General features: G+C 43.1%; 49 protein-coding genes (2 of these 49 cut by a window edge). 26 read left to right on the forward strand and 23 right to left on the reverse strand.

The genetic code is table 11. From position 1 onward, the window contains the following. Both AB4329_RS11205 and AB4329_RS11210 read right to left on the reverse strand, forming a co-directional pair. Positions 1-529 carry the start of a methyl-accepting chemotaxis protein gene (locus AB4329_RS11205; protein WP_137002277.1) on the reverse strand. 1,088 nt of this gene lie to the left of the window's left edge, so 529 of the gene's 1,617 nt are visible here — the first part of the coding sequence; it begins with the start codon at positions 527-529; its stop codon lies off the left edge, out of view. Positions 530-695: 166 nt separating this feature from the next. Beyond that, positions 696-2,129, reverse strand: a complete 1,434-nt coding sequence (locus AB4329_RS11210) for a sodium-dependent transporter (RefSeq protein ID WP_050543975.1) — start codon at positions 2,127-2,129, stop codon at positions 696-698. Positions 2,130-2,495: 366 nt separating this feature from the next. Between AB4329_RS11210 and cls the strand changes: the two genes are divergently transcribed. Both cls and AB4329_RS11220 read left to right on the forward strand, forming a co-directional pair. Then, a complete protein-coding gene (gene cls, locus AB4329_RS11215; RefSeq protein ID WP_372138312.1) occupies positions 2,496-3,950 on the forward strand; it encodes a cardiolipin synthase in 1,455 nt (484 codons plus the stop codon). Positions 3,951-4,132: 182 nt separating this feature from the next. Next, positions 4,133-5,317, forward strand: coding sequence for a cystathionine beta-lyase (locus AB4329_RS11220; protein WP_017065338.1), 1,185 nt, complete (start codon positions 4,133-4,135; stop codon positions 5,315-5,317). A gap of 244 nt (positions 5,318-5,561) precedes the next feature. Here AB4329_RS11220 and AB4329_RS11225 read toward each other — a convergent pair whose 3' ends face one another. From AB4329_RS11225 to pspA, 7 genes are all read right to left on the reverse strand, one after another. Then, on the reverse strand, positions 5,562-6,128 hold the full coding sequence (locus AB4329_RS11225) for a DNA-3-methyladenine glycosylase I (protein ID WP_017065337.1): 567 nt from the start codon (positions 6,126-6,128) through the stop codon (positions 5,562-5,564). 76 nt (positions 6,129-6,204) lie between these two features. Beyond that, complete coding sequence (locus AB4329_RS11230; protein WP_108208853.1) at positions 6,205-9,315, reverse strand: efflux RND transporter permease subunit; 3,111 nt, start codon at positions 9,313-9,315, stop codon at positions 6,205-6,207. Next, positions 9,308-10,393, reverse strand: a complete 1,086-nt coding sequence (locus AB4329_RS11235; RefSeq protein ID WP_372138314.1) for an efflux RND transporter periplasmic adaptor subunit — start codon at positions 10,391-10,393, stop codon at positions 9,308-9,310. Before AB4329_RS11235 ends, AB4329_RS11230 begins: the two co-directional genes overlap by 8 nt. A gap of 1 nt (position 10,394) precedes the next feature. Further along, positions 10,395-11,429, reverse strand: coding sequence for an efflux RND transporter periplasmic adaptor subunit (locus tag AB4329_RS11240; RefSeq protein WP_372138316.1), 1,035 nt, complete (start codon positions 11,427-11,429; stop codon positions 10,395-10,397). Positions 11,430-11,587: 158 nt separating this feature from the next. Continuing rightward, positions 11,588-11,974 carry an envelope stress response membrane protein PspC gene (gene pspC / locus AB4329_RS11245; protein WP_017065334.1) on the reverse strand — a complete coding sequence of 129 codons (387 nt, stop codon included), beginning with the start codon at positions 11,972-11,974 and terminating at the stop codon, positions 11,588-11,590. After that, the gene (pspB, locus tag AB4329_RS11250) at positions 11,967-12,200 is read right to left on the reverse strand and encodes an envelope stress response membrane protein PspB (protein ID WP_004734605.1); all 234 of its coding nucleotides are present in this window, start codon (positions 12,198-12,200) and stop codon (positions 11,967-11,969) included. The genes pspC and pspB overlap by 8 nt, the downstream gene beginning before the upstream one ends. A 14-nt stretch (positions 12,201-12,214) precedes the next feature. Then, a complete protein-coding gene (gene pspA / locus AB4329_RS11255; RefSeq protein WP_010440091.1) occupies positions 12,215-12,886 on the reverse strand; it encodes a phage shock protein PspA in 672 nt (223 codons plus the stop codon). 273 nt (positions 12,887-13,159) lie between these two features. Here pspA and pspF point away from each other — a divergent pair, with 273 nt between their 5' ends. The 7 genes from pspF (at position 13,160) to AB4329_RS11290 (ending at position 20,339) form a co-directional block, all read left to right on the forward strand. Next, positions 13,160-14,182, forward strand: coding sequence for a phage shock protein operon transcriptional activator (gene pspF / locus AB4329_RS11260; protein ID WP_017060309.1), 1,023 nt, complete (start codon positions 13,160-13,162; stop codon positions 14,180-14,182). Between the two features lie 102 nt (positions 14,183-14,284). Continuing rightward, the gene (sapA, locus tag AB4329_RS11265; RefSeq protein WP_017060308.1) at positions 14,285-15,907 is read left to right on the forward strand and encodes an ABC transporter substrate-binding protein SapA; all 1,623 of its coding nucleotides are present in this window, start codon (positions 14,285-14,287) and stop codon (positions 15,905-15,907) included. Next, a complete protein-coding gene (locus AB4329_RS11270) occupies positions 15,907-16,869 on the forward strand; it encodes an ABC transporter permease subunit (RefSeq protein ID WP_017060307.1) in 963 nt (320 codons plus the stop codon). Before sapA ends, AB4329_RS11270 begins: the two co-directional genes overlap by 1 nt. After that, positions 16,856-17,743 (forward strand): putrescine export ABC transporter permease SapC, encoded by an 888-nt coding sequence (gene sapC / locus AB4329_RS11275; protein ID WP_017065331.1) that lies wholly within the window; start codon positions 16,856-16,858, stop codon positions 17,741-17,743. Before AB4329_RS11270 ends, sapC begins: the two co-directional genes overlap by 14 nt. Continuing rightward, complete coding sequence (locus AB4329_RS11280; RefSeq protein WP_017060305.1) at positions 17,743-18,744, forward strand: oligopeptide/dipeptide ABC transporter ATP-binding protein; 1,002 nt, start codon at positions 17,743-17,745, stop codon at positions 18,742-18,744. Before sapC ends, AB4329_RS11280 begins: the two co-directional genes overlap by 1 nt. Then, a complete protein-coding gene (locus tag AB4329_RS11285; RefSeq protein ID WP_017060304.1) occupies positions 18,741-19,523 on the forward strand; it encodes an ATP-binding cassette domain-containing protein in 783 nt (260 codons plus the stop codon). Before AB4329_RS11280 ends, AB4329_RS11285 begins: the two co-directional genes overlap by 4 nt. A 36-nt stretch (positions 19,524-19,559) precedes the next feature. Next, positions 19,560-20,339 (forward strand): DUF2927 domain-containing protein, encoded by a 780-nt coding sequence (locus AB4329_RS11290; RefSeq protein ID WP_029235328.1) that lies wholly within the window; start codon positions 19,560-19,562, stop codon positions 20,337-20,339. A 98-nt stretch (positions 20,340-20,437) separates the two neighbouring features. Here the strand turns inward: AB4329_RS11290 and AB4329_RS11295 are convergent, their stop codons facing one another. Together AB4329_RS11295 and AB4329_RS11300 are read right to left on the reverse strand one after the other, a co-directional pair. Then, positions 20,438-20,827 (reverse strand): DUF2750 domain-containing protein, encoded by a 390-nt coding sequence (locus AB4329_RS11295; RefSeq protein WP_004734596.1) that lies wholly within the window; start codon positions 20,825-20,827, stop codon positions 20,438-20,440. A 149-nt stretch (positions 20,828-20,976) separates the two neighbouring features. Further along, positions 20,977-21,882 carry a manganese-dependent inorganic pyrophosphatase gene (locus AB4329_RS11300; protein WP_017065328.1) on the reverse strand — a complete coding sequence of 302 codons (906 nt, stop codon included), beginning with the start codon at positions 21,880-21,882 and terminating at the stop codon, positions 20,977-20,979. A 201-nt stretch (positions 21,883-22,083) separates the two neighbouring features. Here AB4329_RS11300 and AB4329_RS11305 point away from each other — a divergent pair, with 201 nt between their 5' ends. Further along, positions 22,084-23,298, forward strand: a complete 1,215-nt coding sequence (locus tag AB4329_RS11305; RefSeq protein WP_102332940.1) for a putative manganese transporter — start codon at positions 22,084-22,086, stop codon at positions 23,296-23,298. A 294-nt stretch (positions 23,299-23,592) separates the two neighbouring features. Here the strand turns inward: AB4329_RS11305 and torA are convergent, their stop codons facing one another. The 3 genes from torA to torE are packed head-to-tail and all read right to left on the reverse strand — an operon-like array spanning position 23,593 to position 27,496. Then, positions 23,593-26,055 (reverse strand): trimethylamine-N-oxide reductase TorA, encoded by a 2,463-nt coding sequence (torA, locus tag AB4329_RS11310; protein WP_372138318.1) that lies wholly within the window; start codon positions 26,053-26,055, stop codon positions 23,593-23,595. 24 nt (positions 26,056-26,079) lie between these two features. Continuing rightward, positions 26,080-27,261: a pentaheme c-type cytochrome TorC gene (gene torC, locus AB4329_RS11315; protein WP_004734592.1), complete on the reverse strand. Its 1,182-nt coding sequence runs from the start codon at positions 27,259-27,261 to the stop codon at positions 26,080-26,082. A 52-nt stretch (positions 27,262-27,313) separates the two neighbouring features. Then, the gene (gene torE, locus AB4329_RS11320; RefSeq protein WP_004734591.1) at positions 27,314-27,496 is read right to left on the reverse strand and encodes a trimethylamine N-oxide reductase system protein TorE; all 183 of its coding nucleotides are present in this window, start codon (positions 27,494-27,496) and stop codon (positions 27,314-27,316) included. Between the two features lie 437 nt (positions 27,497-27,933). On the opposite strand from torE, the gene AB4329_RS11325 reads away from it, so the two are divergent. Continuing rightward, the gene (locus AB4329_RS11325; protein ID WP_004734590.1) at positions 27,934-28,728 is read left to right on the forward strand and encodes an ABC transporter permease; all 795 of its coding nucleotides are present in this window, start codon (positions 27,934-27,936) and stop codon (positions 28,726-28,728) included. 318 nt (positions 28,729-29,046) lie between these two features. On the opposite strand, the gene focA is transcribed toward AB4329_RS11325, so the two are convergent. Both focA and AB4329_RS11335 read right to left on the reverse strand, forming a co-directional pair. Further along, positions 29,047-29,889, reverse strand: a complete 843-nt coding sequence (gene focA, locus AB4329_RS11330) for a formate transporter FocA (protein ID WP_017060282.1) — start codon at positions 29,887-29,889, stop codon at positions 29,047-29,049. Between the two features lie 363 nt (positions 29,890-30,252). Beyond that, a complete protein-coding gene (locus tag AB4329_RS11335; protein WP_017065323.1) occupies positions 30,253-31,560 on the reverse strand; it encodes an ATPase in 1,308 nt (435 codons plus the stop codon). Positions 31,561-31,817: 257 nt separating this feature from the next. Between AB4329_RS11335 and AB4329_RS11340 the strand changes: the two genes are divergently transcribed. The 3 genes from AB4329_RS11340 (at position 31,818) to AB4329_RS11350 (ending at position 33,675) form a co-directional block, all read left to right on the forward strand. Continuing rightward, entirely contained in the window at positions 31,818-32,048 is a 231-nt protein-coding gene (locus tag AB4329_RS11340; protein ID WP_017060280.1) for a TIGR02647 family protein, read from the forward strand. Between the two features lie 114 nt (positions 32,049-32,162). Then, positions 32,163-33,017, forward strand: coding sequence for an NAD(P)H-binding protein (locus AB4329_RS11345; RefSeq protein WP_017060279.1), 855 nt, complete (start codon positions 32,163-32,165; stop codon positions 33,015-33,017). Continuing rightward, positions 33,010-33,675 carry a YdcF family protein gene (locus AB4329_RS11350; RefSeq protein ID WP_032545711.1) on the forward strand — a complete coding sequence of 222 codons (666 nt, stop codon included), beginning with the start codon at positions 33,010-33,012 and terminating at the stop codon, positions 33,673-33,675. The genes AB4329_RS11345 and AB4329_RS11350 overlap by 8 nt, the downstream gene beginning before the upstream one ends. A gap of 149 nt (positions 33,676-33,824) precedes the next feature. On the opposite strand, the gene AB4329_RS11355 is transcribed toward AB4329_RS11350, so the two are convergent. Further along, on the reverse strand, positions 33,825-34,403 hold the full coding sequence (locus tag AB4329_RS11355) for a thymidine kinase (protein WP_017060277.1): 579 nt from the start codon (positions 34,401-34,403) through the stop codon (positions 33,825-33,827). Between the two features lie 98 nt (positions 34,404-34,501). Further along, positions 34,502-35,887 (reverse strand): cysteine--tRNA ligase, encoded by a 1,386-nt coding sequence (cysS, locus tag AB4329_RS11360; RefSeq protein WP_017060276.1) that lies wholly within the window; start codon positions 35,885-35,887, stop codon positions 34,502-34,504. A gap of 189 nt (positions 35,888-36,076) precedes the next feature. Here cysS and AB4329_RS11365 point away from each other — a divergent pair, with 189 nt between their 5' ends. From AB4329_RS11365 to AB4329_RS11380, 4 genes are all read left to right on the forward strand, one after another. Further along, complete coding sequence (locus tag AB4329_RS11365) at positions 36,077-36,571, forward strand: peptidylprolyl isomerase (RefSeq protein WP_017060275.1); 495 nt, start codon at positions 36,077-36,079, stop codon at positions 36,569-36,571. Between the two features lie 77 nt (positions 36,572-36,648). Then, complete coding sequence (gene lpxH, locus AB4329_RS11370) at positions 36,649-37,383, forward strand: UDP-2,3-diacylglucosamine diphosphatase (RefSeq protein WP_017060274.1); 735 nt, start codon at positions 36,649-36,651, stop codon at positions 37,381-37,383. A gap of 123 nt (positions 37,384-37,506) precedes the next feature. Further along, a complete protein-coding gene (locus AB4329_RS11375) occupies positions 37,507-38,724 on the forward strand; it encodes an EAL and HDOD domain-containing protein (protein WP_029235542.1) in 1,218 nt (405 codons plus the stop codon). 136 nt (positions 38,725-38,860) lie between these two features. Then, positions 38,861-39,373, forward strand: a complete 513-nt coding sequence (locus AB4329_RS11380) for a YchJ family protein (protein ID WP_372138320.1) — start codon at positions 38,861-38,863, stop codon at positions 39,371-39,373. Between the two features lie 241 nt (positions 39,374-39,614). Here AB4329_RS11380 and hisIE read toward each other — a convergent pair whose 3' ends face one another. From hisIE to AB4329_RS11395, 3 genes are all read right to left on the reverse strand, one after another. Further along, positions 39,615-40,265, reverse strand: a complete 651-nt coding sequence (hisIE, locus tag AB4329_RS11385) for a bifunctional phosphoribosyl-AMP cyclohydrolase/phosphoribosyl-ATP diphosphatase HisIE (protein WP_372138322.1) — start codon at positions 40,263-40,265, stop codon at positions 39,615-39,617. Beyond that, on the reverse strand, positions 40,262-41,035 hold the full coding sequence (gene hisF / locus AB4329_RS11390; RefSeq protein ID WP_017060270.1) for an imidazole glycerol phosphate synthase subunit HisF: 774 nt from the start codon (positions 41,033-41,035) through the stop codon (positions 40,262-40,264). Before hisF ends, hisIE begins: the two co-directional genes overlap by 4 nt. A 416-nt stretch (positions 41,036-41,451) precedes the next feature. Beyond that, a complete protein-coding gene (locus AB4329_RS11395) occupies positions 41,452-41,922 on the reverse strand; it encodes an H-NS histone family protein (RefSeq protein ID WP_372138324.1) in 471 nt (156 codons plus the stop codon). A 481-nt stretch (positions 41,923-42,403) separates the two neighbouring features. Here AB4329_RS11395 and AB4329_RS11400 point away from each other — a divergent pair, with 481 nt between their 5' ends. The 3 genes from AB4329_RS11400 to AB4329_RS11410 all read left to right on the forward strand — a co-directional run bounded on the left by AB4329_RS11400 (position 42,404) and on the right by AB4329_RS11410 (position 45,823). Next, positions 42,404-43,174 (forward strand): hypothetical protein, encoded by a 771-nt coding sequence (locus AB4329_RS11400; RefSeq protein WP_372138326.1) that lies wholly within the window; start codon positions 42,404-42,406, stop codon positions 43,172-43,174. Positions 43,175-43,243: 69 nt separating this feature from the next. Next, complete coding sequence (locus AB4329_RS11405) at positions 43,244-44,593, forward strand: relaxase/mobilization nuclease domain-containing protein (RefSeq protein WP_372138328.1); 1,350 nt, start codon at positions 43,244-43,246, stop codon at positions 44,591-44,593. A gap of 417 nt (positions 44,594-45,010) precedes the next feature. Then, positions 45,011-45,823 carry a DnaJ domain-containing protein gene (locus tag AB4329_RS11410; protein WP_372138330.1) on the forward strand — a complete coding sequence of 271 codons (813 nt, stop codon included), beginning with the start codon at positions 45,011-45,013 and terminating at the stop codon, positions 45,821-45,823. 28 nt (positions 45,824-45,851) lie between these two features. Here the strand turns inward: AB4329_RS11410 and AB4329_RS11415 are convergent, their stop codons facing one another. Together AB4329_RS11415 and AB4329_RS11420 are read right to left on the reverse strand one after the other, a co-directional pair. After that, a complete protein-coding gene (locus AB4329_RS11415) occupies positions 45,852-46,127 on the reverse strand; it encodes a hypothetical protein (RefSeq protein WP_372138332.1) in 276 nt (91 codons plus the stop codon). 237 nt (positions 46,128-46,364) lie between these two features. Continuing rightward, a complete protein-coding gene (locus AB4329_RS11420; protein WP_372138333.1) occupies positions 46,365-49,349 on the reverse strand; it encodes a UvrD-helicase domain-containing protein in 2,985 nt (994 codons plus the stop codon). A gap of 192 nt (positions 49,350-49,541) precedes the next feature. Here AB4329_RS11420 and AB4329_RS11425 point away from each other — a divergent pair, with 192 nt between their 5' ends. The 5 genes from AB4329_RS11425 to pglX all read left to right on the forward strand — a co-directional run. After that, positions 49,542-50,441 (forward strand): WYL domain-containing protein, encoded by a 900-nt coding sequence (locus tag AB4329_RS11425; RefSeq protein WP_102420193.1) that lies wholly within the window; start codon positions 49,542-49,544, stop codon positions 50,439-50,441. A 9-nt stretch (positions 50,442-50,450) separates the two neighbouring features. Then, positions 50,451-51,050: a DUF1819 family protein gene (locus tag AB4329_RS11430; RefSeq protein ID WP_102420194.1), complete on the forward strand. Its 600-nt coding sequence runs from the start codon at positions 50,451-50,453 to the stop codon at positions 51,048-51,050. After that, on the forward strand, positions 51,050-51,613 hold the full coding sequence (locus AB4329_RS11435) for a DUF1788 domain-containing protein (protein ID WP_102420195.1): 564 nt from the start codon (positions 51,050-51,052) through the stop codon (positions 51,611-51,613). Before AB4329_RS11430 ends, AB4329_RS11435 begins: the two co-directional genes overlap by 1 nt. A 109-nt stretch (positions 51,614-51,722) precedes the next feature. Continuing rightward, the gene (brxC, locus tag AB4329_RS11440; RefSeq protein WP_372138335.1) at positions 51,723-55,466 is read left to right on the forward strand and encodes a BREX system P-loop protein BrxC; all 3,744 of its coding nucleotides are present in this window, start codon (positions 51,723-51,725) and stop codon (positions 55,464-55,466) included. Positions 55,467-55,572: 106 nt separating this feature from the next. Beyond that, on the forward strand, positions 55,573-57,671 hold the 5' portion of the coding sequence (gene pglX / locus AB4329_RS11445; protein WP_372138336.1) for a BREX-1 system adenine-specific DNA-methyltransferase PglX. 1,594 nt of this gene lie beyond the right edge of the window; the window shows 2,099 of its 3,693 coding nt (coding positions 1-2,099); it begins with the start codon at positions 55,573-55,575; its stop codon lies beyond the right edge, outside the window.

The raw sequence follows: 57,671 nt of genomic DNA on the forward strand, positions 1-57,671 counted from the left end.
TTAGTGTCAGTAGTGACTGTTCTGTATCTGCGCGCTCACTTGCTGACGCTTGATCCAGTAAGTTCTCAATAGGGATAAGATTGCTCTCATACAAAGATCGTAGCTGTTGAATATTGGCTAGTAGCGCAGCTTCATCATTGATCTTCGGCACAAGCTTTGATTCAAACTCTTGAGTGAAACGCCCCATCAGGTCTTCAATTCGCTGAATACGGCGGTGGTCTTCCGAACCTCTACTCTCCAAACGCTTAGCCTGCTCGATAGCTTGAGCAAATTCGTTCTTGTTGGTTCGATAATCATTGAGTGCATTATCGACCAGAGTGATTGCACCCAGAGCATCTCGATAGACATCTCCAGCTTCATCGATCAAAACAAGGTAGGTAACGGTACCCGGTACATCATCTAATCTAATCTCATCGGCGCTCTTATGAGCGCCAATAACTTCCATCCATACAATACCGACTAACGTGACAAGCACCGCCAATATAGAGCCAAAACCGGCATACAGTTTCTTTCTCACTGACAATTTCAAACAACACCTACCTAAATCAAAATATAGCTCTAACAGCTATTCGTTCCATTTATATCGGCTATCAGACGGATACCTTTAATGGTTATTTTTCTTAGATAATTAAGTTCCAGACATAAAAAAACGGGAGCTAATGAGCTCCCGTTTATCAAATTACTTTATCTTGCGATTAGAACTTCTTAGAAATCAGCGCAAAACCAGCAATGATACCAATACCTAGTAGCATGATTGCACCTTTACCGCTATCGAAGCCAGAAGAGATACCCATGAACGCAACGATTGCGATAGCTACAGGGATGATGTACTTAACTAGTGTGTACCATAGACCAAATAGTGGGAAAGAGACTTCACCGTCGTTAGTGATTTCTTTCTCTAGGTCTGCACGGTTTAGTCTCCAACCAGCGAAGATACATACCAACATACCGCCAACCGCTAGGAAAATCTTATCCGTTAGTAGGTCGAAAATGTCGAACGCGCCAGTATCAAACAGTGTTGGACCGAAGCCGCCAAGTGATAGAGAAGCGAAGATACATAGAATCGCCATTACAACACTTGCAGACAGTACCGCTGTTACACGCTTCATGCCTTTCTCATCGATTAGGTAAGAAACCACAACTTCAAGTAGAGATACTGAAGATGTTAGTGCCGCAACACTCAAACCAACGAAGAACATAAGAGCAAATAGAAGACCGATTACGCCGCCCATTTCAGCGAATAGCTGAGGAACAACAACGAATACTAAACCAGGGCCCGCTGCAGGTTCCATACCGAACGCGAACATTGCAGGGAACATTGCAACACCAGCTAGAATAGCAACACCAGTATCCATTGCGGTTACCATTGCTGTTGTCTGAACTAGGTTCTCTTTCTTCTTAAGGTAAGAACCGTATGTCATCATACAACCCATACCAAGACTTAGAGAGAAGAATGCTTGACCTAGAGCGGCTAGGATTACATTGCTGTCTACTTTAGAGAAGTCAGGACTGAATAGGAACTCAAGACCAGCCATCGCGCCCGGAAGCATAATGCCTTTGATTGATACTACAATAAGGATAATGAAAAGAAGCGGCATCAGAATCTTACCTGCTTTCTCAATACCACCAGAGATACCTTTCATAACGATAACAACGTTAAGTAGTAGGTATAAGCCCATCCACATTAGTGGTTGAACTGGGTTTGAGATAAAGCCACCAAAGCTATCACCAATTGCTTCTGGTGCGTCTAGAAGACCACCTGCAATTTTACCGATGTATGCGATTGACCAACCGCCTACTACTGGGTAGAAACCCATGATAAGTAGACCACTGAATACGCCGATAACGCCAGCGAACGTCCAACGACGGTCAGTTGTTTTAAATGCACCTACTGCTGATTTTTGCGTATGACGGCCAATCGCAAATTCAGTCAGCATGACACTGAAACCAATAAAAATTACAAAAAACAGGTAAATGGCAACGAATGCACCACCGCCACTTTCGCCTGCTGTGTATGGGAATTTCCAAATGTTACCTAAGCCAACAGCAGAACCTGCTGCAGCCATTACGAATCCTAACTTCGAACCCCAGGTATCGCGGGGTGTTGTGGTTGTATTACTAGTAGCCACGTGTACTCCAAACTTTTGTGTTATGTGATGTTGTGTTTTGCTTTGGGTGGCGTCTTTAAAAGGAAGGTGTATAAATAAATTTACACACCTAAAAGATTTGATTGACGCTCGTTGTCTAGCAAGTAAACCAGTTTAAGAATAAAATTGGAAGAGCATACCGTACAAATTTCGTTAAAGATGTAAATTTTTATGGTTAAATGCCGACTTTTCATACAAAACAATCGTTTTCTTCTTAAGTTGACCAAAAATTAACAACTTTAACCTATTTACATCTTTTGCTCTATTTTGTAAATAGTTGATTCCTTAAATTCCCATATCCGTTAAATAGCATTACTATCTAAGTGTCTCTTTTTTCGAGTATTCAATGTGGATAAGCTTTATCATTTTTTAACTTTGGCCTCTGTTGTTTTGTACTGGGTTCTCGTAGCCGGTGTGACGTTTCGTGTTGTACTAAAACGACGCTCTGTCAGCGTTTCTCTTGCTTGGCTAATGGTTATCTACATTATCCCGATTGTTGGTGTAGCTTGTTACTTCCTTTTTGGTGAGCTAAACCTAGGCAGAAAAAGGGCTGAACGCGCTCATCGTATGTTTACCCCTTTCGGCGACTGGTTCCGTCAATTGAATGATTGCCAACTTCACCAACCAGGGAAAGTCGGCTCCCCTATCCATAAGATTGACGAGCTTTGTAACAATCGAATGGGCATCCCTGCACTCAGTGGAAACACTCTATCGCTGCAATCTTCACCAAACGAGATCCTACACGCAATTATCGAAGATATAGAAAATGCACAAACCAGTATCAAGATGGTTTTCTATATTTGGCATCCAGGTGGCCTGACCGATTCGGTTGCCTCTGCGCTGATTCGCGCTGCAAAACGTGGCGTAGATGTTAAAGTTTTGCTCGATTCAGCCGGTAGCCCTCGCTTTTTCAAAAGCCACTGGCAGTCAATGATGAAGGACGCAGGCGTTCAAGTCGTACAAGCACTAGAAGTGAGCCCATGGCGTATTTTTTTACGTCGCCTAGATTTAAGACAACACCGCAAAATCATTGTGATTGACGAGACTATCGCCTATACGGGTTCAATGAACATGGTCGATCCTGCTCACTTCAAACAAAGTTCCGGCGTTGGTCAGTGGATTGATGTAATGGTCAGAGTGACTGGGCCAACCGTTAATGTGTTATCCGCTATTCATGGCTGGGATTGGGAAGTTGAGACTGGTGAACGCATTCTCCCTGATATACCTGAATGCCCAGTTGAAGAAATCATGACACATCATCCGGTTCAAGTAGTGCCGTCTGGCCCTGGCATGCCGGAATATTTGATCTTACAAGTACTGACCATCGCCATCAATCAAGCGAATCATTCTGTACGTATTACTACACCTTATTTTGTGCCAAGTGCTGACTTACTCGAAACACTTAAGATGACAGCTCAACGCGGCGTAACTGTAGAACTGATCATTCCACACAATAACGATTCACTAATGGTTAAATGGGCTTCTCGTGCGTTTTATACCGAGTTGCTTGAAGCTGGCGTGAAGATCTATGAATTTTACGGTGGCCTTCTTCATACCAAATCGGTAGTGATCGATGAAGAGTTTTGCTTGATCGGAACCGTCAATATCGACATGCGCAGTTTGTGGCTCAACTTTGAAGTGACTCTGGCTGTGGATGATGTGCATTTCACGCAAAAACTGTCTGAGCTGCAGAAATCTTATATCGCTTCATCCCTCTCTGTAGAGTTAGAACAGTGGGAGCAAAGAAACCTTAGTAATCGCTTCTTTGAGAGGCTGTTCTACTTGTTCAACCCACTCCTATAATTCCAGCAATGAGTCGATTATGGCTCGTTGTTTCCCCATCGATCATTTTTAACCTTTCACTGTTAACTGAGTGAAAGGTTAAAAATCGTAAGAAAAGCGCAAAAATCCCCGCTCCGCTCTTGCTTTGAACACTCTTGGCATGTTTTAAATAGGACATAACCGATTGATAAGGAATTCACAGCATGTCCGAGAACAAAACCACTAAACTTATCACTGCCGGTCGTGATAAGAAGTGGACCAATGGTGTTGTTAACCCACCAGTACAACGCGCTTCAACTGTCGTATTTAACTCAGTAGAAGAGAAGCGTAAAGCTACGATTAACCGCGCTAACAAGACCCTTTTTTACGGACGTCGTGGAACCAACACTCATTTTGCCTTCCAAGATGCGATGGTTGAAGTAGAAGGCGGCGCGGGTTGTGCACTGTACCCGTGTGGTACAGCAGCAATTTCGAATGCCATTCTCTCTTTTGTAGAAACAGGTGATCATATTTTAATGGTTGACACCTGCTACGAACCTACTCGTGATTTCTGTGACACCATCATGAAAAAGATGGGGGTAGAGACAACTTACTACGAGCCAACGATTGGTGAAGGTATCCAAGACCTTATCAAGCCAAACACTAAGGTGCTGTTTACTGAGTCTCCAGGCTCTGTCACCATGGAAGTGCAGGATATTCCAACACTAGCGCGTATCGCTCATGAACATGACATCATCGTTATGCTAGACAATACTTGGGCGGCTGGCGTGAACTTCTCACCGTTTGATTTTGGTGTTGATATCTCGATTCAAGCAGCGACCAAATACATCGTGGGTCACTCTGATGTGATGCTAGGTACGGCAGTCGCCAATGAGAAATGCTGGGATCAACTAAGAGAGCAAAGTTACTTGATGGGGCAATGTGTCTCACCTGATGATGCTTATTTAGGGCTTCGCGGCATTCGTACTCTTGATGTGCGTCTACGCCAACACGCAGAAAGCAGCTTGAAGGTCGCAAAATGGTTAGAGACTCGTCCTGAAGTTAACCACGTTCGTCACCCTGCTCTTGAGTCTTGCCCAGGCCATGAATTCTTCAAACGAGATTTTACTGGCGGTAATGGCTTGTTCTCTTTTGTACTAAACAACTCTAATATCAAAGCGACGACAGCGTTACTTGATGGAATGACACATTTTAGTATGGGTTACTCTTGGGGTGGATTTGAAAGTTTGATTCTAGCTAACGAACCAAGCAGTTTTGACAGCTTGAGAACTGTTGCCAATCCTAATTTCGAAGGTACCTTGATACGTGTTCATATTGGGTTAGAAGATGTTGATGACCTGATTGCTGATCTAGAGGCGGGATTAGAACGTTATAGCGCTCTGATTTAATCTGAGACGATAGGTCTAATATGCAAAAAAGGCAGGATATTCCTGCCTTTTTCTGTTTAAAGCATAACTCAAAATACTCATATTCAGATACTTCAGCTCATAATACAAACCGCTCATAGTCCAGAAGCTTTCAAAGCCAATATTGAACCTTAAAGCACATCCACTTAAAGATCTCAGAGCGATGAAAAAATGGCTATGAATTTTTCAATTTCTAAGTGATTGTTCCGCTGAAATAAATAACACTTTATTTGTGTGGGCAACCGACTAAATGATCATTGACCATACCTGTTGCTTGCATAAATGCGTAACAGATTGTTTCTCCTACAAACTTAAAGCCTCTCTTCTTCAAAAACTTACTCATCGCTTTAGATTGCTCGGTAGAAGCGGGAACTTGAGACATCTCAGTCCATTGATTCACGATCACTTCATTATCAACAAATTGCCATAAGGCATTAGAAAGAGAGCCGAACTCTTTCTGTAATTCAAGCGTTGCTCGTGCATTGTTGTATACCGAAGCAATCTTACCCCTGTGTTTAACCACATCGAAGTTTTCAATGATGTGCGGCACGTTGTCTTCATTCAGCTCAGCTAGCTTGTTTAGATCGTAATTATCGAACGCGGCACGATAGCCTTCACGCTTTTTAAGGATCGTAATCCAACTCAGACCTGCTTGAGCACCTTCTAAAGTAATGAACTCAAACAGAACTTGGTCATCATAAACAGGCACGCCCCACTCTGCATCGTGGTACTCCCTTTCAAGCTCATGTTTAAGCGCCCATGCACACGTTCTATCCACTGTATTAGCTTCCATTTCGATGGTCTCTTTTAGTAATCATACATAAAAATAATGCCCCAATTAGGGGCATTATTTCAAAGGTCAGTTGACGTTAAGCCACTTCAATTTTATGGAACAAACGATACAGCACAGGCACTACGATTAGCGTGAGTACAGTCGCAAAGCCTAAACCAAACATGATGGTTACTGCCATTGGTTTGAAGAAGATATCCGGTAGTAGAGGGATCATACCTAGAATGGTGGTAATCGCAGCCATACATACCGGACGAACACGACTCAGTGCCGCATCAACTACCGCAACATAAGGGTCTTTACCTGATTTCATTTCAATCTCAATTTGATCAAGTAATACGATACCGTTCTTAAGTAGCATCCCGGATAAACTCAAGAAGCCTAGCAATGCCATAAAGCCAAATGGTGTATTCAAGGCTAATAAGCCCGTCGTTACCCCGATTAGCGCTAATGGAACCGTTAGCCAAACAATCAGCGGTTCTTTGACCGAGTTGAACAAGAACACGGTAATCAAGAACATGAACAGGTAACCCATCGGCATAGTGGTAAACAGAGACGCTTGTGCATCAGCAGATGACTCATATTCACCACCCCACTCCAACGAATAACCCGGTGGCATCTCAATCGCTTCAATTTGTGGCTGTAAGCGTTTCTGTAACGTCGAAGCCGTTTCTTCACCCAATAGGTCGTTGTCGGCCATTACCGTCAGCATACGCTTACGGTTCTTACGGATGATAAGTGGATCTTCCCATTCCAATTCGTAGCCAAGCGTCACTTGCTGCAACGGAATATATTCGCTTAATGCCGGGCTCCAAATCTTCATACCTTCGATGTTGCGAATATCAACTCGCTCATCTTCAGGTAAACGAGCCACAATAGGCATCAACGTAGTACCATCACGATACACACCAATCGACTTACCAGAGAAAGACATCGCTAGGAAATCATCAACGTCAGACTTGGTAATACCATAACGACGCGCTTGGCTTTCATTGAACTGAGGCTCTAATACCTTAGTTCTTTCACGCCAATCATGACGAACGTTAAATGCTCCGTCATCAGCACGCATGATGTCCATAACTTGAGCTGCGATTGAACGTAGCACGGTTGGGTCTGAACCGACGATTCGAGCCTCAATTTTCGCACCGCCACTAGGGCCTAATTCAATTTGCTTAAGTTTGTAATCAATTTCAGGGAACTGACTGTCAACGTGTTCACGGAAGCGACGCATCAGCCCTTCAAGTACCTGATAATCTGTCACACGAACCGTGATTTCGCCATACGCGCTATAACTCTTCTCGGGTGAGTAGGTCAACATGAAACGCTGCAGACCTTTACCGGCCGTGGTCGTGATATGTTCAACTTCACTTTGTTCCGACAACCAACTCTCAAGCACTCTCAACTTGGTATTAGTTGCTCGAATATCCGTACCTTCTGGCATCCAAACATCCACTTGGAACATCGGAGTAGTTGAAGATGGGAAGAATGCTTGTTTCACAAAGCCAAAACCGTACACACTCGCACCTAAACCAATCACCAGAACGATCATGGTTAGCCACGCGCGTTTCATACAGAACTCAAGGAAGTTTTTATAGATAACAAAAACCATCCCGTTGTATGGGTCTTTGCCTTCGTTATCGGGATCAACCTTCTGTCCTCTGAAGAAGATATCGGCAAAAAACGGCGTGATCGAGATAGCAGTAAACCAACTCAGCATCAATGAAATCAATAGTACCGTGAACAAGGTGCCACAGTATTCGCCCGTTGAATCTTCAGACAAACCAATTGGAGCAAACGCGGTGACCGCAATCACCGTTGCACCGAGCAGTGGCCATTTGGTTTGGGTCACGATATCAGTGGCGGCCTGCATCCGGGTTCGCCCCTTCTGCGTGCCGATCAATATCCCCTCCACCACCACAATGGCATTATCCACCAGCATCCCCAAGGCAATAACCAACGCGCCCAGTGAAATACGTTGAAGGTCGATTTTGAAGTACTGCATGAAAATAAAGGTGCCGAATACGGTCAATAGCAGTATCAAACCAATCAACAGACCCGATCGTACTCCCATGAAGAACAGTAACACCACGATTACGATCGCAACCGCCTGCCCTAAACTCACCACAAATCCGCTTACCGACTTGTTCACCTCTTTAGGTTGGTTATAAACCTCGGAGATGTCGATACCGACGGGTTGTTGATATTTAAGCTCGGCGAGTCTTCGATCAAAGTCTTCACCCACTGCGACCACGTTCACGCCTTGCGCAAAAGAGACACCCAGGTTAAGCGCGAGTTCGCCGTTATAACCAATGATGTTACTCGGTACCTCAACGTAACCACGAGTTACATTCGCCACATCTTTTAGATAGATAAGCCCTTGAGCGCCACCTTCCGTAAGAATCAAATCTCCAAGCTGTTCAACGTTCTGGAACTCACCCGTTGGATGGATTCGAATATATTCATCACCAATCCTTACTGCTCCTGCACTTGATACAATATTTTGAGTCGATAAAAGGTTAAATACCGTGCTTGGAGACAGACCCAGAGAGCTTATCCGCTTCATCGATATCTCAATGAATACTTGCTCTTGTTGTTGACCAGAAACAGAGACCTTACTGACCCCATCAACCAACTCCAGCTCTCGCCTTAGATAATCAATGTAATCCAGCAGCTCTTTGTAGCTATAGCCATCCCCCGTCACCGCAAGCAAGATCCCGTAAACGTCACCGAAGTCATCAATGACTTGAGGATCATTGACCCCAGGTGGCAGTTCAACCTTAAGATCATTCACTTTTCGGCGAAGTTCATCCCAAATTTGCGGAAGATCGTCTGGGCCGTAGTTGTTCTTCATCGTTACCGTTACCTGAGACAGGCCACGGCTTGAAATAGAGTTCACTTCGTCGACATAGGTAAGCTGTTGAATCGCTTTCTCTAGTGGGTAGGTAACTTCTTCTTCCACCTGCTGAGGCGTTGCCCCCGGGTATGAAGTCACGACCATTGCATCTTTGATGGTAAAGGCAGGATCTTCTAAACGCCCCAAACCGAAGAATGCTGAAACACCACCAATAAGAAAGATCAGAGATAGCATCCAGCTAATGACTTTGTTACGTATAAAGTAAGAAGCAACACCTGTGATCTGATCATCACCCTGTTGATCGTCATTTTGGGGCTTGTTATTTACTTCACTCATTGTTCGTCTCCTGAGACAATACTTCCACTGTCATCCCATCTCGCAATCGCGATACGCCTGCAACAACGACATGCTGCCCCATTTCCAATCCTTTCACTACCTGCAATGTTTCCTGGTTTGCTTTTCCTAACACGACTTGTTGTTTCGAGACTGTCTTGTCGTCGTTAAGCACCCATACATAAGAGTTCTGGCGCGTTAAATCATCGCCATCCGCATTAAACACAGCTTCGATTGGGATAAGTACCCCAGCTTTTAACTCCAAGCCGATATCTCGCCCATTTGACGTCACCTCAACGGCCATACCATCCAGAATTAAATCATCTTCCGGCATAGGTAGAGCAAGCGTCACCGTGAACGTGCCCGTGCTTGGGTCAGGTTCAGTGGTGAACTCCTTAATAGCCGCCGTGTATTCATTGCCACTGGGTACTCTTACCACAGCCTCAACATTCGATAACAGCTGTTCGCTAGGCTGATTCACGTAAATCTGGTCAGGCAGTTGGATAACAACCTCAACATCTTCGACACTGTGAATGTTCACGACCTGCTGGCCTACCTGAATATTTTCATATTGATCAACACTGACACGAGAAATGATCCCATCAACAGGGGCACGAAGCTTAGTGAACGACAAGCGCAGTCTTGCGAGCTCCAGTTCGGCATAAGCGATCTGGCGTTGAGCAGCAATTTCATCAAACTGTGACTTCGCCAATAAACCTTTCTTCACTAGCGGACTTGAACGTCTGTATTGACTGTTAATTACCGTGTAACGCGCCTGAGCATTGTCGACATCCAGTTGATAATCGGTAGGGTCAAGCTCTGCAATGATGTCTCCTCGTGAAACACGCTCACCTTCTTTCACATCAAGCTTATTGATTTCACCAGCGACTCGAAAGCTGAGATGAGCCTTCTCGGCAGCGTTTGCAACCGCAGGGAAATAGAGTTTGTCGCTAAAGTCGATGACTGAAATCTCGATAGCTTTAACCAAGGGCGTGTTATTCACTTCTACAACTTGTTTATCTTCACAAGCCGTAAGTAAAGCCAAGCACGACAGTCCAGCGGCCACTTTAAGTGTTTTCATGTTATAGCCCCCTTTCCTTGATCCACTCTCGAACTTTAACGCCCGGTTCAAGACCATTAACACCAGAAGTTACGATGCGATCACCATCGTTCAACCCTGAAACAATATGGCGTTTTTCATCGATGACAATGGCGACATTTTCAACAATGCCGTCGCTATTCACACGCCATACAGAGACATCATCCCCATCGGTCATCATTGCTGACGTTGGTATTTTGGTGGCCGCCGCTAACGATGAAACGAGATTTACCGAGCCAGACATACCGGGCAAAATACCCACATCGGTTGGTCTTTCCATTACCATGGTGACTTTGTACGAACCTGTTTTCGGGTCAGCTTCGGTATCCACTTCTTGGAAGGTTAAAACGTAAGAGTTTTCAGGAAACGCATCAAAAACCATGGTTGCATCCATCTCGAACCCTGATGAAAAGCGCGTAATAAGTTGGTCGGGTAATAAGAAGACGACTTTAAGAATTTGATTGGTTTGAATATTCATCACGCCTTGTTTAGCCGCAATGTATTCATGGTTTTCAGCAGGAATGATGGAAATGGTTCCGTCATACGGCGCAACCAAAGTGGTGTAGCGAAGATTCGCGTTAGCTTGATTAAGCACCGCGCGAGCTGAATTGTGGTTCGCTTTCGCTTGGTCGAAATCTTGCTCTGATACCACACGATCTTTACGAAGTTTGATCGCACGTTGATATTGAACATCGGCTAGCTGAAAATTCGCTTTTGCTTGCTTCTCGAGTAGTTGATATTCATCGGGATTTAACTTAGCAAGCTCGTCGCCTTTAGACACGTGCTGCCCAGCGGTCACATCGATGCTCTGCAATAAACCAGGAACACGGAATGCGAGTACCGCTCTGTCACCAGCTTCTGTGGTAGCAGGGAAATTACGCTCAAAGGCATTATTACCGACGGAGACAGTGAAGAGTTTGGCGGGTCTGGACTCAGGTTCAGGCACGGGAGGAAGCTCCTTACCACACCCAGACAACCCAGCTAAGGCAGTCAATAGGACAAGGGAGGCTCTATACATTGGTGATCATCCATATCTATAAATATTTTTATAACATAGATTAATCACATGTAACTTACCAGTCAGCGTAAGATTTATTTAGAGAAAATTATTAAAAAAAATAACGGCTTGGAATAAATTTTCCTAAACCGTTATCTAATCCTTTTTAGGTTTTACCACTACATGTTCTTAAATTCACGATTCACTTTAAACGTATCTGAGGTGACATAAGCTTCCATGTTGCGGACACTGGTCTCTAACTTCTGGAAATCACCCTCTAAAGTGTTCAATAGCGACTCTGCAGTTTGCCCTTTTTCCCAAGGCTTTTGCTTCAGCGTATGCTCTTGTTTCGCCTTCATTTGGTCGACATACTGAGGTGGTTGTTTTTCAAGCATAAATGTCAAAGCTAAATACGCTAATAACACCAGAAAACTACCACCAAGCAGTGCTGCTGAGATAACTAAGATGCGAACCAACCACACTTCAAGGCCAAAATAGTTCGCTAACCCTGCACACACACCAGACAATTTGCCGTTAATCGTGTCGCGATACAGTTCTCTACTCATAGTTTCGTCTCCAGTTAGGCGACTCCGCATCCAGTATTTTTTCTAGCGTTTTCACTCGGTCTTGCATGGATTCGGCTTGCGCAGAAAGCTTATGCAGACGTTGAAGATCCGTTTCAGAAAGACCATTGCTGGATTTCTTCTTGCTGCGGTAATGTAAGAATAACCATAGCGGTGCCACGAAGATTAAAAAGACAATCAGTGGACCTGCAATTAGAAATGTTGACATAGACAACTCCTAGATTATTTATCGCGGTTTTCAACTTGTTGCTTCAGTTTCGCTAGCTCTTTTTCGATTTCATCTTGAGCTTGTAGCTCGGCAAACTCTTGGTCTAAAGATTTTGCGTTGCCAGTCTTAGCGTAAACGTCCGCTTCAGCTTCTAATTCATCCACTTTACGCGAGAATTGCTCAAACTTCGCCATTGCTTCGTTGGTTTTGCTTGAGTGCAGGTGTTTTTGAACATCACGACGGTTGCTTGCCGCATTGTTACGAATCATTAATGCTTGTTGCTTTGCACGAGTTTCTGCGATCTTTGTTTCAAGTTTACCAATTTCACTCGTCAATTTTTCGATGGTTTCATGAACCAAGGTTTGTTCGGTGTGAAGGCTCTTGATGATGTCTTCCAGTTTTTGCTTTTCGATTAGCGCCGCTCTCGCCAAATCTTCGCGTTGTTTGGTCAGGGCAAGTGTCGCTTTATTTTGCCAATCTAGAATCTGTGTTTCGATAGCTTCTACTTTACGCGCTAGCTCTTTCTTGTCAGCAATTGCTTTTGCTGAGTTGGTACGAACTTCAACTAAGGTGTCTTCCATTTCTTGGATAATAAGACGAATCATCTTTTCTGGATCTTCAGCCTTATCTAATAGTGCACTGATGTTTGAATTTACAATGTCTGCAAAGCGAGAAAAAATACCCATGAGGAACTCCTTAATTACAATGATGGCAAATGCGTTTCAAATCGTTGTGCGACTTTATCAATCCACTTGCTCAAAAATTTACGTTTGTTGTTAAACCTACCATAAATAATCCAAGTAGCGTGCCAACTTTTAAGCCATTTATTATTAGTTACTTACAATAAAATGGTGATTAACTCGAACCATGCTATGATGAATTTAGCCAAGTATTGGTATTTTTCACCACTATGGCTCTTACATGACCTCTCCAGCGATTAATTCACACAAGGACCCGCTATGCAGCAGAACCTCATTGGTGAATCACCTAGCTTTCTCTCTGTGTTAGATAAAGTTTCCCAACTCGCACCAATAGAAAGACCCATTCTGATCATTGGCGAACGTGGCACAGGTAAAGAGTTGATCGCACAAAGACTGCATTACCTTTCAAGACGTTGGGATCAACCTTTGATCTCATTGAACTGCTCAACCTTAAGTGAAGGTTTGATTGATTCAGAACTGTTTGGTCATGAATCGGGATCCTTTACGGGTTCGAAAGGGCGTCATCAAGGTCGTTTTGAAAGAGCAGAAGGCGGAACGCTGTTTCTGGATGAGCTGGCGACCACTCCCCTTGCGGTTCAAGAGAAACTACTGCGCGTTATTGAATACGGGCAATATGAACGTGTCGGTGGGCAAAAGGCGCTAAGTGCCAATGTCAGACTGGTGTGTGCAACCAATGCCGACTTACCAGACATGGCATTAAAGGGCGAATTCCGAGCAGACCTATTAGATAGACTGGCGTTTGACGTCATTACTATCCCTCCTTTGCGTGAGCGAAAAGAAGACATCATGCTACTGGCAGAATATTACGCCATTAAGATGTGTCGTGAATTGGAATTGGAGTTGTTTGTTGGCTTTGCCCCCTCTGCCGTTGAATCGCTTTTGGATTATTCTTGGCCAGGGAATGTACGAGAACTCAAAAACGTCATTGAGCGAGCTATCTATCAGCACGGAAAAGATCCATATCCTATTGAATATTTGGTGTTTAACCCATTTAAACCCGCATGGAAAACAGAGCAAGATTCCTCTCCGGAAACTGGCAATGAGCCGTCTAACAGCCATACTTCATCAGAGAGCTTGTTTTCTTTGCCGCTTGATTACAAAGCATGGCAAGAACAACAAGACATCAAGCTACTCAACCAAGCCCTCAAACAGAGCAAATATAACCAGAAACAAGCCGCAGAATTACTTGGGTTAACCTACAACCAATTACGTGGAATGGTGAGGAAGTACGCGATTGTCGGACAAGCTAACGATAAATAGCTGTCCACGCTTGATTATTATTTGGAGCCGAATAAATAAAATGTTAAATTGTCCGGATCTTGAGGCTCCTCTAACGCCTCGTTTCGAAAAGTATTTCTTTTTATGAAAGCACTAATAAGACTATCACTGAGCATCTGTACGCTGAGCTTTCTCGCTGGATGTGGTGAGAGTGTGAATCACGAGCAAATCCGTGAAAAAGGCTTCATTTATTGCGGCCAAGGTAATCCTAGTACCTTCAACCCACAGCTAGTTGATAGTGGCATTACCGCAGAATCGCTGAGTCCTCAAATTTTCGATACACTGCTCACTCTTGATCCGATGACGTACCGACCAAAACAGAACTTGGCGACAAGTTGGTCTGTTGATAAATCAGGTACAGAGTACACGTTCAAACTGCGCCCAAATGTTGCGTTCCAAACCACAGACTGGTTCACCCCTACTCGTAGCATGAATGCACAAGATGTGGTGTTTAGCTTTGAACGTGTCATTGATAGTTCAAACCCATTTCATTATGTGGGTGGCGGCCTATACCCGTGGTTTGCCGGAATCGACTTCAAGACCCTGATTGTCGATATCACCGCGGTTGACGACCTAACAGTGAAATTCCAATTAAGTCGCCCAGACAATTCGTTTCTCAATAACATCGCCACCAGCTATGCAGTCATTCACTCTAAGGAGTATGCCAATCAGCTCATTGCAGCGGATGAGAAAAATCGAATCGATTCCAATCCAGTCGGCACTGGCCCTTTCTACTTAGATGAATACCAAATCAACGACCTAGTACGCTTGAAAAAGAACAAGCACTACTGGAAAGGTGAAGTACAAATGGACCAAGTTGTGTTCGATACTTCGCAACGTGGAACAGGCACACTTGCCAAGCTTCTGCGTAGTGAGTGTGACGTGCTCAACTCACCAATTTCTAGCCAAATCCCTATTATTCAGGCTCATGAAGAGTTGAAGATTTCTGCTACTCCGGCGGTTAATGTCTCTTTCATCGCGCTGAATACTGAGCACCCTGCACTGCGTGACTCTCGAGTTCGTAAAGCGCTCAACTTAGCCATCAATCGTCAGAACATTCTTGATTCTGTGTATTACGGTACAGGAACCAAAGCCTACACCTTGCTTCCTCCGACTTCTTGGGCTCACCAAAAAGACAGCGTTCAAGTTCGCTACGACCGAAACTATGCGGTTGCGCTTCTCAAAGAAGCTGGCGTTGAACCTGGGTTAGAGCTTTCAATGTGGGTACCACTAGAGCCACGCGCATACAATCCAAGTCCAAGAAAAACGGCAGAACTTATCCAAGCAAACTTAGCCGATATTGGTATTGAATTGAAACTCTATACCGACGACCGATTTGACCGCACACAGTTGTCCTCTATTTCCTCAACAGACTTGTTGCTTACAGGCTGGATAGGCAATACCGGTGACCCGGACAACTTCTTACGTCCGCTGCTCTCATGCAGCTCTGAGCGTGCAGGGTTAAACGTCTCGATGTGGTGTAATTCAGACTTTGATTTCCTTCTCGACTTAGCATTAGAGATCAATCAACAAAGGCACCGTGTGAACTTGTACCGACAAGCCCAAAACATTCTCAATGAAGAAGTTCCTGTGATTCCTTTAGCTCATGGCGTGCAATTTCGCGTGCACGATCGTTCGCTAACAGGCTTTAAAGCAAGTCCTTTCAATGCCCAACCTTTTGATCAAGTCAGAAGAGAGGTGCAGTAATGTTTTGGTATACATTAAGACGTGTAAACTTATTCGTTATTACGCTAGGAATTCTGACCTTGGTAGGTTTTTCCCTGCTTCGATTAGACCAAACCTCACCTTGGGCAATTCAAGATTTTTGGCCCGGTTGGATTAGCTATATCACTGAATTATCGACGCTAAACTTTGGCCTAAGCAAACACGGTGTGCCTATCATCGATGAGTTGGTCCTGGTGTTCCCTGCAACGCTAGAGCTGTGCTTCTTTGCCTTTGTGTTGGCACTCATCATCGGTATCCCTTTCGGCACCATTGCTGGTATGAGACAAGGTAAATTTGTTGATACCACCATATCGTTCACCTCAATGGCCGGTTACTCTGCGCCTATATTTTGGGTCGCGTTGCTGATGATCATGGTGTTTTCACTGCACTTTGAAATGTTCCCAGTTGGTGGCCGATACGACCTACTTTACGAGATTGAACACGTGACTGGATTCGCGATGATTGACGCCTTTTTTGCCGAGGGTCGCTACCGTGCGCACGCACTACAAAGTGTTATCGAGCACATGGCGTTGCCTTGTCTTGTTTTAGCACTGGCGCCAACGACTCAGGTCATCCGATTGATGAGAGCGTCAGTGGCTGAAGTAATGACGCAAAACTACATCCGCGCTGCGCGAATTAAAGGTCTTTCCACTAGAGAGATCATCACGCAGCACGTGCTAAGAAACGCGATACCTCCGATTATTCCTAAGGTCGGTGTTCAGCTATCGAGTATGTTAACGCTTGCTATTGTTACCGAGTCTATCTTTAACTGGCCGGGCATTGGCCGCTGGTTATTGGATGCCTTATCGAATCAAGATTACGTTTCAATTCAAGCTGGTGTAATTGTGGTGGCTACCTTAGTTTTGACCGCTAATATTCTGTCCGATCTACTGGGCGCGATGATCAATCCACTGGTAAGGAAGGAATGGTATGCTAACAAATAACGTCTACCAAGAAGAACAGATTCCAACCCAGTTCGAACGTTTCTGGCGCAGCTTCCGCAGCAATAATCTAGCTATGTTTGGCTTGTGGTGTTTGGTGCTTATCATTCTGGTCACCGTCACTTCACCGTGGCTAGCCCCGCATGATGCACAAGAACAAACCGGTCACCTATTAACGCCGCCCTCTTGGGATCCTGCGGGAACGGTAGAATACTTTTTGGGTACGGATGACTTAGGCAGAGATATTCTCTCTCGCCTAATAATTGGCTCTCAGTTAACCTTCGGCGCCGCGGTGGTGATTACCTTTATCGCAGCCGTCATTGGTTGTCTGATTGGCGTACTTGCTGGTATGACGCGCGGTTTACTATCAAGCACGCTAAACCACCTGCTTGATACTGTTATGTCGATTCCATCTCTTCTGCTGGCGATTATCTTCGTGGCATTCCTTGGCTTTGGGGAGTTTAATATCTTGCTCGCCTTGTGCTTGGCACTGATCCCGCGCTTTATACGCTCGGTGTACATTGCCGTGCATGCTGAAGTAGAAAAAGACTATATTCTGGCTTCTCGCCTTGATGGTGCGAACGATTTTTACCTGCTATGGAACTCAATCCTTCCGAACATCCTTACCGTGATCGCTCTTGAAGTTACGCTGGCACTGTCAGTCGCAATTCTTGATATCACGGCTTTAGGTTTCCTAGGGCTTGGCGCTCAAGCACCGAGTACCGAATGGGGCTCCATCTTGGGTGATTCGGTCGAGTTGATTTACCTTGCGCCATGGACAGTTACCCTACCCGGCTTAGCTATTATGTTTACAGTTATCGTGATTAACCTCGTCGGTGAAGGTGTTCGCCAAGCGCTAAATGCAGGAATCGAATAATGCCGTTACTTGATATTCGACATCTAACCATCGAGATTGAGACCCCTCAAGGGATGGTTAAAGCCGTAGATCGAATGAGTATTACCCTCAATGAAGGGGAAATTCGTGGCTTAGTAGGTGAATCAGGCTCAGGTAAGAGTTTGGTTGCAAAAGCGATCGTCGGAGTATGTAAAGAAAACTGGAAGGTTTCTGCAGACCGAATGCGCTTAGGTAATATCGACCTACTGCAACTGACGCCGAAAGAAAGACGCCGAGTGATCGCCCGCGATATCGCAATGATCTTCCAAGAGCCATCAACGTGTCTTGACCCTTCTGAAAAAGTAGGTAACCAGCTCGTTGAAGCGATCCCTTCCCATTCGTTTGAAGGTCGTTGGTGGCAACGATTTAAGTGGCGTAAGAAGCAAGCGATCGCATTACTACACAAAGTCGGCATCAAAGACCACTCTCGCCTAATGGACAGTTACTCTTATGAGCTGACAGATGGTGAGTGTCAAAAAGTCATGATCGCAATGGCGATCGCTGCCAAGCCAAAAGTCTTGATTGCTGACGAGCCAACCAACGATTTAGACCCAATTACACAGTCTCAAATATTGCGTCTTTTGAGTCGTATGAACCAGATCAATAACACCACCATCGTGTTGATCGGCCATGACTTAACCACCATTACCCAATGGGCGACTCGCATTACCGTGATGTACTGTGGTCAATCGGTAGAATCCGCTGATACACCGAAGCTGTTGGATGCACCAAAGCACCCGTACACCGTTGCTTTGTTAAAAGCGATGCCAGACTTTAACGACTGGATTCCCCACAAGGAGAAGCTCCAGTCTTTGCCGGGGTCAATTCCACCGCTGCAACATCTTCCTATTGGTTGTCGATTAGGGCCTCGCTGCCCATACGCACAAAGGCAGTGTGTCGAGATCCCACATACGAAACGTATCAAGAACCATAAGTTCAACTGTCACTTCCCTCTGAATATGGAGAAGAAAAAGAAATCATGAGTGCATTATTAGAAGTCAGTGATTTGTCTAAAGACTTTACGACTCGCTCTGGTCTTTTCCGTAAAAAGATTCATCAGGCGGTGAAGCCAGTTAGCTTTTCTCTTGAAGCAGGCCAGACAATTGGTTTTATCGGCCAGAATGGTTCTGGCAAATCAACATTAGCCAGAATGCTCGCAGGCATGGTGGAGCCAACCGCAGGCGAGATCCGCGTGAATGGCGAAAAGCTAGAGCACAAAGACTACTCGACTCGTTGTAAGCTGATTCGAATGATCTTCCAAGATCCGAATACGTCACTTAACCCGCGCATTCAGATCGGTCGAATTCTTGAAGGTCCATTAAAGCGAAACACCAACATGCCTCCAGAAGCTCGTATGCGTCGTGTGAAAGACACACTACTGCGCGTAGGCCTTCTACCGGAACATGCGTATTTCTACCCTCAGATGCTTGCTGCAGGCCAGAAACAAAGGGTTTGTTTGGCTCGTGCCTTAATACTTCAGCCATCCATCATTGTTGCTGATGAAGCTTTAAATGGTTTGGACATGGCAATGCGCTCGCAAATCATCAATCTGTTCTTAGAGTTACAAGAAGAGATGGGCGTATCGTTCGTTTATGTATCTCAACACCTCGGTATTGTTAAGCACATTACCGACAAGATTATTGTCATGCATGAAGGCAATGTGGTTGAGAGTGGGGAAACAGATCAAGTGCTAACCAATCCAACTCACCAAATCACCCAAAGATTGGTTGAGAGCCATTTCTCCAAAGCGCCGAACCACTAACCTGGAATCACGCTACATTTAGCAGAGGGGAAAAGTATGTATCGAACAGCTTCAATGCTTCCCCTCTTGTTGGTGCTGTTGTCCTTTAACGCGACAAGCACACCGCTCACATGGCTAGATAGAAGCTTCGTCGAAACTGCCTTTTATAACGTCGCGCTTCAACACGAATACTCCCAAGGCAACAAACCGCTCGCCAAGTGGAAACAACCGATCAAGATTTGGATCGATCATCGAGTGGGCGATGAGGAACTGCATCAAGAGATCACAGAGCTTCATATCAAACACTTATCTGAAGTCACCCAACATCCAATAACAATCGTCAGTAAAGAGTCCGAAGCGAACGTTAAATGGATATACACAAGGCAGAGCCAGTGGGTATCTGAGGCGAAATCGGTGCTCAAGCTCAAATCAACTCAACATTTAAATAGCGCCATCTGCACGGCGGGCTATAGAACCAATTCTAAAGGCGAGATTGTATACGCTGGGATTGTAATCCCGGTTGATCAGGCAAGATCGCGAGGTAAGCTGGTCGCCTGTATCGTGGAAGAGATCACACAAGTTCTAGGCCTGCCGAATGATTCAGATAAAGCCTACCCTTCTATTTTCAACGACCACACGCCAGAAGACTTATTATCGCCGTTAGACGTAGTGCTACTGCAATTGCTGTATGAACCAGAATTGAAAGCTGGAATGACAAAATCTGAAGTAAAACCTATCGTTCGAAAGATACTCAAGAGATACAGCAAAACAGGTGTGCTTCAGCAAGCTTCTAAAGCCGCACAGCAAGCGCCTTTGTATCAGTTGATTGGGTATTGACGAATATACGTTGGAAGTAACTTAGATGGGATAATTGAATGATAGCGCTGCCTAAGAAAGGCAACGCTGACTTACGATGTTACTGTATTATGAAAGAACTAGCGCTTAGCTGCCTGCTTTTTCAATTCGAAGTCGAACTCATCCGGGAACAAGATAACGCCTTCTTCTTGCTCGTTCGGGAATACTACAACAGCAAGTTCGTCGTCTTCTAGACCGTTCGTCCAGCGACTGTGCCATTTGTTCAACGAAATAGACTCAGCTTTACACTCAGACCAATCACCCGTTGCCCATGATTCTGCGAACTCTTGGTTTGGCCATACTGGAACACAATCTTCATCTTCTGTGTTCAGCATTACACAACCGTGTTCATCGGTTAAGATCCATACTTCACGGTTTGCTACGATTTCTTTCACACAGTATTTCAGGCGTTGCTCGCCCGTATACTTGTTGATTTCAGCGATTTTTTTATCGTCTAGCTGTGTAGTCATCTTAATTTCCTACTTTAGTCAGTAACTTTGCTCTTAAAGCTATTTTATGCCGAGTGTTGTTAACTTCAAACATTATCGATGAAGAAGAAAGTCTACTTCAAAGAAAAACGCCTGCTAAATAAGCAGGCGTTTAATATTAAGCGACTTGATTAAACAAGCTCACCTTGTAGCCAAGGCCAGCCTTGCTTCTTACGGCTTAGTGTATTTTCCATCATTAATACGCCGCCTTTCTCGTGCTTAACCAATTTCTCAGCCCACTCACCTTTGTATAGAAGACGAGTTTGAGCAGTAGTGATATCTGTTAGCATTACCGCAGCGAACGCTAGACCGTCTTTCTCACAACGCTCTTCAAGATCAGCTTCTAGCGCTTCGATCATGCCGTCTACTTGCTCAAGAGTCGCAAGTTCAACTTGACCAACAACAACATCACGACCGTTGAATGGGTAGCCTTTAAGGTCTTTTTCTACTAGCTGTGCAGCAGATAGGCCTTCGATGTTTGTTTTTGCGATTAGAAGCGCTTTGATGAATGCATCAACGTCAGTTACGCCAGCAATTTCAGCAAGCTCAGCAACCGCGTCTTTGTCTTTTTGAGTACATGTTGGAGAAGCGAAACCAACTGTGTCTGAAAGAATTGCAGACATCATTAGTTTAGCGATTTGTTGAGAGATTGCGTGACCTTCAATCTTGAACATGTTGAAAAGTACAGTGTTTGTACAACCAACAGGCCAGATCCAAGCTTCCATTGGGTTTACTGTCATCACGTCGCCTAGACGGTGGTGATCAACAATACCTACGATCTCTGCATCAGCAACATCATCTGGTGCTTGTGCTAGATCTGAGTAGTCTACTAGCCAGATTTTCTCACCAGCAACAGAAGTACGAAGCTCTGGCTTTTCAGCACCAGCGACTTCTAGAATGTGTTGAGTTTCGCGGTTGATCTCGCCTTGGCGAATTGGTGTCGCTTCCTCGCCACGAGCCTTAAGAAGCTCAGTTGCAACTAACGCACTACAAATACTGTCACTATCAGGGTTTTTGTGACCAACAACTAAAATCATGTTTCTTCCTATTACACTAACAATTATGACTCTACCTTTAGAGCCTCTCTTTATTAGCCATACTTTACCTCATTTTTTTAGATTGGTCATGTTTCGTGGGTTTAGCCAATAGTAACAATAGATAAAAAAACAACAAATGCAATTGATAATTATTATCATTAGTATATATTTATCTTAATCCACTAATTTTGAGTAACACCTATGGATCGACTAATCTCTTTTTTGCCAAGCAGTAGTGCTGCGAAAACAACTCAGTTTTCACTGTCATTTAAGCGCCTGCTTTTGCCTGTCTCACTTGCAGCTTTGGTTGCAGCCCCAGCTACACGAGAGCTGACGGTGACTACTTTGTCAGACGCGTTTTGGGCAGTGTCTTGTTATGTTGCTTTAACCTTGGCTATTTACCACTGGTTAAGTCTGTACATAAACAAAGATAACGTCTTCAATAAGCTCGTCCATCAATCTCGTTCAAACCAAGTGGTATTCGCGGCTCTCATGGGCGCGTTGCCCGGCTGTGGCGGTGCGATAGTGGTAACCACACAATTTATCTCGGGAAAACTCGGATTTGGTGCGGTAGTTGCGGTGCTCGTCTCAACCATGGGTGACGCGGCGTTCCTGCTCATAGCGAGCGAGCCTAAGACAGGTTTAGCCATGATGGCGATGGGCGTGATCGTGGGTACTGCGTCAGGCCGAATCATTAACTTGTTTCACGCAGACGACTTCTTACGCCCAAAAAAAGCAGAGAAAAATGAAGTGGTGAGCAGCTGTGCTTCTCAATCTCAAGACAAAGAATCGGTCTCTAAAAAAGCGATAAACCTGCAAGGTTACCTGTGGTCTGTACTGATTATTCCGGGTGCTGCCGTTGCCCTACTTGGCTCTTTTCAAGTCGATGTGAACGAGCTGCTCGCTTTGCCTGAAATGTCGATGGAATGGGCGGGGACAGTTTTGCTGATCAGCTCGATGTTTCTGTGGGGGCTAACCCGTGAAATTGAGGATTACAAATCAGCCGTGAGTGAGGACGAAAAGTGTATAGGCTCTCACCCATTGCAAAAGACCGCTCAAGATACAAACTTTGTCACCGCTTGGGTGGTGGTTGCCTTTCTTTTCTTTGAATTTGGCTCTGTGATAGCAAATGTTGATTTTGCGACGCTATTCTCAAGCTGGGGCATCATGCTCCCCCTGGCTGGCGTGTTGATGGGTTTGCTACCGGGCTGTGGACCGCAATTATTGGTCACTAGCTTATACCTTTCAGGCGCCCTGCCACTTTCGGCTCAGGTAGGTAACGCAATTTCAAATGATGGTGACGCGCTATTCCCTGCGATTGCGATGGCTCCCAAAGCGGCACTGGTCGCGACCTTATACTCTAGTGTGCCCGCACTAATCTGTGCTTATAGCTACTGGTTTATATTTGAGATCTAACTTGATCAGAGTTAACTCCATAGGCTTCTGTAAGGTCGGTACTTTGTATCGGCCTTTTTGTTTCCGCCTGCTTAAGTCTTTCCACAGGTTCTTTTTACATTCCCTTCCTGCTTCACTGCTTCTACCACCTCTCTCAAACAGCGCGTTACAGCCTGTCTCAAAAACGCCCTCTATTAGCCCTGTATAATGCTTATTTAGAAACACCAACACTGATATCAAAAATACAAAAAGCCCCTGTAAGAGTGCTTACAGGGGCTTTAATTCAAGCTTTAATCTTGGTTCTTAAGACAAGACTTAAGAAACTTCGATTGGACCACCGAATGAAGTTACTGGAGGCAGTTTGCCTTGGAACTTCTCGAAATCAACCAAACATGTGTTTGCTGACGTTGCTTGAGCAAGTTCAGACGTACCGATGTCTTGAGTGAGTGTGTTTGGATCGCCGTATGTATCTAGCGCGCCCACTTTCTCGTTGATCGGACCGTACCAAGCACCTTCTTCGATACGAACAACACCAGGAGCGTAGCTATCCATTAGAACAGCACCTGCTAGTAGTTGACCACGGTCGTTAAACACACGTACTACATCGCCATCTTTGATGCCTTTCTTCTTAGCATCTACTGGGTTGATGTAGATTGGCTCACGGCCTTGTACCGCGTAAGTCGCACGCCACTCTTCAGATTCACACATCTGAGAGTGAAGACGCTTGTCTGGGTGACAAGATTGTAGCCAGTACGGGTGCTTGTCAGAGCCTGGACCACCGTGTGAACGTTCAGATTTCTCGAACCACATTGGGTGTTCTTGACAGTGCTCGTAACCCATGTTGCCAACAGTACGGCTTGTGATTTCGATGAAACCAGAAGGCGTGCCTAGTGCGTTGATCTCTGGATCTTCACGGAATGAAGCGTGACGAGTCCATGGCTTACCTTTGCCGAAGTCTAGGAAACCTTTCTCCCAGAACTCAGCAAACTCAGGCATTTCGAAGCTACCTTCGTTTGATGCGCGACATTCGTCGTACAGAGATTTAACCCACTGCATTTCGTCCATACCACGCGTGTAATCGTCGTAACGACCCCAACGCTTAGTTAGGCTAGACATGATCTCGAAGTCAGTCTTAGACTGGAACAGAGGATCCACTAGCTTGTGCATTGCGATCAAACCACGGCCAGAGTACGCGCCGTAACCATCGATATCGTTACGTTCCCACTGAGTACAAGCTGGAAGAACAATATCAGAGTGACGACAAGTTGCAGTCCAAGCGAAATCAACAGCCACTACAGTTTGTAGGCTCTTGAATGCTTTACGCATCTTGTTGCGATCTTGGTGGTGGTGCCACGGGTTGTTACCACTGAATACCATCATCTTGATGTCAGGCAGTGTCACTGTTGCGCCGTTTGCTTTGATCTTCTTACCTGGCTCTAACAGGCTATCTACCCAACGAGCAACAGGGATTACGCGGCTGTAACCGTTGTAATCAGTGTTAGTGTGCTTAGGCGATTGACCTTTGTCGATGTTCAGCGGGAATGAACCCGGAGCAGCGAAGCCAGTTGAAGATACACCGATACCAGAGTAGTGGTGACCGTAAGAGATACCACCGCCCGGAAGACCAATTTGGCCAACCATTGCTGCGATAACTGCACACATCCAGTAAGGCTGTTCACCGTGCTCTTGACGTTGGATACTCCAACCAACAAGAATCTGTGTACGACCGTTAACCAGCATCTTAGCGAAGTCACGAATAGAGTCCGCGCTTGCGCCACAGATAGCAGAAGCCCATTCTGGCGTCTTCTCAACTCTGTCTTTCGTTTCACCTTGAACGTACTTGATGAAATCTTCAAAACCTAGACAGTAAGTTTCGATGAACTTCTTGTCGTATAGGCCTTCGTTGTAAAGAACGTGAGCAACACCAAGCATGAACGCCACATCAGTTTGTGGGTTGATGTACATTTGCTCGTTTTCTAGGTAACGACCTGTTTTGTTTTTAACAGGGTCAACAGAAACAACATTGATCTCTTTCTTAGCAACTTTTTCTTTCAGCTGTTCTAGGTATGCGAACGACTCGTGAGTCTCACATGTCCAACCTACTTGAAGGTTTTTAACTGGATCGTTACCCCAAAGAACAATGTTGTCACTGTTTTCTAGGATAAGTTCCCAAGATGTACCTTGTGCGTAAACTTCAGTCGAACCTAGCACGTAAGGCATGATCGTTTGACCAGCACCTGTTGAGTAGTCACCGATTTTCTTCACAGAGTAACCGTGAAGTGCCATTGCACGTTGCATGTGGTTAGTACAGCTATGGAACTGACCCGTTTGTCTCCAACCAGTTTGACCTGTGTGAAGCGCCCATGGACCGTAATCTTTCTGTACACGTTCTAGTTCGCGGTAAACAAGATCTAATGCCTCGTCCCAAGTCACACGAACAAAACGGTTGTTACCACGCGTGTCAGCGCTGTATTTATGCTTCTTCAACCAATCTAGGCGAACCATAGGGTAACGCACACGTGATGGGCTGTAGATAATACCTTTAATACCTTTCAACATCTCAGTTGGGTGTTGATCGATTTCTAGAGGTTTAATTTCTTGCACTTTACCCGCGTAAACGCGAGCTCGGAATGCACCCCAGTGAGAACCAGAGACTTTCCACGCGCCGTCTGTTTCTGCAGCAGACGCTGATGCCGACGCCAATAAGCTTGGACCGATAACCGATGCCGCACTTGTAGTAGCGACACCTTTCAGAAAACTTCTTCTTGTAATTGCCATTGTGTTACTCCAATTGACGTCTTATTAGTGATGGCCTTCAGAAAAATCTGATGAGTGCTTCTGTAGATACTTAAGAACAAGTGCTTCTGTATCTGTATCGAAGTTAACGAACGCAATCATACCATCTAGCATGCCTACCCAACCGTTAGCGCTGAAGTGAGCTTCATCTGGCTGTGAGTGACACGTTGAACAGTTAGATTGGTACGCTTGACCTGCTGCGTTCCAGATTGGATCGAAGTTATCAACCATAGACTCTTTCTTCATCCAAAGTGCTAGGTTAACTTCTTCCCATGGAAGGCCAGTAAGCTCATCTTCTTTCTTCTCACCAACAGTGATAACGTCACTTTGAGATACTTCTTTCGTCAAGATTGCAGTTGAGATGTTCATACCGAAGTCTTCTTGGATTACACGTCCGAAGCCTTTCGCTTTACGCCAACCGTCGATTTGAATCTTGATCATGTCGCCTTTTTCGTCGATAACCGCAACTTTACTTGCAGGGCTTAGTAGACCCGCTTCAACTGTTGCTGTTTCATCTGTGTACATTGGTAGGTGACGAATAGAGATCACGTCAGAACCATTTGCGTAAGATGTGCTGCTTGCTACATTTTCTAGCTCGCCAACAATACCGCTCGCTGATGCCATATCTAATGGAAGGTTGTGAGCAATACCTTTGTGACAGTCAACACAGCTTTGATCACGCTCTGCCGCGTTCTTCATCTGGATACGCGCTGTTGGGCGCATGTTTTCGAAATCCATTGAATCGTAGTTGTGGCAGTTTTTACACTCTAGAGATTTGTTCGAAGAGAAACGATCCCATTCGTGTTTAGCTAGTTCGATACGACGAGCTTCGAATTTCTCAGGCGTATCTAGGTCACCAAATACTTGAGCGAATACTTCTTTAGATGCTTGCATCTTACGAGCAATTTTTGCTGTCCATTCATGTGGAACATGACAGTCAGGACAAGTAGCACGTACACCAGAAGTGTTTTTCCAGTGAACCGTTTCTTGTAGTTCTACGTATACGTTGTCACGCATGGTGTGACAGCTTACACAGAACTCTTCTGTATTTGTATGTTCTAGCGCTGTATTAAAACCGCCCCAGAAAATAACACCGGCGATAAAGCCACCCATGGTTAGTACACCAAGACTGATGTGTACTGCTGGGCGAGTCATTGTGCGCCATAATTTAACTAAAAATGATTTCATGTTTAGCTCTCTTAAAAATTAGTTCTAATAAAAATGTGATAGCAAGAGGGCATTACATGCCGCCGTGTGCACCTGGAGGACCTAATACAAACACTTGCAGTGCCCAAACTAGAAAGCCGTAGCCTCCTACAAAAGCCACACTTAATATTGGAAAGAGAACCACTGCAATGAAGAGGAATGACTTCCACTCCAACGAGCGTTTTTCGCCAGTTTCAATTTTATTAACATCACTCATACATTTTGCCTATTTTGTATTTAGTAATTTCGAGTAGCTCATTCTAAGGAGCTAAAGTTCTTGAGTATCTAACAACAAATTTTAGACCATACACAAAGTAGGGTTCAATCAAATCTCCTGTTATAACCCTTGCTAATCAATACTTTTTTGAGGTCATCCAAACTTGTTTTCAGTTAAACAAACTTATTAAAAAGTATTAACAAATGTGAAGAATTAAGTATATTTCACAAATGTTAAAAACCAACACTCGCGCAACTATTTGACAACCGATTTTAACTTTTTACCTACTAAGTAGTAGCCAAAAAAGCCTCAAACAACCACTATTTTGTGTTTTGTTTGTTAAATAATTGATCGTTTTTCGAATCGATGACTTTGCAGTTGAAATGCATCATTTGGCACTTTCAGATATGATAGAAGCCTTATTAAAAGGAAGCATTATGCAAGACGTTATTGATATATCTTGGTGGCAATTATTGTTTTTCAGTTCACTTCTCTTGCTACCAATTGTAATCAACCACAAGCTAAAACTTGGCCTTGGCAAAGAGGCTTCTATCAGCATCATTCGCATGACTGTTCAGCTATTTCTGGTTGGCCTCTACCTAGAATACCTGTTCACTTTGAATAGCTTGTGGGTCAATTTACTGTGGTTATTTACGATGATTATCGTTGGGGCAAGCTCGATTGTTGAAAAATCCAAGTTACCGCGAAACCTCTTGTTAGTCCCTGTCGCTGTGAGCCTAGCGGTAACCTGTGTACCCATTGTCTTGTTTATCTGCTTATTCATCATTAAACCAACACCGGTTTTTAACGCGCAGTACTTAATCCCTATTGCAGGGATGCTGTTAGGTAATAGCTTAAGCAGTAACATCGTGGCATTGCAGAACTTGTTCGGTGCTTTTGAAACGCAGAAATCAGAGTACGAAGCGGCTATCGCTTTAGGTGCCTCTCCTTCCTATGCTGCTGCGCCTTTTGTGCGTAATGCTATACAGAAAGCGATGTCTCCTATTATGGCCTCAATGGCAACCACAGGCTTGGTAACGCTACCAGGAATGATGACAGGACAAATCTTAGGGGGTGCTTCACCAATGATCGCGATTAAGTATCAACTGATGATCATGTTGGCTATTTTCGTGATGATGAGCTGCTCCTTAGCGCTTGCACTTCACCTATCATTAAAGACTTCCTTGACCAAAGAAGGGCGAGTTCTCGCTCAAATACAGCCTTCAAAATAACCTCCCGACTCCTCTTAGATCTGGTTACTCACTGAATTTGATACAAGTTATCCACAGAAATTGTGGATAACCAAATCAATATAGATCCTTTTTTGTCCATTTCGGCTCGAGCAAAGATCATTGCCATTGATCTTTGGGTGATTTCAAAGACATATACACACATGGTAATCAGCGCTGTTGAATTTTCAGATGATCATTAGAGAGATGAAGAAGTAGGTTTTCCACAAATAAAAAACGGCCTGCAATGCAGGCCGTCTTGTAAATGTCATAAGTCAGTTCAGTGTTTCCACAGAGCGTTAACTCATCTCGTCAACTGAGTTAGTCACGTAGGTAGATCAACCAGTACCACATACCAACAAAGATACCGCCGCCAATGATGTTACCGATGGTAACGGGCAGCAAGTTGTTCATCAAAAAGTCCGCCATGTTCAGATCAACATAGTCCGCTGGGTTAGCGCCTGTCATTGTCCAAAATTCAGCCGGAGCAAATGTTTTGATGCCGATAGCTAAAGGCACTTGGAACATATTCGCAATACAGTGCTCGAAACCAGCCGATACGAACATCGCAACAGGCAAAATCATTACCGCAATTTTGTCAGTCAGTGTGCGTCCACTAAACGTCATCCATACCGCGATACAAACCAATACATTACACATGATGCCGAGCGCGATAGCTTGGATAAAATCGTGGTGCATCTTATGTTGGGAGATAGCCATTGCATTCAAACCCACTTGACCGTGGTCGAACATGTACTGTTTGGTCAGTAACATACAAGCCACCAGCAGCAATGCGCCAATCAAGTTACCTACATAAACTGTAGCCCAGTTCTTAACGAGCGTGCGCCAACTAATCTTGCCACTTGCACGAGCAACCAGAGTCAGCACCGAACTGGTAAATAGCTCACCACCGGTAACAACAACGAGAATTAAGCCCAAGCTAAATGCAAGGCCACCTAATAGGCGAGTAATACCCCAAGGCAAATCACCAGCACCAGTCGTTACGATGGTGTAGAACACAAACGCAATACCGATGTGTATGCCAGCGGAAATCGCTAGGAGAAAAGATTTGATTGGATCTTTGGTTGCTTTACCTACGCCAATATCTGCAGCGCGCTCAGCCATTTGTGGCGGTAATAATGAGTCAAATTGGTTTAGATTCATGATGATTTACATTTTGAAACATGTCGTCGGGAGCGCGATAATCCTCTCTTTCATTTCTGAATTCAAGAGCTATTTTAGGCACAAAATAGCTCTCACAGCCTTGTTGAAAGCAAATAGTCCGAGTTATTCCAAATTCATACGACTTTAGTAGTAAAAAGAAAACTCTGCTGAATGATTAGTTATCAGCATAGAAAATAACACATCTATAAATATCAACAAGTTACGTTAAAAATCAAAGAATAACGTACACTAAAATGGCTCACAGAGCGCTTTTATTTCTAGATTTTGACATAGATCAACAGAACGTAAAAAAAACGCCCTAAGGCGCTTTTAACTCAATCACAAATAAAGAAATTAGTGATGCTAAACCGAAGGTTCAATCACTTCTTCTGATGATTGTTCTAGGGTTGAATCCTCTAGAGTAGATTCAACAGCTGGGGACATCACATCAGAGTCACTTTCGTTGGCCACTTTGCCACCTAAGCTTTTCAAACTATCCACTAACTCTTCTAAGCTTTTAATGTGAGCATCACTCTTGGTAATCTGCTCACCGAGCAACTCACTGTGCTTGGTTGCTTCAGACAGTTGCTGCGCTTGCTTCTGGTTTTCAGACTCCAGCTTAGCTAATTGCTCAGTCAAAGTTTTAATCTCTGACTTTAATGACGCCGTCATGTCTGAGCCTTTCAGCGCTTTAACACTCGCTACAATTTTTTGAGACTGAAGACGCAATACAACATCACGGTGATCTTCATCATTAACCACTCGTGAAATGCTCAATAACTGGTTCTCTGCATTCAAAACCGACTGTTCGAACTGGTCGCCTTTTACGCTCGCCAGCACTTTGACTTCATGAGCAACACTGCGTACGTGGTTTAATTCGAACTCCGCAGCGTGAACTGCGTCTTCAATGATAGACTTTTCACGGGGACTGGCTTTCACTTGGCTTTCTGCCAAAGCAATTTGAGATGCCGCTTTAGCAAACGTCAGTGGAACAACGTCATCGAAATCTTCATCTTCCAAGAACTCTAATTCGTTCTTCAAAGGTTCGATGTATTTCTTATGCGCCACTTTAACTTCTAGTAAGCGAGCATTGTTAAGAAATTCCACCTGCGCTTCTTGAGCGTCTTCAAGCTCATCGACCAGCACATACTCGAACAACTCGCTGTATTCTGAATACAAACGTTTGTAGCTCGAGGTAAACATGGTATCTGCGCCAAGAAACTTCAGGTAATCCATTTGGACAATCGAATCCGCGAGTACTCGATCAGCCTTCTTCTTTAACACTAAGATCGAGTCATAGTTTGATTTGATCAAAGCGATTTTTTCATCAAAGGCTTCAGCGTAAGTTAGGCTCGAAAAAATGGAGTAACTCTTGGTTATCCGAGTTTCGTCTTTAAGTAAGTCCGCATAAATGCTTTCAGCATCATCCCATGCGTCTAATAGTTCATTGTAATTCTCTGGTGCATAGAGAGACAATTGAGCATGGTCTTCAAGCTTAACTTCCCATTCGGAGTAAACGCTTTGGACAGACTGAAATGAACGGACCTCTATTGTCGATTCATTATTGTTGTTTGTGGTTTGGTTCGCGTCTGTCTGCTCTGAGGGTGTACTTTGACAACCTGAGATAGCAAATAGCATACTGATCGTTAATGCTACTTTGTTCGCTCTCACTTATGCATATCCTTTTTATACAATATTCGCTCAATGCAAATTATTTCTAGTCACAATATATTACAACCACTTAGCAATAAACATCACTGATGATTTAAGTGGGTGCAAATCACCCAATATAACCAAAATAAACTCATCACTCGATGATTAATCAATCAATTTGGTATCACTTATCAATTCTCTTTATTTGCTATTGCCTGAGCCGAGAATGCGCACTAAGGTGAAGGTAGAGAACGTTATGAATATATAGGTCAATTATGAAGTACAACGCTGAACATATTGCTGATTTAAACCTCCTTCTTCAATTTGATGTAAGTAGTGCAGCTACTGGAATTAAAGTCCATCAAGAGGCAGCTCAAGAAACTCAAGACGCTGTTAAGCGCCTATTCGAAAAAAACCTTTGTACTCAGCCAGACGGCGGTTACCTAACAGATGAAGGTATCGAGATGGCAGAGCGCGCAGACAAGCTTCTTCGCGTACTAAACTAAAGCTCCATTGTTCTAGTAAAAACTCCACTTGCTTCGGCCGTGGAGTTTTTTCATTTTTGGGCAAAGCTTTGTTAGGCTTATTGTAAATTCGTCATTTGCAGTTGTGAGGAACACATGGCTTCTATATTTATTGTCGGTGCAGGATGGGTAGGTGCACCTTTATCTGAACATTTAGAAAAACATGGTAACCGAGTAGTGGTCACGAAAACGACCCAAGCGGGAGCAGATGCCATTGGTAGCGAACAAATTCCATGTGAAGTGTTTAGCTTTGATTCATCCGATCCACAACAGACTATCGGGCGACTCTATTCATTGTTACTCGAAAACAACACTGAAATTGTGATTGGCAGCTTCCCTCCTGGCTTTAGAAAAGGAGCAGGACAAGAGTATGCCGACTACTGGCAGCAACTCACCAATGCATGCCAAAAGGCCAACATTAAAAAGCTCATTATGGTTAGTTCAACTACGGTATACCCAACTAAGCCGGGTGTGCTGAACGAGCTGGATGCATCACTCCCCCTTTCGACCTCAGATAACGAGCACGCGTCTTTATTTTCCGATAACGCACGAATCATGCTGCAAGCTGAACAGTCAGTGATTGATTCCGGTATCGACTACACCATTCTTCGCTTTAGTGGCTTAATCGGCCCAAGCCGTCACCCATCACGCTTCGCAAGCAAGTTAAAACAAGTCAGCACTCAAGCTCCAGCCAACATGCTGCACCTTGATGATGCAATTGGTGCTGTCGATTTCGCTATCAGTCAACTGCACAATGAAATAGTTAACGTGACCACACCAAATACAGTCAGTAAGGCGGAGTTTTATGCCGCGGCACTGAAAAGCGCCAACAGCAGTGAGCCTCTGCCCGCTGTTGTTGATACCCCAGACAAGTTAATCTCTTCGAAGAAGATTCTCGACTTAGGTTATTCATTTAAATTCGAATCCACACTGGACGCACTTCATGACTGAACAATCTATTGCTAACAAAAATCCCAACATAAAACTGCATCGCTCAGTCGACACCCTTTGGAACTTTATGTCGATGGGTCACAAGGTTACGCCTTCCGACTGTATCTTTGTATTGTGTAGCAACGATACTCGCGTAGCTGAATATGCAGCCGAGCTTTATCACCAACAGATCGCGCCTTACATCGTTTTTTCTGGCGGTGTGGGGCGCTTTACCGAAAGAAGCTTTGAACGCTCAGAAGCAGAAACATTCGCTTCTATCGCACGAGATTGTGGCGTGCCTGACTCTGACATTATCATAGAGAAACACGCAACAAATACTGGGGAAAATGTACGATTCACTCATGAGTTGCTGACAGAAAAAGGGTTATCGCCGAAGAGGCTAACCTTAGTTCAGAAGCCCTTCATGGAGAAACGTACCTACGCAACCTTCAGTAAACAATGGCCTGACGAAACTTCCGAGATTACCGTGACGTCGCGATGGCAAACTTGGGATGATTACTTTAACGAAGAGTTGCCGTTAGATATGGTGTTAGGCGCATTAATTGCTGATTACGAGCGAATCAAATCCTACCCAGAGAAAGGCTTTCAGATTGAGATGCCGATCCCCGACGACGTTGACCACGCCTATCAAGCATTGAAGAAGCTCGGTTTCGAATAAGCAAAAGTTAGACTTTGAACAAAGTAAAAGCTCGGCAGGAAATAAAACAAAAGCTCGGCTTGGAAGAAAGCAAAACACAGGCCCAATAAACAAAAACGGTGACACTTGGTTACCGTTTTTCGTTCTTTCGCGTTAGCAAATAGAGCTGCTTATTTACCTAACGCTTCTTTGTAGTGCAGACGGCAAACAGAAACGTATTTGTCGTTACCGCCAATAGCCACTTGGTCGCCCTCAGCAATCGCCACACCGTGCTCGTCGGTACGAATTACCATGTTCGCTTTACGGCCACAGTGACAAATTGTTTTAAGCTCAACAAGTTTATCTGCCCAAGACAGTAAGTAACGGCTACCTTCAAACAGTTCACCCAGGAAATCGGTACGTAGGCCGTAACAAAGTACAGGGATGTGCAGCTTATCAACCACTTCTGTTAATTGGTACACCTGCTCCTTCGATAAAAATTGGCACTCATCGATCAAAACACAATGACGCTTTTCTTCCTCATTGAGCTTTTTGATCGCATCAAACATGTTGGTGTCATTTTTAAACAGCTGAGCTTCAGATTGCAGACCAATTCGTGAGCTCACTTTACCGATACCATAGCGATCGTCCAAAGCTGCCGTAAAGATCACTGGCGTCATGCCACGTTCTTGGTAGTTGAATGAAGATTGAAGAAGCGTTGTTGATTTACCCGCATTCATTGCCGAGTAATAAAAATACATCTGAGCCACAGAAATATTCCTGTTAATTAAAAGTTGAAGATAGAAAAGGTGAAAATAGAGAATTCGTGCTAGAAAAAAGGGCTGAAAATCAGCCCTTTTTATAAGATTTACTTACGACGCCAAGTCGTACCTTCTGGGCCATCTTCCAGAACAATACCCAACTCGTTTAGCTTATCACGTGCAAGGTCGGCATTTGCCCAATCCTTTGAAGCACGAGAGTCGTTACGCAGTTTGATCAACGCTTCGATTTCAGCCACTTCGTCGTCGTTACCTGCCGCATCACCTTGTAGGAAGGCTTCTGGCTCTTGGTGAAGAATACCGATGATGTCTGCTAGTTCACGCATCAATGCACCCAGTCCGCTTGCTTTTTCAATGCTTTCAGGCTTGATACGGTTGATTTCACGAGCCATTTCAAACAGTACTGAATAAGCTTCAGGTGTGTTGAAATCATCGTTCATCGCTGTAGAGAATCGAGTCACGTACTCTTCGCCACCGGCAGGAGCGGCTGTAAGGTCTAGGCCACGAAGTGACGTGTATAGACGCTCTAGTGATGCGCGAGCTTGGTTTAGGTTATCTTCGCTGTAGTTTAGCTGGCTACGGTAGTGACCAGACATTAGGAAGTAACGTACCGTTTCAGCATCGTAATGTGCTAGCACGTCACGGATAGTGAAGAAGTTACCTAGTGACTTAGACATCTTCTCTTTGTCTACCATCACCATACCACTGTGCATCCAAGTATTTACATACTGAGTGCCGTGCGCGCAGCAAGACTGTGCGATTTCGTTTTCGTGGTGAGGGAACTGCAGATCTGAACCACCACCGTGGATATCGAAGTGGTTACCAAGAATAGACGAGTTCATTGCTGAACATTCGATGTGCCAACCTGGACGACCCGGGCCCCATGGCGATTCCCATGTAGGTTCACCTGGCTTAGACATCTTCCAAAGAACGAAGTCTAGTGGGCTGCGTTTTGCAGATTCAACATCAACGCGAGCACCCGCTTGAAGCTGATCAAGGTCTTGCTTTGAAAGCTTACCGTATTCGTCGAATTTCTTTACTTCAAACATCACGTCGCCGTTGCTTGCAACGTATGCGAAACCACGTTCAATCAGCTTTTCAACAAGCTCGATGATTTCAGTGATGTATTCTGTCGCACGAGGCTCAACATCTGGACGCTTCATGTTCAATGCATCAAAGTCAGCGTGCATCTCACCGATTAAACGCTCAGTCAGAGAGTCACAAGACTCACCGTTTTCGTTAGCGCGTTTGATGATTTTGTCATCGATATCTGTGATGTTACGAACGAAATTCAAATCGTAACCAAGGTAACGAAGGTAACGAGTTACTACGTCGAAAGAAACGAACGTACGACCATGACCAATATGACAGAGATCGTATATGGTTACCCCACAGACATACATGCCGACTTTGCCAGCTGTAATTGGTTTGAATTCCTCTTTCTGTCTTGTGAGCGTGTTATATATCTTCAGCATGATCTCTATCTATTTTATGGATTAATCAAAATAAGCTCGCAGTATAACAAGTCATACCTTAATAGGTAATCCCTAAAAGCAGGAATTACCTCAAACATCCGAGTTAAGTTAATGATTTGGTGATTTGAAAGTCTGCCAACATGCGCTAGAATTCGAACTTCATATTAAAAAGACAGTAAGGTAACAATCATGATCATCCTTCACACAAATTTTGGTGATATCAAAGTTCAACTTAACGAAGAAAAAGCACCAGAAACAAGCGCAAACTTTCTACAGTATTGCCGTGACGGTTTCTACGACAACACACTATTCCACCGTGTTATCGATGGTTTCATGATTCAAGGCGGCGGCATGACTTCTGGCCTTAAAGAAAAGGCAACTCGTGCAACGATCAAGAACGAAGCAAACAACGGTCTAGCGAACAAAGTTGGTACGCTAGCAATGGCTCGTACTATGGAACCGCATTCAGCGAGCTCTCAGTTCTTCATCAACGTTAACGACAACTCTTTCCTAAACTTCCGTAGCGAAAGCCTAGACGGTTGGGGCTACTGTGTATTCGCAGAAGTTGTTGAAGGCATGGACATCGTAAACAAGATTAAAGGTGTTAGCACTGGTTCTATGGGTATGCACCAAGATGTACCTCTAGAAGAAGTGATCATCACTGGTACTACAATCGAAGCTTAATTCATCGCTTTCGGTTAGTATTGATGAGCCGATAAAATCAGGATATAGGGAGCGAATCGCTCCCTTTTTTTAGACCTATGAAAACATATTTTATATCAGATCTGCACCTTTCTCCGTCACGAGAAGACATCACAGACTGCTTCTTAACCTTTATGAAGAAAGAAGCCGTAGAAGCGGATGCACTTTACGTATTAGGTGACCTTTTCGAATTCTGGATTGGTGACGATGATAAGAGTGAATTCGCGACTTCTATCCGCCAAGCGTTTATCGACTTAGTGAAAACAGGCGTGCCTTGTTACTTTACTCAAGGGAACCGCGACTTCTTAGTCGGCAAAAAATTTGCTAAGCAAACGGGCGTACAACTTCTCGACGAAGTTTCTACGATCGATATCTACGGGCAAAAAGCGGTAGTATTGCATGGAGATACCCTATGTACTGAAGATGTAAAGTACCTCGCCTTTCGCGAAAAAGTGCATCAGCCATGGTTACAATGGGTCTTCAACCGAATTCCATTTTTCATCAAGAAGAAAATTGTTTCAAAGGTTCAATCAGATATCAAAGATGACAAGCAGACCAAGTCTCTCGACATCATGGATGTGACACAGCAAGAAGTCGAAGATGTGATGGAACGAAACAATGTCGATCTGATGATCCACGGCCATACTCACCGCCCAGACATCCATACATTTAATGCTAACAATTGCACTAAAACCCGTATCGTACTTGGCGATTGGTATACGCAAGGCTCAGTGCTGGTGTTCACGCCGCAAAGTTTTGAACTACAGAATCGAGCGTTTAGCAATAGCTTTTAACATCACGCTTAAACTTTCACTTTGATTATTATTGTCGGTCAGACTTTCTTAGAAAGTGTATGGTAATTTCTAGTGAATTAGCTATTATCTCTCTACCAGAAATAAACCGAACACAGTACCAAGTTGAAATATTCATACGTAGCGCGTCAACCAATACTCGACACAGGCAAGAAAACCATAGGTTACGAGTTGCTATTCAGGGATGGTCCTAAGAACACTTTCCCTGAAGTAGAGCCGGAGCTCGCTACTAGCCGTTTGCTTTCCGATCACTTCTTATCGACCCACTATAATACGTTGGGTGATAAGCTTGGGTTCGTGAACTTCCCATATGCAAGCCTAATCAACTTAGTCCCTACTCTGTTCCCCAAAGAAAGCCTCGTTGTTGAGGTTCTTGAAGACTGCGAACCAACAGACGAATTACTTGAAGCAATCAAAACCATCTTTGACGCGGGTTATACCATTGCGCTAGACGACTTTGTGCCAAGTAAAGCTTGGAAGCGCTTCTTACCCTACGTTTCAATTATCAAGTTCGATATCCGTTTGACGCCAATTGCCAAAGCAGCGATGTTTATGAACTCTCTCAAAGGGCTAGATATCAAGTTCCTTGCTGAGAAAGTAGAAACGTACGAAGAATACCAAGAAGCGAAAAAAGCAGGCTTCACCTACTTTCAAGGTTATTTCTTTAGCAAGCCAGAGATGATCCAAACGCGTGCGCTCAACCCAGCATTCCTGACGACCGTTCAGCTGTTAAAAGAGATTGCGCACGACCCTATCGACTTTGGTGAAGTAGAGCGTTTGATTACGCTCGATGTGACCATGTCGTATAAGCTACTTACCTACGTAAACTCCGCTGGCGGTTCACCAACAACGATTCGTTCATTCCGCCAAGCGCTTATTTACCTTGGTGAACAGAAACTGCGTAAGTTCGTTTCACTGGTGGCTATCGCATCCGCGAAAGAAGATAAGCCGGACTCACTTTATGGCTTAGCGGTAATACGCGCACGTCAGTGTGAACTCTTGGTTGAGAAGATGAATGTTAAGGTTGAGCCTGGACAAGCCTTTTTGACCGGTATGTTCTCTCTGTTGGACTCACTCTTTGACCAACCATTGAAACAAGTACTCGATTCAGTGCCGATCGACATCGAGATCAAACAAGCCTTGATTCAACGTAAAGGCGTGTTAGGTGCTGTATTGGCGATGGTGGTTGCGTATGAGCAAGCTCGTTGGGAAGAAGCGACTCGTATTCGCCAGCTTCTCAAACTGAGTGAAGCTCAACTTGGTCAAGCTTATGACGAAGCGACGACTTGGGCTCAAGAGCTATTGTCTCCAGCCTTGAAATAGTAAACTTCGCGCTAACACTTTGATAATTTCAATAACTTCAACAGAAACTAAACTTTGGTGAGCGATCGTTTCTTGGTAAACTCCCACGCATTCACTTATGGCCTCTTAATAGAGGCCATTTTTACAGGATCTGACTATGTCTTTATGCCCATGCGGTAGCAAAAATACTTACCAACAGTGCTGTGAATCAGCGCACCTTCACCACAGTGCTGTTGAAACGCCTGAACAGTTGATGCGCTCTCGTTATTCAGCGCACGTGTTGGGTTTAGTTGACTATGTTGTTGCGACTTACCACCCTAGCTGCAACGCAGAAGCGCAAAGAGAAGGTATTGCCGAATCTATCAACAGTGATTGGGCAGGACTAGAAGTCATCGATACTGCGGTAGGCTCGCACCAAGACGAAGGCTTTGTTGAGTTTAAAGCTTACTTCAATGAAGAAGGCGCACAATACTGCATGCAAGAACGCTCTCGCTTTATACGTGAAGACGGTCTTTGGTACTACATTGATGGTACCTTCCCAGAGCAGGAACAAACTACACAACCAGAAATTGACCCACGCTTCAATCAAACCGTTGAGAGCTTTAAAATCGGCCGTAATGATCCGTGTATTTGTGGCAGTGGTAAGAAATACAAGAAGTGCTGCGGGTAACTCGTTCGACTAAGAAGTCAGATTAAGAGAAGAGATTCCTGATGTCGCTTAGGCTCCTCGGAATGACGCAAAGTCAGAGGTTAGAAAAGTGACGTAGGGCTTAGAAATCTTGAAATCTTGAAATCTTGAAATCTTGAAATCTTGAAATCTTGAAAATTAAAAAACTAAAAAGCCCCGTAAACATGTTTGTTTGCGGGGCTTTTGTCTGTCTTTTACGCGGTTCTATTAATCTAAAGAGAGCTTACTTATGACGCTCTTTCAGCTTGTTTACCACATCATCCATCGATAAGCCTTGGTCTTGAAGAAGAACCATTAGGTGGTAAATCAAATCTGCTGATTCACACACTAACTCCGCCTTATCGCCCGACGTCGCCGCAAGCGCGACTTCAACGCCTTCTTCGCCCACTTTTTGCGAAATACGCTTGGTGCCACGGGCATATAGATTGGCAGTATAAGAAGATTCAGGATCGGCGTCCTTGCGGGCAGCCAATAGCTGCTCAAGCTGATGAAACCACACCATCTGAGACTCTTCTTGCTTGTCTCCATCCCAACACGTTGTTGTACCTGTGTGGCACGTTGGACCAATGGGATTAACTTTAACCAGTAAGGTGTCGCTGTCACAGTCCAAGGCGATGTTTTGCAGTTGCAATACATTGCCCGACGTTTCACCTTTCGTCCAAAGACGCTCTTTTGTGCGAGAGAAAAACGTCACATTGCCAGTTTCACCCGTTTTCTCAAGTGCGGCTGGGTTCATGTATCCCATCATTAGCACTTGGCTTGACTGGTAATCTTGAACAATCGCTGGCACTAAGCCATCTACTTTTTCCCAGTTAATACGCTCTGACAATGCGCCTACTTCTGTTTTTGATAAGCTTACGGGTTCAAAACTCATAGTCGCACCTCTACATCTTGTTGTTTTAAATACTGTTTAAGTTCACCAATATTGATGACTTGTTTGTGGAATACCGAAGCCGCAAGTGCTCCATCCACGTTGGTCTTTTTATAAGCTTCAGCAAAGTGCTCCATTGCACCAGCGCCACCAGAGGCAATCAATGGCACATTACACACTTCACGCACCATGTTTAACTGATCGATATCATAGCCGTTACGAACGCCATCTTGGTTCATCATGTTTAACACAATCTCACCTGCGCCACGCTTCTGTACTTCCTGCACCCAATCTTTGGTTTCCCATTTGGTTGCTTTAGTACGCGCTTCATCGCCTGTAAATTGGTAAACCTGATATTTACCGGTTTCTTTGTCGAAGTATGAATCGATACCGACAACGATACACTGAACGCCAAACTTATCAGCAAGGTCAGTAATCAGCTGTGGATTAGCCAATGCCGGTGAGTTGATTGACACTTTATCCGCACCAAACTCAAGAATGCGCGCTGCATCTTCTGCTGATTTAATACCACCAGCGACACAGAAAGGGATATCGATCACTTCAGCTACGCGTTTCACCCAGCTTTTATCGACCACACGGCCATCACTTGATGCGGTGATGTCATAAAATACCAATTCATCGGCGCCCTCTTCTGCATAGCGTTGTGCTAGCGGAACGATGTCACCAATAATTTCGTGGTTACGGAACTGAACGCCCTTAACCACTTGTCCGTCACGGACATCCAAACAAGGGATTATTCTCTTAGCTAACATAAAATAACAACCACCATAACCTGTTGAATTTAATCAAATTAATTCCCTTTAAAACTATAAACACCAAAATAAATCAGCGAGAAATCAGCATGAGAGATGTAACTTTCAGAGGCAAAACATATCCCCACGCAAAGAAATTCATACATCTGAATATATATTCAATGAGATTTGTGAAATTCATACACACAATTTACACACTTTCGTTATACATAAAAAGCCTAAAAGTGAAGTTTGTCACAATGAATTTAACCATTAGGAAAAGAGGGAGGTTTGCCTCACCTTCAAGAGCATTTGCGAAATCGCAATCGCTAGCATAACATTAGCCTACACTAATACGTATTAAACTAAAAAAGGCGCTAGTGCAGCGTGAATTCCTACTAGCGCCTTTCTACTTTTTACTATTGATCACTGTAGTATTAGTGGTTATTTTCTTTCCACATATCTAGCTCAGCATCACTAATAGCATACTGCACCTGAATCTCTTCTTTGCTTAAATCCCCAAAAACTTTAGGTGCAAACTTTCCACGCCCTGTCCAGTAATACTTCTCACCATCAACTTCAATCATAAATTTTGGTAATGTCTTAGCTCTTTTAACTTTAGATGGCACATTATTATCAACTTCTGGTTGACCTAATGTCGATGTGTCCAGCCCGATGATTTTTATGTACTCTTCATCAGTTAAGTTCAGTTCTTTCATTAGTTTGCGAACTTGCTCCGCTTTTTCTTTTTTAGCTTCATTTTCCCTTTTTTCAGCGAAGCGCTTTTCTTCAATCTCTTCGCTGACTTTTTGTATATTTTTAAAAAAACGATCCTGCTGATCTTCATTCAATTGTTCAACGACTTTACGTAGCGTTATAACGCTTACCAAATCTTCACTGCTAAACATACCAACTTTCCCTTTATCTTATTGCAAACCTTATAATAGTCTCACAACATCTTTAAGCGATCTACCATCTTTCCAAATTAAAAATATTATTATAAAAGCCCGTGTAAACTCAATTTCTACTTGTCCCAATTATCTAGCACGGAAGTGCGTCATTCGGCATTTCTAGTGCGTCAAAGCGCATTTTCTGTGCGCCATTAAGCACTTCCTACATTTTATAATGAAAAAATAAAGATTACTAATTTGTAAAAAGGCGTAACTAATAACAAACAAGCATATTATTATCGTACTAATTGTTATAATATTAAGTGTATCAAAAGTAACAAGCTAGTATTAAAAGTTCTAATCGTTCCGATTATAATTTTAAAATCCTACCTCATCTCTTCCAGAGTTTCGGTTGCGAAAATAGCCTGTGGCATTTTCGATATAATAAACAGCAATGTTACCCATTTAGATTAAATATAATAAAAAGAGATTAATTAAAATGAATAATCCATTAGAACCACGCAAACACTTTAAAATTTATAGTCAGTGTAGTCGCCCTCAAAAGAAATCGCTGACTAATTTAATAAATAAAGGGAAATATCATTACGGAAAAAACACATTGAAGATGCAAATTATTCAACTGACACCGAGCTATGAAAAAGCATGCGATGTCTTTGAAGAATTAACAATTGATGAGTATTCCGAATTAATAGACTTAGTCGTTGGGTTAATTTACTCAGCATCCCGTGCCGACATTGATGAGAACGTAAAGAGGAAAAAGAACAAACTCCTTGAGGATCTTAAGTCCAATTTTAAAAAAGATAGGAAGCTTACGAAAGATAAACTGTCCGTCCATCTTAAGACCAGCATTACTGTAGCAGAGTCTGAAAACCTAAAAGCAGCAAGTGATAGCTACAATTATAATACTGTTAGTTCATTCTTGAGGGACGTTATAAGAGATAAAGTCGAAATTCGCCCAAACCAAAATAAAGAATATCAAGCTTATTTTAACACTAACAAACGTATAGCCAAATCGCTTGAAGAACTCCTAGATAAAGAAGATGCTATCGCTGCAATTCTAAAAAATTCTGATATGACTAAACAGTTCACAACCATGATCGCTAAAATAAGAAATGACAATAATATAACAAGAAACTTGGTTATGGATAATCACACAGTTAAGACAGCAGAAATGATCGCACTAAAGCATTTAAGTTCAAATAAACTCAAAATGTTATATGAACACAAACTAATTCAAGAAAATGAATAAATAGAGATACGCTTGCTCAAAGAGCAAGCCTTCCCAATAAATCATAATTAACAATAAAAAGAATAAAATATGATATTTGAAGAATTAAAACCAAAAGCTAAGCAGACTATAAAAGATGCATCTGACCTAATCCTATACACATCTGCACAAACTAAAGATGATGTGGCAAGGCTTGCTAAATATGCTGCGGGACAAACAAAACAAGAAGAACTAAGCAGTCCCATCTCTCAGTTTATATACGCTAACGAAATTTACTCCATTCCTGATGATGCTGAAACAAATGCGAGAGATGTTGATTGGTCTGAAGCAATTGAAGAGCTTCAAAATGCTTACAAACTAAATAAAAACACAAAGCAGCACTTCCGTCACTTTGTTGTTTCACTCGATGTTAATGAGTCACTGAGAAAATCTCAATGGACCAATGTTACTCACTCCCTAATGACAAAGCTGGGCTTTGAAAACGCTAAGTACATAGCATTTAAGCATTCCGATACCGATAATGAGCATATTCATATCGCCTGTTCAGTTGTCGATGTGGTTTCACGAAAAATTATAAACAACTGGCAAAACTACAACAAAGCTCAGGAGGTAATGCGCTTTTTTGAGAAGAAGTACAACCTCAACCAGATCGAATCCAGCGCTGACAAAAACAAAAGATATGACAACAAAATTAACAACGCTAATAAGCACTCACTAAAGCATATGATGCGTAGAAAAGTTGAGACAGCAATTCTGTCCCTTGCTCACAAGCAAGCGTCCCTACCCGAACTTGAGCTGGCATTACTTCACATTGGTATTCAAGTTGAGTTAACTAAGGATAAAGCTAATACAAGGTTTCGAGGCATCACCTACATATTCGGAGATATTAGGTTTGCTGGCTCTGCGTTAAAATCGGGGAACAAGTTTGCGCTTGGTGGTCTAGTCAAAAACGGAATATTGTCTATCGAAGCACTAGAGGTAACTCACTACCAACATCCACCAACAGAAGAGCTGGAACGTTTTGAAACAATCAGAAAGCTATCCACTGAAAAACTAGCCAACCTTGAAGAAATCACAGCTAAGCGAAGAGTGGAAGAAAAAGAGAATGATGAACTTATCTTCAATGCCGTAGTATTGAAAAACGATACTGCAAGAGTACTACATATTTTAGAAGGCAATCGACTCTACAAAGAGTATCTAAAGCATGCTAAGCGAAAACGCACAAGCTTTGAGGAGAGAGCAACAAAACAGGTAACTTTAGAACTAGAAAGCTCATTAATACGTAACTCAGCGCTCTCATTTAAATTACTTTACTACCTACTCTTGTCGTTAATCGAGAGCCTGGAAAGATTTGTAAGGACTGCGGATTTTGAACTGGTATATGAAAAGTTTGGTGGTACACCTGAACCTATGAGTCTTGGCTTCGATATCAGAAGTTGACCAAGGTGCAAATTGTTCAAAAGGATAACCAGTACGAAATATCATTATTACTAACATTCTGATCCTTTGCACTAGGAAGAACGACGGTAACAAGAGTCAATCAAGCCGTTGATTTAAAATATAAAAATCTACATCTTCGGGTATTCCGACCGAGGTTATCGTTAGTTCGATCTCCGATTTCGAAGTTGAGCTAAAATTGATCGGATAATCCCCAAACGGAAATAACTGATCGGAATACTCCGAAATATGCATGCAATGAGTTTAGGCCACTACCCGAGCGTGTTTTGGTTTTTTCGAAAGAAATTATAACTCCTTGCCATGTCGTTCAAAAAACAACCACGAAAGTTCAACACGCCCTAGCTATTGAACATCAATTTTAGGTAGAATAAGTTCCCAACTTAAAAGCACTCCATATAGATGACTACTTTTCACGAAATACTAGGAACATCTCAAGCATCAACAACACAAGAGGTTAAAAAGAGGTATAAGCTGCTTTCAGCTAAGTGTCACCCAGATAAGGGCGGTAGTAACGAACTTTTTAAACTAGTAAAACTGGCATTTGATAAAGTAACTGGTGGTTATGGTGACCATGTTTTTGATCAAAAACATCATCAAAGCGAGCATGTTGGAAAACAACTCAGAGCACAAATTCGACAGCTAGAGGCTGATCTTTCAAAACAACAAATTGCTAAAGATCGCCTAAATGAAGAGCTTAAGAAAAGCAAATTGGAAGCAGAGCAACTAAAAGAGAAATTACAGCAACAAAGCTATCAGCTAGCTGCATTTGAAAAACAGAGCAATGCTGTGCGTGCTAACTCTTCTAATAAAACGCCGTATTTTTCAATAATTATCATGGCTATATTATCAGCCATAGCTGGTTTTACGGTCTCAGAGAGGCAGTATGAAGATGCCATACCTGTATCAGAGAGACTGTACAGTGATGTCCCAAGTTCCAGAGGAAGTATACCCGATATTGTTACAAGCGGAAAAAATGAGAAAAGGCAGAATTACAAGCTATTACTCATGGCTTTACGTAATCAAAAAAACGCAATAAATGTAGTTCAAGACCTTAAAAAACGCGGATATAACGCATCTGTTGAACCTACTTTAGACTACTTTAAAGTAATGGTTTGGATGTCCGCGAGCTATAAAAATGAAGTTGATGCTGAAATAGATATACTAAGTAACCTAACTGGCTCTCAAGCTAAAATTGTTAATGTGAGCGAGTAACAATTCTAACAAACGTAAACTCCATAGCTTAAAACAAACGCTCTGTTGTGTAATGCCCTGTGTCATTGCGACCACCACCTGCTAAATCGTTTACAGGTAGTTTCTGACATTTTAGAGATATTCGGCAGCAGTTCAGGGTGTTTGTTTTTCCAGTATCGCGCCCATCAAAAACAACAGCCAGTTTTTGAAGCTGAGCTTCTAACGGGCAGAATACTAATGTTCGACTTTTGAAACTCGTTTCTGTCCATAGGTATGCTTGCACGATTACGGGTAAATTAGTTGCATTTGGATAGCTCGTTTCCACACAACTCAATTTACCAAGAATCATCGTAGTTAAATGTGTGCAGTTACACCACTATATATAATAAAAGATCACAACTGCACAAATCCACACCCACATCACTAGCAGTAGAAAAGGCAGTATGGTGAAACCATACTGCTTAAACTATTGAAGTTCGCATGCAAAGCCTGGGGTCTCCACTTTTATAGAAAATCAATATATGACATGATTTCCCTTTGATTTTATCTATCAATTAAACAATCATTTAGTAATTGACCTAGCCTCAGCCACTCTTGAATCATATGCCCCAATCTTAATGTTTTCTCCACATGAGTCATCAGCACCTCTTCTAAAGCGATTACAGCCATAAAACGTCTCTCGATTAGGATCATTCTCACAGCGTGCAACCATCGTACCGATGCCACAACGTAAGCACCCTATCTCAATTTCACCACAACCGCGACAACGTCTAAACCCTTTTGCATGAGTTTCCAAGGGAGAGTTGCAATGCTTGCAACTATTGACCAACGTATCACAGGCTGGTGCGTGTGAGCATTTATACAAAGTTTTATTGTATCTGGTAGTTAACGGACGAAGTTCACCTGTCTTACACTGGCTACAGTTCCACTTTGCAAGTTGTGGCGCTAATTTATTATCAACAAACTGCAAGCCAAACTTTGCCATTTCGGATAAAAATGGGCTGCTTTTATCGCCATCGAATAATACGTAAACAAAGTGCTTCGCTCGAGTCAACGCTACGTAAAATAACCGTCTTTCCTCACCATGGATAAAGCTTTCTTTGTTTGGCAAAACTAGATCGATCAGCTCATCGTTTTCCCTCGTCGAAGGAAATACACCAGTATCAACCCCGAATAAAATCACATAGTCAGCCTCTAGCCCCTTACTCGCATGGGCTGTAACAAAGCTAATATCCAAATTTGTATACGAAAACTTCTCAACGTTAATACCTTTCAATTGAGAAGTATTTTCTTGGCGAAAGCGTCCAATAATCAGAACAGAAGCGACTTCGCCTTTTCTATCGGCTGTGCGATTTAACGTAGCTAAAGCACGCTGTAAAGAAATCACATATGCTTGATTTTTCCTTTCCTTCACACTGCTAATCGACTTGAGGTTTTCCATATCTTTCTTTACGTCAACCAACCTGACAGCAGGTGCATCTAACATAGCGTGAGTGGAGATCTCTTTTTTGATTTGAGCTGGGTTTGTCATTACAAAACGACTACTCACTTCATGAATTTTGTCATTAAAGCGAAAGGTCTTGTCCAAAGGAACGGCTGTGGCAGGGTTAAACACGGCGGAAAATTCAGTAAATAACGCTAAATCGGCACCATTGAAACGGTAAATGGATTGCCAGTCATCACCTACAGCGAATAAACGAATGTTTGGCTTTGAAGCCAATAGCGCTTTAAGTAACTTATAACGACCACCAGAGATATCTTGAAACTCATCAACCAAAACATGAGTATACGAATGATGAAAACGACCTTTTTCTATAATATCAGTCGCTTCAGAGATCATGTCACTAAAATCAATACATTCTGTATTAGCTAAGTGCTCCTGATACACCGTTAAAATAGGCTCAAAAATCCGCAAGAAGGCTTCCGTTCTCTCAATATCATAGCCTCCACCGCGATATTCATCTCGCACTGTATTTGAATCAAACTGCCCTTCTTTATACAAGCCTAAGAAACGTTGTAGTAGGTCTATAAAACCTTGCCATTGACTTTCGTTTTGTTCCTTAAGCTGCTTGAACAATGCATCGACTTCTACAGGCTGGGTGAGCACTTCATACTCGTTTAATGCAGCTTCTAAAGATGATTGCAATTGACCTTTTTGGAGTTGATATGTGTACAATTCAAGCATACGAGTGCCTTTCGACTCATGTAGCTCGCGTTTCCATTCTAAGCTTGCTAAGTACTCATCTCTATCGATATAGGGCGCTGTATTGTCATTCTCATCCAACCCAAGGTATTCAATGTAGAGATCGACATCAGGCAGATAGAAATCAGGTTGATATTGGCGTCGATCGACGCTTCTGGTGTTAAATTTGTAGTCGGCTTCGTACTCGTACTTGATGCCACTCAATGCCAAATAGTTAGCAACTCTCAGCTCCCCTACACTTTTTACCCATTCATTGTTCAACGTAATCAAACGGCAACTTGACAGAAATTCGTTGTATTCCTCCATAGAATCAAAATCTAGATCGGATTTCCCTGGTGTGCTCAAGCTTGAAAAATAATTGACCAAAGCAGATTTAAATAGAGGGTCATGCTCAGCCAAATCACTGAGCGTCTCGTCAATAAACTTCGTGAACTGATGTGGTTGTTCCGTAAAAGACGTAATTGAACGTTTAAATCCATGGTGCCTTGCTAAGATGTCATTACCTAGAGCGTGAAATGTATTTGCCCTCAGGTGATCTGCATTAGCTGGAATACGATCTTTTATACGTTCGTTCATCTCAGCCGCTGCTTTGTTACCAAAGGCCAGCATTAGTATGTTCTCAGCCTTAGCTATGTTTGCTTGAATGAGATAGCCAGCTTTACCCACTAACGTTGCCGTTTTACCCGTACCAGCGCCTGCAATCACAAGGTTGTGATCATCATTAGTTACACAAGCAATTCTTTGCTTGTCTGTTAATGGATTTTTCTCTACCTCATCAAAGAAGCGTTTGTATTTGGAGACTAATAGTGGTGTCACTTGTTCATTGTGCAGATTTCGCCCTAGTTCACTTACGCTTTCCGAAGAAAGTGATTTAGCCTCTTCATAGACACTTCTGTGCAAAGGACTCGTTAATTGATCTGGCGATACACCCAAATTCTGCAACTTACACACGAGCTGATAAGCCGAGGCTATAGGCCTCCATTCATAAGATGACAAATAACAACTTCTGGCGTGAAGCTTTGCTAAGGAATCTTGATATGCTAGCCATCGATCACTACTCGCAATGAGAAGCAACAAAGAATCAATCGTCTTTTGAGTAAAATCCATTAGATCTGATTGACGATAACCTTTCAAAACAACAACACCGTTATCTTCAGTTTCAATAACTAAACGATGAAAGAACAAACCCTTTTCAATGGATATATTTACTAGCGAATCTAGCAGAATCTCTAAACTTTGAGGGGAGTATTCTAGTCTAATGTTGGTTGGTGATAGAACGACAGACTGGTTCTTTTTCCATAGTTTATTCCACAAGTTTACCGCTGGATGTGTACTTAAATGCATCAGACTACTTCAATAATTGGATTTTAAATTCTGCATCGCCACTAGTAATCCAGAATACATGTATGGTTATTATTCTAACCAATAGCAGTGAACAAATCAGTAACAGTTAAGCATAAAGCAATCAGCCCCAACAATTGAAGTCCAACCCAAAATGGTTCATACTATACCCAAATTAAAAATAGTATGGATTTCATGGATAATCTCAACTACGCACAAAAACAAAGGCTTGCTTACATCGACTTTAAATTAATGTTTGTCGGCCACTTTACGCGTTCAGAAGTTGTAGAACATTTTAAGATGGGACTATCAAATGCCACTCGCGATATCAATCTCTACAAAGAGATGGCAGCCCATAACCTTACCTACGACAACGCTGAGAAAAGATACTTTCAGACAGCAGCATTTGTCCCTCTATTTAATCACAACACAAATGAAACGCTTGGTAAGCTAGCCAATCAACTTTCAGGTGAAGACAGTGTAATTAACGGCTTAGGCATTCCATTTGAAGCTCCAAGCCAACTTAACGCGCCTAACACCAACATCGTAGCTGTCCTTACTCAAGCAGCTCTGAACAACAAAGCGGTAAAGATAAGTTACGTGTCGCTATCTAGCGGCGAGAAAAAACGAACTGTCGTTCCCCACTCTATTGTTGATAACGGATTGCGTTGGCACATTCGCGCTTATGATTGCCAAACGAATGAGTTCCGCGACTTCGTTATTTCTCGAATTACCAAAGCTGAACTATCGGATAACGCCGTACTCGAAACTCAAACCATGCTCGCAGACAAACAGTGGATGAGATTCGTACCGTTAGATCTAGTACCTCATCCGAATAACGTAGATTACCCAAAAGCAATTGAACTTGATTACTCTATGAAGAATGGAAGACTCTCCATTGAAGTTCGCGCAGCATTAACGGGTTACCTATTACGACGTTGGAATGTCGATTGCTCTGAGAACGCAACGCAAACGACACCTGAACACCAATTATGGCTTGCTAATAGACCAACCTTGTATGGTGTCGACAACTTGCATCTTGCATCGGGTTACTCTGAATCTACAAGTATAGTTAATACTGAAAGCATCAATTAGGACGTAAACATGGCAGAACATAAAAAATACCTTGGCGACCTGATCGGTGGCAGCCTAATGATCACAGAAGCTCAGCTTATTGCCGAGCTGCTGCTTTCAGATCCAAGCAAAGAACAATGGGATGATGCCATTGTTGATCAAAACATTCTTCAAAAGCGCTCTCCAGCATCAGCTAAACGCAATGCTGCAACGATAAAAAAGCGCATTGCCAACTTGGGAAATAAATTCCTATCAACTTTGGTTAATGCTAACCACGAAGAAGCGGCACAGTTAATGATGGCTGCAACACTGATTAACTCTCCGCTACTTGCTGACTTCATGCGTACTGTTGTGATGGATGCAAAACGCATGTATCGAGAAAATATCGATATGAAAGATTGGGAATACTTCTGGGAAGATAAGTGCCGTATTTATCCTGACTTCGCTGATATGTCGGAATCTTCAACCTACAAAATTGCCCAAGTCGCATTCAAAGTCATGACAGACGGTGGCTTCTTAGAAAGCACAAAAACCAAAGTACTCACCAACATTTACATTACGCCAGATGTACGTCAGCTATTAGTCGATATGGATAGAGACGACATCATCCAGGCTATGGAGATTTACTAATGCTCCAGTTACAACAACGCTTAGACAACATCCAATCACGCCTAGAAAGTGATGAGTTCCTTCAGAATAAGGAGCTTGGTGGTGAGATCGGCTTTTATATCTTTGACTATAAACCAGAGCATGAACTGGCAGTTCGCGAGCATATTGAACTGTTGGAAAAGAAGCTGTCAAACAGAGGCTACACCTTTGCCAGTATCAACTTGTTCGAAATGATCATTAAGCTACTGGAATCACGCCGACTACTCGATAAGTCATTCAAAATGCAATTTGCGAAAGGCGATGAAGCACTATTTAAAGCGTTAAAAGGGCCACTAGAGCAAAATCGCGTTGCAGAATTCATAGTGAAAGAAGCCAACATAGATAATTGTGACTTTATCATGCTTCATGGCATGGGAAGTGTTTGGCCTATTGTCCGAGGTCACGGACTACTCAATGCGTTGCACGCTAAAGTAGGCCAAGTTCCAACTGTAATGTTCTACCCAGGTGAATATGATGGCGCGGCGCTTAAACCATTTGGCCGTATCGAATCAAACAACTATTACCGAGCCTTTAAACTGGCATAACGTTTCTTTGAGTCCACTTAAAAAACGTAGTCGCACTAAACATAATCGGAAGAAGTACTCTGTTATCAAATAAGTACTCTCTGAAACAAAAAGTTAGCTAGGAAATCAAATGCAGTTACAGCAGCTATTTAACAAAGATATCTCGCGCCCAATCAATGGTGTTGTTAAAGCCGATCAGGTAGGAAATGAAACCGTCTTCGTCGAACTCGACGAGTATGTCATCACCGCTGAACTTAAAGGTCATATTGAGCAGTTCTTCAAATACTACATGCCCTCAGTAGACGATCCTAAAAAAGCCTCTGCAACAGGTAAGTCTGGTATTTGGGTATCGGGTTTCTTTGGCTCTGGTAAATCTCACTTTATCAAAATCATGTCGTACCTACTGAAAAACGTAGAAACCACACATGATGGCGTTACAAAGCGAGCGATTGATTTCTTCGAAGACAAATTAGCAGAAGATCAAATGCTGTTAGGCGATATGCGTCGTGCGATTCAAAAAGAAAACAACGTTATCCTTTTCAACATCGATAGCCGCGCAGACACCGACGACAAAGAAGACGCAATCTTAAAAGTATTCCTAAAAGTCTTTAACGAAAAGATGGGCTACTCTGGCGATCATGCCCACATTGCAGACCTTGAGCGTGACTTAGATGCACGTGGCAAGCTTCAAGAGTTCCACCAAGCTTTTGAAGAACTATCTGGTTCATCTTGGCTTGAAGAACGTGATTCTTATGACTTCTACCGTGATGACCTTGCTGAAGCCTTCGCTAAAGTAACAGGTCAATCTGAAGAAGCAGGCCGCCAAGCGATAGAGCGCTTAGAAAACAACTTTAGCCTAGACATTCAAAACTTCTGTAAATGGGTTAAACAATACCTAGACGGCAGCCCTGAACGCCGCATTAGCTTCTTTGTCGATGAAATTGGTCAGTACATTGGTCAAAACACACAAATGATGCTCAAGCTTCAAACCATCACGGAAAGCCTAGGCACAATCTGTGAAGGCCGTGCATGGGTAGTCGTGACATCACAAGAAGACATTGATGCTGTCTTGGGTAAGATGCAAGAAGGTTCACGTAAGAACGACTTCTCTCGTATCCAACAACGCTTTGATCGTATCTCGCTATCTAGCTCAAACGTAAACGAAGTTATCGAAAAACGTCTATTGGATAAAACAGAGCCTGCGCAAACTGCTCTAGCCGCTTTATACAATGACAAAGGCGACATCATTCGCAGCCAACTTAGCTTTGAACAAACCAACAAGGCCGAGTTCTCAAACTTCTCAGGAACAGAGAACTTCGTATCAAGCTACCCGTTTGCACCTTACCAGTACAACCTAATCCAAAAAGTGTTTTCTGGTATTTCGCAAGCAGGCGCAGCAGGTACGCACCTAGCGAAAGGTGAACGTTCACTTATTGAAGCGTTCCAAACTGCTACCAATCAATTTGTTACCGATGAGATTGGCCGTTTGATCCCGCTATACAGCTTCTACCCTTCTATTAAGAAGTTCCTTGATACCGCTGTTGTTCGTGATATCAACCAAGCTCAACAAAAAGCATCAATTGATGAATTTGCAATTCAAGTTCTTCAAACGCTATTTATGATTCGTTACGTAGAAGAGATGAAGTCGACGATCGATAACATCGTTACGCTGTGTATCTCTGAAGTAGACCAAGACAAACGCCAGCTTCGTATCGACATCACAGATAGATTAGATGCGTTAGAAAACAACCTCTTGATTGCTCGCGAAGGTGACGAATATAAGTTTCTAACTAACGAAGAAAAAGAGATTGAGAAAGAGATTCAAAATACCGACATCGAAACATCAGATGAAACGGCTGAACTCAGCAAGATCCTCTTTGAAGAAATTCTTCGTAGTAGTAAAACCTACCGTTACCCAGAGAACAAACAGGATTTCCCTGTTTCACGATATTGTAACGGTCAACCCTTTGAAAAAGGCTCGATTGATAACGATCTACACCTAAAAGTGATCTCGCCAATTGATGCCAGCTACGATGACATGAGCGATGCCGTTTGCGGCAATGAGTCTTCTGATTCAATCTTGATAAAACTACAAGACAAGTCTCGTTTGTTTGGTGAGTTACGTACCTATATTCGTACCGCTAAATACACCAAGCGTAATGCTGGTCGCGATGCCGATATGGAGCTGCTAATTCGTGCGAAAGCAGCTGAAAACAGCGCTCGACGTAAACTTATTGTTACTGAGTTAGAAGAAGTCATTAAACAATCCGACTTCTATCTACTAGGTCACAATTACAATACTAAAGGTGCAACCGCTACTGCGATTATCGACAATGCTTACCGCCAAGTGATTGAAGATACGTTTAATAAGCTTAAGTTTGTTAAACCTTACAACGGTGACATTCGCCAACAAATTCAACAAACCTTAATTGTTGATGATCTAAGCCAACTAAACATCGACTTATCAGACGTTGAAGCAAACCCTCGTGCTCTTTTCGAGCTAGAGCAACATATCTCTATCAGTGATGAGTATGGCCGCCCTCTTACCGCTGGCGACATGGTGAAGAAATTTTCACGTAGCCCGTTTGGTTGGAACGATAACGAAATCATCCTGATGATTGCTCGCTTAGCGGTAGCAAACAAAATCACACTGCAAGCAAACCAACAAGACGTGCCTTTACGCAGTGCCTTTGACCACCTAGACAAAAATGCTAAGCGTGCCAATTTACGTATTCGCCGTATTCAACAACAGTCTGAAGCAAACCTAAAAAAAGCAGCCAAGCTGTACAAGTCTGTATTCCACAAAAATGCACCAGCGAATGAAAAAGATCTTCATGAGCAAGCGCTTCAGCTTCTTAAGGGCATGCTAGCCAAGCTGAAGGATTTCAAAGCAAAATCGACAACAGGCAAGTTCCCTGGGAAAAATGAAATTGAAGATGGCATTCTCTCAATTTCTTCTCTTGTTGAGCAACAAGGTAGCTATAAGTTCATCGACGAGTTCTTGCGCCAAGGTTCTGGTTTAGAAGAATTTGAAGAAGATTATGAAGAGCTAGATGTCTTCTATGAAAAACAATTCTCAACATGGCAAAGCCTAGCGAACGCCCTGAGTATTGAGTTTGCGAAAAACCGTCATCTACTCAAAACCTCTGAAGTTGCGAATACCGCATTAGAAAAACTGGAAGCGATTTATAACGATGAGCGCCCTTACGGGAAAATCCGTCAAGTGCAGGGCCTAATCGAAACCGTAAGAAGCATAAATGACGAAATGCTGGTAGCTCGCCGTAAAGAAGTAGCAAGTAAACTTGAAGCCGCTATTGATGACGTTCAACAACACGTAACAGACTCAAAAGCGACAGATACCATCAGTAATGATGCACTTCGCCCGTTGCAGCTGTCTCGTAAACGCTTAGAACACCTAACCAGCATTGCTGAAATCAATGAAGAGCTTAGAAATTCTGAAAGCTTAGTAGAGCAAGCTGAAGAGATCATCAATGCCTTTATTGACCAGCAAATTAAAGCGGCTGAACGCCAGGCAGCTCTTGAAGAAGAGCGTCGTAAAAAAGAGGCTCAAAGCCCGCAGCCAGACTCAATAAAAGGCTCAAGCACTCAAGACAATGGTGCATTGGATCTAGAGCCTACAGGCTCAAATCCTTATGGTGCGAGTGCAACAAAAGAACCATTAAAAGTTGCGGAGCCTGTGGTAGCAAAGCCGAAAGCTAAAAAGGTTGTGACCATCAAAGCAGGTGCAGTCTTCCAAGAGCTAGGTGATACCACTTATCTTGAAACAGAAGAAGAGTTAGATAACTACCTTGCGGCACTCAAGACTCAACTTTCTGGGCTAATTGCTTCAAACCATAAAGTACGCATTAAGTAGCCCATTACTGCTCTTGTCTACTAAGAGCAGCAGTTGAAACAACAAAAATACAAAGGAACCCACGCTCTATGAGCGTGGAAATCCAACCAATTTAGATGAGAATTCAATGAACACCAATAAGCTAAAATCTTACGCACCAAAAGCACGTGTTGCTTTTATGGAAGCGGTAAAAAACAGAGCGGCAAAACTCGGTATTTTCGAAGACCGTATCAGCGACATCACGATTGATGGTGACAGCGCGATTATCGAGAAAGAGGTTTACACTCGTAAACAAGGTCAACAGCGTAATCAGCTAGTAAAACGTATTGAAGCGTTAGGCACGCACGATGGTAAGTTCGTGCATAAAGATGGCTTTAATCAGTTTATCAACGAAACGGCCTTTACATGGTTTAACCGCCTAACTGCTATCCGCTATATGGAAGTTAACGAATACCTAGATCATGGTTTTCGTGTATTAAGTAAGGCCGAAAACGCGCTGTTTGGCGAAGGCTTTGAAATCTTAAACTCAGCGGCTGATGTAGCGGATGAACTTGGGCTAGACAAAGACCAGATCATAGACATGGTGCTTGATGGCAACAAAGAAGAAGAGCTTTACCGCACTCTCCTTTTAGGCCAATGCCACCAGCTAAGCGAAGCCATGCCATTTATGTTTGAACAGCTTGATGATGCCACAGAGTTGCTGCTCCCAGATAACCTCACAAAAACCGATTCAATCTTAAAGGATTTGGTCAACGACATTCCAGAAGATAACTGGAAAGATAGTGAAACGGGTAAAGGGCAAATCGAAGTTATTGGTTGGCTATACCAGTTCTACATCTCTGAACACAAAGATGCGGTTATTGGTAAAGTCGTTAAGTGTGAAGATATCCCTGCTGCGACTCAACTATTTACCCCTAATTGGATTGTTAAGTATCTCGTTCAAAACTCGCTTGGCCGTCAATGGCTAGCAACCTACCCTGACTCTGAGCTGAAAGACAAAATGGAGTATTACATTACACCTGCTGAACAAAGTGATGATGTGATTGAACAGCTAAAAGCCATTACGCCAACCAGCATTGATCCTGAAGAAATCAAAGTGCTTGATCCTGCTTGCGGTAGTGGCCATATCTTAGTTGAAGTATATGAAGTGCTGCGTGAAATCTACTTAGAACGTGGCTACCGCCTACGTGAGATCCCTGAGCTGATTCTTACCAAGAACATCTATGGTCTAGATATTGATGATCGCGCAGCGCAAATGGCAGCATTTGCAGTATTAATGAAAGCTCGTGAAGATGATAAACGTATCTTCACACGTAATATCAAGTTAAATATCCACTCAATCCAATCAACTGAAAGCCTTAATATTAACCAGCTTTGGTCAGATTTAGATCTTGATGGCAACAAGCAAGCAGGCTCAATTGACGACCTATTCGGAGAAGCGCAACTAGAATTAGTAGAGCCAACCGCAGAAAGCAGAATTTATCTTGATTTGCTTCGATACTTGAAAGAGCAGTTCATTGATGCCAAAAATTTAGGTTCTTTGATAGAGATAGACAGTAAGCACTACAAACACTTACTTGAACTACAAAATAGAATTATTGATATTTCAATTAAGAATTCTCAGCTAAAAAATCAAGCAGTTAAATCCATATTGCCAATCATTCAGCAAGCTATTACTTTAGCTATCAACCCAGATATAATTATTGCCAATCCTCCATACATGGGTTTTAAATATTTTAATCCTCATGTTAAGGGGAAAATATTTAAAGACTACCCAGAAGCTAAGCATGACTTATACAGTGCATTTGTACTTCACTTTCACTCACGTATGAACCATAACGGATACCTATCCTTCATGACGCCCTTTACGTGGATGTTCTTACCTAGCTTCAAAAAATTTAGAGATAAACTACTTAGTGATGCGACATTTGAGTCTATTGTTAGACCAGAATATCACTCTTTCTTTGAGTCTGCATATGTGCCTATTTGTACTTTCTCTATAAGAAAAGAAAACATTAGCAATTACCTTGCAAGTTATTTTGACCTAAATGACTTTTACGGTGCAGAACTACAGCCTAAAAAACTGATTGAGGCAATTATGGATGATAGCTGCCCTTGGAAAAGGACATTTTCTGCGAATTTACTTCAGGTAATACCTGAGTCCGTCTTTGCTCTTGAATTAAAATCTACAGCTATAGATGCATTTAAACTGAACAAGCCTGTTTC

The sequence above is a fragment of the Vibrio sp. 10N.261.54.A5 genome, assembly GCF_041471145.1.
In the GTDB taxonomy this organism is placed as follows: domain Bacteria; phylum Pseudomonadota; class Gammaproteobacteria; order Enterobacterales; family Vibrionaceae; genus Vibrio; species Vibrio crassostreae_C.

What these genes read in the sequence shown, in the direction of transcription:
- AB4329_RS11220 (WP_017065338.1), top strand. Translation starts at nt 4,133, where the DNA reads ATGTCCGAGAACAAAACCACTAAACTTATCACTGCCGGTCGTGATAAG.
- AB4329_RS11225 (WP_017065337.1), bottom strand. Translation starts at nt 6,128, where the DNA reads ATGGAAGCTAATACAGTGGATAGAACGTGTGCATGGGCGCTTAAACAT.
- AB4329_RS11230 (WP_108208853.1), bottom strand. Translation starts at nt 9,315, where the DNA reads ATGAGTGAAGTAAATAACAAGCCCCAAAATGACGATCAACAGGGTGAT.
- AB4329_RS11235 (WP_372138314.1), bottom strand. Translation starts at nt 10,393, where the DNA reads ATGAAAACACTTAAAGTGGCCGCTGGACTGTCGTGCTTGGCTTTACTT.
- AB4329_RS11240 (WP_372138316.1), bottom strand. Translation starts at nt 11,429, where the DNA reads ATGTATAGAGCCTCCCTTGTCCTATTGACTGCCTTAGCTGGGTTGTCT.
- pspC (WP_017065334.1), bottom strand. Translation starts at nt 11,974, where the DNA reads ATGAGTAGAGAACTGTATCGCGACACGATTAACGGCAAATTGTCTGGT.
- pspB (WP_004734605.1), bottom strand. Translation starts at nt 12,200, where the DNA reads ATGTCAACATTTCTAATTGCAGGTCCACTGATTGTCTTTTTAATCTTC.
- pspA (WP_010440091.1), bottom strand. Translation starts at nt 12,886, where the DNA reads ATGGGTATTTTTTCTCGCTTTGCAGACATTGTAAATTCAAACATCAGT.
- pspF (WP_017060309.1), top strand. Translation starts at nt 13,160, where the DNA reads ATGCAGCAGAACCTCATTGGTGAATCACCTAGCTTTCTCTCTGTGTTA.
- sapA (WP_017060308.1), top strand. Translation starts at nt 14,285, where the DNA reads ATGAAAGCACTAATAAGACTATCACTGAGCATCTGTACGCTGAGCTTT.
- AB4329_RS11270 (WP_017060307.1), top strand. Translation starts at nt 15,907, where the DNA reads ATGTTTTGGTATACATTAAGACGTGTAAACTTATTCGTTATTACGCTA.
- sapC (WP_017065331.1), top strand. Translation starts at nt 16,856, where the DNA reads ATGCTAACAAATAACGTCTACCAAGAAGAACAGATTCCAACCCAGTTC.
- AB4329_RS11280 (WP_017060305.1), top strand. Translation starts at nt 17,743, where the DNA reads ATGCCGTTACTTGATATTCGACATCTAACCATCGAGATTGAGACCCCT.
- AB4329_RS11285 (WP_017060304.1), top strand. Translation starts at nt 18,741, where the DNA reads ATGAGTGCATTATTAGAAGTCAGTGATTTGTCTAAAGACTTTACGACT.
- AB4329_RS11290 (WP_029235328.1), top strand. Translation starts at nt 19,560, where the DNA reads ATGTATCGAACAGCTTCAATGCTTCCCCTCTTGTTGGTGCTGTTGTCC.
- AB4329_RS11295 (WP_004734596.1), bottom strand. Translation starts at nt 20,827, where the DNA reads ATGACTACACAGCTAGACGATAAAAAAATCGCTGAAATCAACAAGTAT.
- AB4329_RS11300 (WP_017065328.1), bottom strand. Translation starts at nt 21,882, where the DNA reads ATGATTTTAGTTGTTGGTCACAAAAACCCTGATAGTGACAGTATTTGT.
- AB4329_RS11305 (WP_102332940.1), top strand. Translation starts at nt 22,084, where the DNA reads ATGGATCGACTAATCTCTTTTTTGCCAAGCAGTAGTGCTGCGAAAACA.
- torA (WP_372138318.1), bottom strand. Translation starts at nt 26,055, where the DNA reads ATGGCAATTACAAGAAGAAGTTTTCTGAAAGGTGTCGCTACTACAAGT.
- torC (WP_004734592.1), bottom strand. Translation starts at nt 27,261, where the DNA reads ATGAAATCATTTTTAGTTAAATTATGGCGCACAATGACTCGCCCAGCA.
- torE (WP_004734591.1), bottom strand. Translation starts at nt 27,496, where the DNA reads ATGAGTGATGTTAATAAAATTGAAACTGGCGAAAAACGCTCGTTGGAG.
- AB4329_RS11325 (WP_004734590.1), top strand. Translation starts at nt 27,934, where the DNA reads ATGCAAGACGTTATTGATATATCTTGGTGGCAATTATTGTTTTTCAGT.
- focA (WP_017060282.1), bottom strand. Translation starts at nt 29,889, where the DNA reads ATGAATCTAAACCAATTTGACTCATTATTACCGCCACAAATGGCTGAG.
- AB4329_RS11340 (WP_017060280.1), top strand. Translation starts at nt 31,818, where the DNA reads ATGAAGTACAACGCTGAACATATTGCTGATTTAAACCTCCTTCTTCAA.
- AB4329_RS11345 (WP_017060279.1), top strand. Translation starts at nt 32,163, where the DNA reads ATGGCTTCTATATTTATTGTCGGTGCAGGATGGGTAGGTGCACCTTTA.
- AB4329_RS11350 (WP_032545711.1), top strand. Translation starts at nt 33,010, where the DNA reads ATGACTGAACAATCTATTGCTAACAAAAATCCCAACATAAAACTGCAT.
- cysS (WP_017060276.1), bottom strand. Translation starts at nt 35,887, where the DNA reads ATGCTGAAGATATATAACACGCTCACAAGACAGAAAGAGGAATTCAAA.
- AB4329_RS11365 (WP_017060275.1), top strand. Translation starts at nt 36,077, where the DNA reads ATGATCATCCTTCACACAAATTTTGGTGATATCAAAGTTCAACTTAAC.
- lpxH (WP_017060274.1), top strand. Translation starts at nt 36,649, where the DNA reads ATGAAAACATATTTTATATCAGATCTGCACCTTTCTCCGTCACGAGAA.
- AB4329_RS11380 (WP_372138320.1), top strand. Translation starts at nt 38,861, where the DNA reads ATGTCTTTATGCCCATGCGGTAGCAAAAATACTTACCAACAGTGCTGT.
- hisIE (WP_372138322.1), bottom strand. Translation starts at nt 40,265, where the DNA reads ATGAGTTTTGAACCCGTAAGCTTATCAAAAACAGAAGTAGGCGCATTG.
- hisF (WP_017060270.1), bottom strand. Translation starts at nt 41,035, where the DNA reads ATGTTAGCTAAGAGAATAATCCCTTGTTTGGATGTCCGTGACGGACAA.
- AB4329_RS11395 (WP_372138324.1), bottom strand. Translation starts at nt 41,922, where the DNA reads ATGTTTAGCAGTGAAGATTTGGTAAGCGTTATAACGCTACGTAAAGTC.
- AB4329_RS11400 (WP_372138326.1), top strand. Translation starts at nt 42,404, where the DNA reads ATGAATAATCCATTAGAACCACGCAAACACTTTAAAATTTATAGTCAG.
- AB4329_RS11405 (WP_372138328.1), top strand. Translation starts at nt 43,244, where the DNA reads ATGATATTTGAAGAATTAAAACCAAAAGCTAAGCAGACTATAAAAGAT.
- AB4329_RS11410 (WP_372138330.1), top strand. Translation starts at nt 45,011, where the DNA reads ATGACTACTTTTCACGAAATACTAGGAACATCTCAAGCATCAACAACA.
- AB4329_RS11420 (WP_372138333.1), bottom strand. Translation starts at nt 49,349, where the DNA reads ATGCATTTAAGTACACATCCAGCGGTAAACTTGTGGAATAAACTATGG.
- AB4329_RS11425 (WP_102420193.1), top strand. Translation starts at nt 49,542, where the DNA reads ATGGATAATCTCAACTACGCACAAAAACAAAGGCTTGCTTACATCGAC.
- AB4329_RS11430 (WP_102420194.1), top strand. Translation starts at nt 50,451, where the DNA reads ATGGCAGAACATAAAAAATACCTTGGCGACCTGATCGGTGGCAGCCTA.
- AB4329_RS11435 (WP_102420195.1), top strand. Translation starts at nt 51,050, where the DNA reads ATGCTCCAGTTACAACAACGCTTAGACAACATCCAATCACGCCTAGAA.
- brxC (WP_372138335.1), top strand. Translation starts at nt 51,723, where the DNA reads ATGCAGTTACAGCAGCTATTTAACAAAGATATCTCGCGCCCAATCAAT.